The 57,671-nt window shown below is 68.5% G+C and carries 48 protein-coding genes (2 of these 48 running past the window's edge); 34 read left to right on the forward strand and 14 right to left on the reverse strand.

Features of this window, described 5'->3' with window-relative positions; all coding sequences use genetic code 11:
• Positions 1-29: the 3' end of a tetratricopeptide repeat protein gene (locus tag L2U69_RS10755; RefSeq protein WP_236106804.1), read on the forward strand. The gene continues 655 nt to the left of window position 1, outside the view; 29 of the gene's 684 nt are visible here — the last part of the coding sequence; its start codon lies beyond the left edge, outside the window; the stop codon is at positions 27-29.
• A complete protein-coding gene (locus L2U69_RS10760) occupies positions 26-397 on the forward strand; it encodes a hypothetical protein (RefSeq protein ID WP_236106805.1) in 372 nt (123 codons plus the stop codon). Before L2U69_RS10755 ends, L2U69_RS10760 begins: the two co-directional genes overlap by 4 nt.
• 36 nt (positions 398-433) lie before the next feature.
• On the opposite strand, the gene L2U69_RS10765 is transcribed toward L2U69_RS10760, so the two are convergent.
• Both L2U69_RS10765 and L2U69_RS10770 read right to left on the reverse strand, forming a co-directional pair.
• Positions 434-829, reverse strand: a complete 396-nt coding sequence (locus L2U69_RS10765) for a response regulator (RefSeq protein WP_236106806.1) — start codon at positions 827-829, stop codon at positions 434-436.
• Between the two features lie 2 nt (positions 830-831).
• Positions 832-2,508: a sensor histidine kinase gene (locus L2U69_RS10770; protein ID WP_236106807.1), complete on the reverse strand. Its 1,677-nt coding sequence runs from the start codon at positions 2,506-2,508 to the stop codon at positions 832-834.
• A 536-nt stretch (positions 2,509-3,044) separates the two neighbouring features.
• On the opposite strand from L2U69_RS10770, the gene L2U69_RS10775 reads away from it, so the two are divergent.
• On the forward strand, positions 3,045-4,079 hold the full coding sequence (locus L2U69_RS10775; protein ID WP_236106808.1) for a response regulator: 1,035 nt from the start codon (positions 3,045-3,047) through the stop codon (positions 4,077-4,079).
• 48 nt (positions 4,080-4,127) lie between these two features.
• Here the strand turns inward: L2U69_RS10775 and L2U69_RS10780 are convergent, their stop codons facing one another.
• Positions 4,128-5,525: an aminotransferase-like domain-containing protein gene (locus tag L2U69_RS10780; RefSeq protein WP_236106809.1), complete on the reverse strand. Its 1,398-nt coding sequence runs from the start codon at positions 5,523-5,525 to the stop codon at positions 4,128-4,130.
• 534 nt (positions 5,526-6,059) lie between these two features.
• On the opposite strand from L2U69_RS10780, the gene L2U69_RS10785 reads away from it, so the two are divergent.
• The 13 genes from L2U69_RS10785 to L2U69_RS10845 all read left to right on the forward strand — a co-directional run bounded on the left by L2U69_RS10785 (position 6,060) and on the right by L2U69_RS10845 (position 22,474).
• Positions 6,060-6,542, forward strand: a complete 483-nt coding sequence (locus tag L2U69_RS10785; RefSeq protein ID WP_236106810.1) for an MSMEG_0572/Sll0783 family nitrogen starvation response protein — start codon at positions 6,060-6,062, stop codon at positions 6,540-6,542.
• A 1-nt stretch (position 6,543) separates the two neighbouring features.
• On the forward strand, positions 6,544-7,596 hold the full coding sequence (locus L2U69_RS10790; protein ID WP_236106811.1) for a Nit6803 family nitrilase: 1,053 nt from the start codon (positions 6,544-6,546) through the stop codon (positions 7,594-7,596).
• The gene (locus L2U69_RS10795) at positions 7,532-8,647 is read left to right on the forward strand and encodes an MSMEG_0568 family radical SAM protein (protein ID WP_236106812.1); all 1,116 of its coding nucleotides are present in this window, start codon (positions 7,532-7,534) and stop codon (positions 8,645-8,647) included. Before L2U69_RS10790 ends, L2U69_RS10795 begins: the two co-directional genes overlap by 65 nt.
• Before the next feature lie 3 nt (positions 8,648-8,650).
• Complete coding sequence (locus L2U69_RS10800) at positions 8,651-9,193, forward strand: MSMEG_0567/Sll0786 family nitrogen starvation N-acetyltransferase (RefSeq protein WP_236106813.1); 543 nt, start codon at positions 8,651-8,653, stop codon at positions 9,191-9,193.
• A gap of 2 nt (positions 9,194-9,195) precedes the next feature.
• Positions 9,196-10,185: a sll0787 family AIR synthase-like protein gene (locus L2U69_RS10805; RefSeq protein WP_236106899.1), complete on the forward strand. Its 990-nt coding sequence runs from the start codon at positions 9,196-9,198 to the stop codon at positions 10,183-10,185.
• The gene (locus L2U69_RS10810) at positions 10,178-10,480 is read left to right on the forward strand and encodes an MSMEG_0570 family nitrogen starvation response protein (protein ID WP_236106814.1); all 303 of its coding nucleotides are present in this window, start codon (positions 10,178-10,180) and stop codon (positions 10,478-10,480) included. Before L2U69_RS10805 ends, L2U69_RS10810 begins: the two co-directional genes overlap by 8 nt.
• Positions 10,477-11,736 carry an MSMEG_0569 family flavin-dependent oxidoreductase gene (locus tag L2U69_RS10815; protein ID WP_236106815.1) on the forward strand — a complete coding sequence of 420 codons (1,260 nt, stop codon included), beginning with the start codon at positions 10,477-10,479 and terminating at the stop codon, positions 11,734-11,736. Before L2U69_RS10810 ends, L2U69_RS10815 begins: the two co-directional genes overlap by 4 nt.
• Before the next feature lie 170 nt (positions 11,737-11,906).
• Positions 11,907-12,341 carry a hypothetical protein gene (locus L2U69_RS10820; RefSeq protein ID WP_236106816.1) on the forward strand — a complete coding sequence of 145 codons (435 nt, stop codon included), beginning with the start codon at positions 11,907-11,909 and terminating at the stop codon, positions 12,339-12,341.
• Complete coding sequence (locus L2U69_RS10825; protein ID WP_236106817.1) at positions 12,341-13,159, forward strand: cellulose synthase operon protein YhjQ/BcsQ; 819 nt, start codon at positions 12,341-12,343, stop codon at positions 13,157-13,159. The genes L2U69_RS10820 and L2U69_RS10825 overlap by 1 nt, the downstream gene beginning before the upstream one ends.
• Positions 13,150-17,925, forward strand: a complete 4,776-nt coding sequence (bcsA, locus tag L2U69_RS10830) for a UDP-forming cellulose synthase catalytic subunit (protein ID WP_236106818.1) — start codon at positions 13,150-13,152, stop codon at positions 17,923-17,925. The genes L2U69_RS10825 and bcsA overlap by 10 nt, the downstream gene beginning before the upstream one ends.
• Positions 17,926-18,032: 107 nt before the next feature.
• Entirely contained in the window at positions 18,033-20,945 is a 2,913-nt protein-coding gene (locus L2U69_RS10835) for a cellulose synthase subunit BcsC-related outer membrane protein (RefSeq protein ID WP_236106819.1), read from the forward strand.
• On the forward strand, positions 20,942-21,436 hold the full coding sequence (bcsD, locus tag L2U69_RS10840; RefSeq protein WP_236106820.1) for a cellulose biosynthesis protein BcsD: 495 nt from the start codon (positions 20,942-20,944) through the stop codon (positions 21,434-21,436). Before L2U69_RS10835 ends, bcsD begins: the two co-directional genes overlap by 4 nt.
• Positions 21,437-21,439: 3 nt before the next feature.
• A complete protein-coding gene (locus L2U69_RS10845) occupies positions 21,440-22,474 on the forward strand; it encodes a glycosyl hydrolase family 8 (protein WP_236106821.1) in 1,035 nt (344 codons plus the stop codon).
• Here L2U69_RS10845 and L2U69_RS10850 read toward each other — a convergent pair whose 3' ends face one another.
• From L2U69_RS10850 to L2U69_RS10880, 7 genes are all read right to left on the reverse strand, one after another.
• Positions 22,475-23,677, reverse strand: a complete 1,203-nt coding sequence (locus tag L2U69_RS10850; protein WP_236106822.1) for an MFS transporter — start codon at positions 23,675-23,677, stop codon at positions 22,475-22,477.
• On the reverse strand, positions 23,674-26,769 hold the full coding sequence (locus L2U69_RS10855; protein WP_236106823.1) for an efflux RND transporter permease subunit: 3,096 nt from the start codon (positions 26,767-26,769) through the stop codon (positions 23,674-23,676). Before L2U69_RS10855 ends, L2U69_RS10850 begins: the two co-directional genes overlap by 4 nt.
• Positions 26,770-26,774: 5 nt before the next feature.
• Entirely contained in the window at positions 26,775-29,879 is a 3,105-nt protein-coding gene (locus L2U69_RS10860; protein WP_236106824.1) for a multidrug efflux RND transporter permease subunit, read from the reverse strand.
• A gap of 11 nt (positions 29,880-29,890) precedes the next feature.
• Positions 29,891-31,105, reverse strand: a complete 1,215-nt coding sequence (locus L2U69_RS10865; RefSeq protein WP_236106825.1) for an efflux RND transporter periplasmic adaptor subunit — start codon at positions 31,103-31,105, stop codon at positions 29,891-29,893.
• The gene (locus L2U69_RS10870; protein WP_236106826.1) at positions 31,095-32,411 is read right to left on the reverse strand and encodes a glycosyltransferase; all 1,317 of its coding nucleotides are present in this window, start codon (positions 32,409-32,411) and stop codon (positions 31,095-31,097) included. Before L2U69_RS10870 ends, L2U69_RS10865 begins: the two co-directional genes overlap by 11 nt.
• A 108-nt stretch (positions 32,412-32,519) precedes the next feature.
• The gene (locus tag L2U69_RS10875) at positions 32,520-33,149 is read right to left on the reverse strand and encodes a 4'-phosphopantetheinyl transferase family protein (RefSeq protein ID WP_236106827.1); all 630 of its coding nucleotides are present in this window, start codon (positions 33,147-33,149) and stop codon (positions 32,520-32,522) included.
• Positions 33,150-33,401: 252 nt separating this feature from the next.
• Complete coding sequence (locus L2U69_RS10880) at positions 33,402-34,307, reverse strand: LysR family transcriptional regulator (RefSeq protein ID WP_236106828.1); 906 nt, start codon at positions 34,305-34,307, stop codon at positions 33,402-33,404.
• Between the two features lie 160 nt (positions 34,308-34,467).
• Here L2U69_RS10880 and L2U69_RS10885 point away from each other — a divergent pair, with 160 nt between their 5' ends.
• Genes L2U69_RS10885 through L2U69_RS10900 form a run of 4 tightly spaced genes read left to right on the forward strand, consistent with a single transcriptional unit; the run spans position 34,468 to position 37,631 of the window.
• Positions 34,468-35,307, forward strand: coding sequence for an SDR family NAD(P)-dependent oxidoreductase (locus L2U69_RS10885; protein ID WP_236106829.1), 840 nt, complete (start codon positions 34,468-34,470; stop codon positions 35,305-35,307).
• 18 nt (positions 35,308-35,325) lie between these two features.
• Positions 35,326-36,531 (forward strand): acyl-CoA dehydrogenase family protein, encoded by a 1,206-nt coding sequence (locus L2U69_RS10890; protein WP_236106830.1) that lies wholly within the window; start codon positions 35,326-35,328, stop codon positions 36,529-36,531.
• Positions 36,532-36,545: 14 nt separating this feature from the next.
• Positions 36,546-37,331, forward strand: coding sequence for an SDR family oxidoreductase (locus L2U69_RS10895; protein ID WP_236106831.1), 786 nt, complete (start codon positions 36,546-36,548; stop codon positions 37,329-37,331).
• A 21-nt stretch (positions 37,332-37,352) separates the two neighbouring features.
• Positions 37,353-37,631 (forward strand): transposase, encoded by a 279-nt coding sequence (locus L2U69_RS10900; protein WP_236106832.1) that lies wholly within the window; start codon positions 37,353-37,355, stop codon positions 37,629-37,631.
• Between the two features lie 9 nt (positions 37,632-37,640).
• Here the strand turns inward: L2U69_RS10900 and L2U69_RS10905 are convergent, their stop codons facing one another.
• A complete protein-coding gene (locus L2U69_RS10905; protein ID WP_236106833.1) occupies positions 37,641-38,558 on the reverse strand; it encodes a LysR family transcriptional regulator in 918 nt (305 codons plus the stop codon).
• Between the two features lie 112 nt (positions 38,559-38,670).
• Here L2U69_RS10905 and wrbA point away from each other — a divergent pair, with 112 nt between their 5' ends.
• Complete coding sequence (wrbA, locus tag L2U69_RS10910; protein ID WP_236106834.1) at positions 38,671-39,273, forward strand: NAD(P)H:quinone oxidoreductase; 603 nt, start codon at positions 38,671-38,673, stop codon at positions 39,271-39,273.
• 125 nt (positions 39,274-39,398) lie between these two features.
• Entirely contained in the window at positions 39,399-39,737 is a 339-nt protein-coding gene (locus L2U69_RS10915; protein WP_236106835.1) for a DUF1491 family protein, read from the forward strand.
• Here the strand turns inward: L2U69_RS10915 and L2U69_RS10920 are convergent.
• Entirely contained in the window at positions 39,711-41,423 is a 1,713-nt protein-coding gene (locus L2U69_RS10920) for a glycoside hydrolase family 17 protein (protein WP_236106836.1), read from the reverse strand. The genes L2U69_RS10915 and L2U69_RS10920 overlap by 27 nt on opposite strands.
• Before the next feature lie 187 nt (positions 41,424-41,610).
• Between L2U69_RS10920 and L2U69_RS10925 the strand changes: the two genes are divergently transcribed.
• The 6 genes from L2U69_RS10925 to L2U69_RS10950 all read left to right on the forward strand — a co-directional run bounded on the left by L2U69_RS10925 (position 41,611) and on the right by L2U69_RS10950 (position 47,976).
• Positions 41,611-43,194: a fatty acid--CoA ligase gene (locus tag L2U69_RS10925; RefSeq protein WP_236106837.1), complete on the forward strand. Its 1,584-nt coding sequence runs from the start codon at positions 41,611-41,613 to the stop codon at positions 43,192-43,194.
• 262 nt (positions 43,195-43,456) lie between these two features.
• Positions 43,457-45,061, forward strand: a complete 1,605-nt coding sequence (locus tag L2U69_RS10930; RefSeq protein ID WP_236106838.1) for a fatty acid--CoA ligase — start codon at positions 43,457-43,459, stop codon at positions 45,059-45,061.
• Between the two features lie 55 nt (positions 45,062-45,116).
• Positions 45,117-45,737, forward strand: a complete 621-nt coding sequence (locus L2U69_RS10935) for a TetR/AcrR family transcriptional regulator (RefSeq protein ID WP_236106839.1) — start codon at positions 45,117-45,119, stop codon at positions 45,735-45,737.
• A 101-nt stretch (positions 45,738-45,838) separates the two neighbouring features.
• Positions 45,839-46,285 carry a DUF3592 domain-containing protein gene (locus L2U69_RS10940; protein WP_236106840.1) on the forward strand — a complete coding sequence of 149 codons (447 nt, stop codon included), beginning with the start codon at positions 45,839-45,841 and terminating at the stop codon, positions 46,283-46,285.
• A 7-nt stretch (positions 46,286-46,292) separates the two neighbouring features.
• Positions 46,293-46,946 (forward strand): DNA-3-methyladenine glycosylase family protein, encoded by a 654-nt coding sequence (locus L2U69_RS10945; RefSeq protein ID WP_236106841.1) that lies wholly within the window; start codon positions 46,293-46,295, stop codon positions 46,944-46,946.
• A 94-nt stretch (positions 46,947-47,040) separates the two neighbouring features.
• Complete coding sequence (locus tag L2U69_RS10950; RefSeq protein WP_236106842.1) at positions 47,041-47,976, forward strand: lipid A biosynthesis lauroyl acyltransferase; 936 nt, start codon at positions 47,041-47,043, stop codon at positions 47,974-47,976.
• A 3-nt stretch (positions 47,977-47,979) separates the two neighbouring features.
• Here the strand turns inward: L2U69_RS10950 and recQ are convergent, their stop codons facing one another.
• On the reverse strand, positions 47,980-49,794 hold the full coding sequence (gene recQ, locus L2U69_RS10955; RefSeq protein ID WP_236106843.1) for a DNA helicase RecQ: 1,815 nt from the start codon (positions 49,792-49,794) through the stop codon (positions 47,980-47,982).
• A 539-nt stretch (positions 49,795-50,333) separates the two neighbouring features.
• Here recQ and L2U69_RS10960 point away from each other — a divergent pair.
• The 3 genes from L2U69_RS10960 to L2U69_RS10970 all read left to right on the forward strand — a co-directional run bounded on the left by L2U69_RS10960 (position 50,334) and on the right by L2U69_RS10970 (position 53,181).
• Positions 50,334-51,206, forward strand: a complete 873-nt coding sequence (locus tag L2U69_RS10960) for an aldose 1-epimerase family protein (RefSeq protein WP_236106844.1) — start codon at positions 50,334-50,336, stop codon at positions 51,204-51,206.
• A gap of 112 nt (positions 51,207-51,318) precedes the next feature.
• Entirely contained in the window at positions 51,319-52,680 is a 1,362-nt protein-coding gene (rimO, locus tag L2U69_RS10965; RefSeq protein WP_236106845.1) for a 30S ribosomal protein S12 methylthiotransferase RimO, read from the forward strand.
• 240 nt (positions 52,681-52,920) lie between these two features.
• The gene (locus L2U69_RS10970) at positions 52,921-53,181 is read left to right on the forward strand and encodes a DUF2061 domain-containing protein (RefSeq protein WP_236106846.1); all 261 of its coding nucleotides are present in this window, start codon (positions 52,921-52,923) and stop codon (positions 53,179-53,181) included.
• Between the two features lie 4 nt (positions 53,182-53,185).
• On the opposite strand, the gene L2U69_RS10975 is transcribed toward L2U69_RS10970, so the two are convergent.
• Positions 53,186-54,001, reverse strand: a complete 816-nt coding sequence (locus L2U69_RS10975) for a hypothetical protein (RefSeq protein ID WP_236106847.1) — start codon at positions 53,999-54,001, stop codon at positions 53,186-53,188.
• Positions 54,002-54,206: 205 nt separating this feature from the next.
• Here L2U69_RS10975 and L2U69_RS10980 point away from each other — a divergent pair, with 205 nt between their 5' ends.
• The 3 genes in view from L2U69_RS10980 to glcF are tightly spaced (at most 13 nt apart) and all read left to right on the forward strand, a layout consistent with a single transcriptional unit that may run on beyond the window.
• Positions 54,207-55,697 (forward strand): FAD-linked oxidase C-terminal domain-containing protein, encoded by a 1,491-nt coding sequence (locus L2U69_RS10980; protein WP_236106900.1) that lies wholly within the window; start codon positions 54,207-54,209, stop codon positions 55,695-55,697.
• Between the two features lie 13 nt (positions 55,698-55,710).
• Positions 55,711-56,919, forward strand: coding sequence for an FAD-binding protein (locus tag L2U69_RS10985; RefSeq protein ID WP_236106848.1), 1,209 nt, complete (start codon positions 55,711-55,713; stop codon positions 56,917-56,919).
• On the forward strand, positions 56,916-57,671 hold the 5' portion of the coding sequence (glcF, locus tag L2U69_RS10990; RefSeq protein WP_236106849.1) for a glycolate oxidase subunit GlcF. Its footprint extends 528 nt past the window's final position; the window shows 756 of its 1,284 coding nt (coding positions 1-756); the start codon lies at positions 56,916-56,918; the stop codon falls past the right edge of the window. Before L2U69_RS10985 ends, glcF begins: the two co-directional genes overlap by 4 nt.

Here is a 57,671-nt window from a genome sequence, read left to right on the forward strand (position 1 = left end):
TTTCCTTCGTTCGGAGTTGGCAGCCATGACACGATACAATCAGTCGCGCGCCCGGGCCCGGGTTCAGGCCATTACCGTTTCGCCGGCGGCGATCGTCGCCGGTGTCCTGCTCGCTTCGGCCTTGGCCTTCGCCGCGGCCATGGTCGTCCCGGCGCCGGCGCGCGCCCAGTCCGGCCCGACCAGCCTCAGCACCGGCGGGACGGCGACGCCGGTGCTGCCGCCCTTCGCCCGTACGCGCTCGATCATCCAGGCCCAGAACGCCTCGCGCGGGGCGCGCGCCATCAGCGGCGGGCCGGAGCTCGACAAGATCTATCAGAACTATCTGGATTCGATCGGCAAGGGTGGGGCCGGCGGCGAGGGGGTTTCGTTGAGCGCCGGGCCGGGCAGCCCCGACTGAGGCTGCCGCCGGCATCCCGTCATGTCGGCGGCGCGGTCAGCCGCCGGCCTTCACCAGACTGTCGATCACGCGGCGGCAGATGTCGAAGCTGAGCGGCTTGTTGAGGACGATCGGCGCCAGTCCGCGGTGCGACGCGGCCTCGGCCACCATTTCCGGATTGCCGCTCATCAGCACCACCTGCTCGGTGTGGCGCAGCAGGGTCATGATCTCGGCGGCGCGCACGCCGCCCAGCTGCGGCATGCCGACATCCATCAGGACGACGTCGGGCCGCTGGTCACGGGCGATCTCCACCGCCTCGATCCCATTGGCGGCCTCGAGCACGCTGTAGCCGACGCGGCCGAACAGTTCCGCCAGTTCGGTGCGCAGATCGAAATCATCGTCCACCACCAGAATGGTCGGCTTCTTGTCCGTCTTGTTGCTCGCGACATTCATCGTCAGCTGGCCGCTTCCTCGACATAGGTCGGTATCTCCAGGCGGAAGACAGCGCCTCCCTCCCGGTTGAAGGCGGCGATGTTGCCGCCCATGTCGGTCATCAGCGTGCGGCAGATGGCGAGTCCCAGTCCGCTGCCGTGTCCCACCTCCTTCAAGGTGAAGAATGCGTCGAAAATACGGTTCATGACGTCGGCCGGGATGCCGCCGCCCGTATCCTGGACCTCGACCACCAGGCGGTCGGAGACACCGTCGTCATAGACGGCGACATGGATCACGCCCTTGGTCGGTTCGCCCCGGCGCTTGCAGTATTCCGTGATCGCGTCGCGCGCGTTCACCACCAGGTTCAGGAACACCTGCTGCAGCGACACCGGATTGGCCTTCAGCGCCCGGCAATAGGGTGGCGCCTCGCAGATCAGCTCGATGCCGCGGTTGCGCAGCGAACCCTCCGTCAGGTTGCGGATGTTGTCCATGATCTCGGTGACCGAGACGGGGCGCAGCCCCAGGGTGCGGCGGTCCGGATGGGCGAGGGTGCGGATCGCGCTGATGATCTCGCCGGCGCGCAGCGCCTGATCGTGGATGCGGTCCAGCTTGCTGTCGACGATGGCGCGTTCGGCGGCCATGCCGTGATTGCTCTCGCCGACCGCCTCGAGCGCCAGCTTGGCATTCTTCACGGCCATGGCGATGACCGACAGCGGCTGGCTGATCTCATGGGCGATAACGGTCATCAGCTCGCCGAGCGTGGCGAGCTTGGCCGTGTTGATCAGCACGTTCTTCTGCTCGTCGACCTCGAAGGCCTGGGTGGCGATCAGGCTGAGGCGCTGCATCAGGGCCAGTTGCGACGGTTCGAAGAAGCCGGGCCGCGCGTGCAGCGCGACCAGCATCGCCGCCTCGTTGCCGATGGTGATCGGCGCCACCAGGGCATTGCGGAAGCGTTCGCGCATGATGTCGGGGAAATCGTTCCATTCCCGCACGGTCGCCAGATCCTCGACCAGCAGCGCCTCGCCCATCAGGGCGGCGTTGATGACGTCGCCCGGCGGCCATTGCAGGCCGGTCAGGCGCGGATCGGTGGCGACCACCGCCAGCAGTTCGTCGCGGGTGCGCCGGCGCACCACCAGGGCTTCGTCGAAGCGCAGCAGGCGCGAGAACAGATTGAACAGATCGGCGCATTTGTCGGCCAGCGGGCTCGGCTGGATCAGGGCGCGCAACGAGGCGAGGAGGACGTCCGCCTCCTCGCGCAGGCGCATTTCGCGGTTCCGGTTGGCTTCGGCGCGTTCCAGCAGTTCGACCAATTCGCCCCGGTGCTGTTCGTCGAAGGGCCGGCCGCTCCAGACCTTGCCGACGCCGACATAGCCGCCGCCGTCCTGCGGCGTGCCGGTCAGGGTGAAATTGGCGACCGAACCGTCGCGCTGCACGAAGCTGAGGGCGACGTCGCGCATGGGCACCTGTCGGTGCAGGAGATCGCTGAACGCCTCGCCCTGGGCGGGGTAGAGGGTGCGCTGCGCGAGGCGGTCCAGCCTGGCGCCGCGCAGGAGTTGGATGACGGCGGGATCGCAGGCGACGTCGAGGGGCGATGCATCCTCGACCCTGAAGTCGGCGCCGGTGCGCCAGGTGAAATCGGCCGCGAGGCTGAGAAGGTCGGGCAGGGGGGCGCGGGCGCCGGCATCGGCGACGTCGACCATGGTCCTCAGCCTTTCAAGGTCGGGCGTTTCGCGCCCGATGCCTTCGGGACCGGGCGCTTCGCGCCCGACGGTGCCGCACGATAAGCCGGTACTGTTGCGCGCGCCTTAATCTTCACAACCGCTTCCCTCGCCCCTTGCCCACGAACTTCGAAACGAAGCTCGATCGGCCTTCTGCCAAAGCCCTGCGGGAATCAAATCCCCGGATTCGCCTCATGCGCGGACTTTTACCCTTATTCGTCCGTCCGGCCGGCGTATCCGACGCAGAGATTAACGCATGTTAAGGAAACTTCGTGAATACGGCGTAAATTTCTCCCGCTTTGGCGTCTGCCGAAATTACATTGTTCCGGGGGCGCGACTATCGCGAATCATTCGGTTTTGGATCAGTTTATGATTTGTTTATGATGTTTGGGTATAGTCCCAACCAGCATGAAGCCGGTTGAGCCGGCTCGGTCGGCGCGGATGGAATCACTTCCATTTCGTGTCTGAAAAGGCATAAAGGGTTCATGTCCGCCCAAATGGGGGAGGTGGAGTTTCAGATGACGTCTGGTCCCAATCGTTCGAACGCGATCTCGACACCTGTCTATGTGATCGACGACGATGCCTCGATCGTTGAGGAGGTGGGCGATTTCCTGAAGCTCAAGGGGTTCGTGGTCAAGGCCTTCTCCGTGCCGGCCGAGGCGCTGGAGCAGATGCTGGCCGAATCGGAGCCCTTCCTCCTCGTCACCGACATGCAGATGCCGGGCCTCAGCGGTCTCGACCTCGTGCGCGAGTTGCGCCATTTCGGCGGCAGCCCCCGGGTATTCGAAACCATCCTGTTTTCCGCCTTCGCCGATCTCGACCGGGCCATCAACGCCCTGAAGCTCGGTGTGCTCGACTTCCTGGTGAAGCCGGTCGATCTCGATCAACTCGTCGCCGCGATCCATCGCGCCGCCGAGGCGCTGGATCAGCGCCGGGACGCCAAGGGCAACGACCGCGACCTCTCGACCCAGCTCGCCGAGACCCTGGCCAAGGCGAAGGAACTGACCTCGACGATAGAGAATGCCGCCGTGCGGCTCTCGCGCGAATCGATCACGCCGGCGACGTCGCCGCTCGCCCGGCCCGCGGCCGCGCCGCCGCCCAGCGCCGGCCCGGCGCAGCCGGTCCACCGTCTGGTGGTCAATCCGCCCCGTACCCTGCCCGGCCAGGCCCCGGAAGAGGGGGAGATGCTTCACCGCATCAAGGCGTTGCAGGCCGCGCGTCGCTTCCGCGACAAGCTGCTGCCGTCCTGTGTCGACGGTGACGCCAATTGGGAAATCCTGCTCTATCTGATCGAGCAGTCGCTGCTGCATCGGGTGGTGTCCGTCACCAGCGCCTGTCACGCGACGACGCTGCCGTCGACCACCGCCATGCGCAAGATCGACGAACTGGTCTCGACCGGCTGGCTGCAGAAGCGTCCCGATCCCTCGGACCGCCGCCGCACCCTGATCGCGCCGACCGATCTGTGCCGCGAGCGCATGCGCAACTACCTGCTGGGCCTGCCGGTGAACATCGGCACCCCGGGCTTCGAATCCTCGGTTCCGGCCCTGGCCTGATCACGGGGCCGCCCCCCGCCTGGCGGCCCGCCCTTCACTTCCGAAAAATCAGATGACGCTGGCCGTCGCCGCCGGCGCCGGGTGATTCATGGCGTCCGCCACGAATTCCAGGGCCTGACGGGTCGCCTGGCGGTCCAGCACGCCGCCCAGGCAGACGCGCACCGCCTCCGGCGGCGTGCCGCCCACATTGAAGGCATCGCTGCCGACGACACCGATGCCGGAATGGCGCATGTGGGCGGCGAAGCCCGCCCGGGTCCAGGGCGGCGGCAGGTGGATCCAGACGTGGAACGCTTCGGGATCGGTGTCGTAGGTGCCGGCCGGCAGGATCTCGCGCACCAGGACCTGGCGCGCGCGCGATTCCTCGCGCACGGCGGTCAGCAATTGCTCGGCGACGCCGTCCTCGATCCACTGAGTGGCCAGCGCCACCGTCAGGGGCGAGGCCATCACCGTCGCGGCCCGGAGCGAGGCGGCGAGCGGCCAGACGCTGCGCACGTCGGGCGCCACCAGATAGGCGATGCGCAGGCCCGCGCCGAGGCTCTTGGCAAGGCCCGAGACGTAATAGGTGATTTCGGGCGCGAGCGTGGCGAAGGCCGGCGGCGGCGACACCGGGATGAAGCCATAGGCGTCGTCCTCGACGATCTTCACGCCGTGGCGCCGCGCCACCGCGATCAGGGCCTGACGCCGGCGCTGCGAGATCGTCGCCGTCGTCGGATTGAGCAGGGTCGGATTGCAGTAGAGCGCCTTGGGCGCATGCTCGCGGCAGACCGCCTCGAAGGCATCGGCGATCATGCCCTCGCCGTCGGTCGGCACGCCGATCAGGCGCAGGCCCAGTTGCGCCGTCAGCGCGCGGACCCCCGGATAGGTCAGGGCCTCGCAGGCGACGGCGTCGCCCGGGCGCGCCAGGGTGCCCAGAATGGCGAGAAGGGCGCTGTGGGCGCCGGGACAGATCAGCAGGCGGTCAGCGGTCGTGTCCAGGCGGTGGCGCGCCAGCCAGCGCACCGCCACTTCCTTGTCCGTGGGCGCGCCGCCGAAACCCTGATAGCGCAGCAGCACGTTGAGATCGGCGCCGATCTCGACCAGGCCCCGGCGCATCCGTTCCAGAAGCGCCGGATCGCGGGGCTCCGGCGGCAGGTTCATGGTCATGTCGGCGAGTTCGAGCGGCCGCGCCGGCCGAGCCCCCGACGCCGGCATGACGGTGCGCACGAAACTGCCCGCGCCGACCCGGGATTCGATCAGGCCGCGGCGCTGCGCCTCGACATAGGCGCGGGCGACGGTGGTGAAGTTCAGGCCGAGTTGTTCCGCCAGCCGGCGCTGGGGCGGCAGGCGATCGTTCGGGGCCAGACGCCCGGCGCGCATGTCGGTCTCGATGGCGTCGGCGATGGCGATGTAGTGGGGGCGGCTCGTCTTCCCGATGTGCGGGACCCATCCGACGATTTTGCGCGACATTCCACGACCTGCCCGAATTGACTGCATCAAATGGGCCAGATGCGCCCTGATTGACTGCATCGAAGTTGAGATGCAAAGACTGCATCCGGCCCTTGGGGGTCGGCGCGACCATCAATGCTGTCTTTCATTAAACGCCCCGATGATGCGGCACGCAAGCGGGCTTCGCTTGCACGCCGCCGTCGGCGGCGCCAGCCGCCTCCCGGCCCGGAATTCCGACAGCCGCAGGATCTCAGGGGTATCGGCAGGGATGGTCGCTTCGGGTATCGGGCCGAACGCGCGGGCCAAGGCCATTTCGGCGCACCGCGACGCGATCTGGATTGATTAAAAAAAGCGCACATGCGTGCCCGGATTCGCATCACAGCCCAATTTGCAGGCATCGGTGATTCTCCCGGCAGGGCCTAATTGAATGCATTTATTGATCGCATTGAAATGCTTCTGACTATTGATTGTGCAGATATTTGACTGGCACGGCGTTTGCAATCCGAGGCCTGTCCAGCGCGCGGATTTCGGCAACCACAGTTCGGAGAAAAGGCGATGCCCGCAGTTACCAAACCCGCCCACGAGAAGGGCGATTTCTTCGTCGACTACGAGGAAAAGGTATTCGAGGACGTGAAGGCCCAACCGGGTGAGAAGGCGCTGGTCACCTTCCACACGGTCGCCTTCGAAGGCTCCATCGGCCTCGTCAACCTGCTGCAGGCGACCCGCCTGCTGCGCAAGGGGTTCGAAACCTCGGTCCTGCTCTATGGTCCCGGTGTCACCCTCGGGGTTCAGCGGGGCTTTCCCACCCTGGGCGACGAGGCCTTCCCCGGCCATCTCGCCATGAACAACCAGATCGTCAAGTTCATGGGCGAGGGGGGCAAGGTCTATGCCTGCCGCTTCGCGCTCCAGGCCCTCTACGGCCATGGCGAGCCGTCGCTGATCAAGGGCATCACGCCGATCAACCCGCTGGACGTCATGGATCTGATCCTGCTCCACCGGCGCGACAACGCCTTCATCGTCAACACCTGGACGCTCTGACATGACGGCGGATGGACGTAGGATCCGGGCCGCGGCGGTCCAGATCGCGCCCGACATCGCGCGGCCCGACGGCACGCTCGAGCGGGTGTTGAACGCCACCGCCGAGGCGGCGGACAGGGGGGCGGGGCTGGTGGTCTTTCCCGAGACCTTCGTGCCCTACTATCCCTATTTCTCCTTCGTCCATCCGCCCGTCGCGACCGGTGCCGACCATCTCCGGCTCTACGACCATGCGGTCGCGGTGCCGGGGCCCGTGACAAGGGCGGTCTCGCGCATGGCGGCGGAGAAGGGCATCGTGGTCGTCCTCGGCGTCAACGAGCGCGACCACGGCACCCTCTACAATGCCCAGCTCGTCTTCGATGCCGACGGCAGCCTGGTGCTGCACCGGCGCAAGATCACGCCCACCTTTCACGAGCGCATGATCTGGGGCCAGGGCGACGGCGCGGGGCTTCGTGTCGTGCCGACCGCCGTGGGCCGCCTCGGCGCGCTCGCCTGCTGGGAACACTACAACCCCCTCGCGCGCTACAGCCTGATGGCCCAGCACGAGGAGATCCACGCCAGCCAGTTCCCGGGGTCCATGGTCGGGCCCGTGTTCGGCGACCAGATGGAAGTGACGATCCGCCACCACGCCCTCGAGTCCGGCTGTTTCGTGGTCAATGCCACGGGCTGGCTGACCGAGGATCAGATCGCGGCCATCACCCCCGATCCCGCCCTGCAGAAGGGGCTGCGCGGTGGCTGCTGCACGGCGATCGTCAGCCCCGAGGGCAAGCACCTGGCCCCGCCCCTGACGGAGGGGGAGGGCATGGTGATCGCCGATCTGGACATGAATCTGATCACCAAGCGAAAGCGCATGATGGATTCGGTCGGCCATTACGCCCGGCCTGAACTCCTCTCCCTTCACCTAGACGATCGCCCGGCCCGGGTCATGACGACCGCGACCGGCGCAACCGCCCCCGTTCCAAACGATCTGCCCGAGCCGAGGATGGACCGCGATGAAACCGACGACGCAGCAATCTCTGATCACCGAATTGCAGTCCTTCGGGGTCCGGCTGGCTGATCCAGGCGCGGGCGCGCCCAGCCGCCGTGGCGGCGCCGGCCCGTCGGACCACAAGGCGATGACCATCGAGGGCCGCACGGTGATGGTGCCGGTCCATACGGCGGGCGCCTTCGCCTCGCCCTACGTCGCCTCGGTGCCCGACGCCGCCGGCGTCTCCACCATCCGGCGCGACGGCACGGTGGTGGGCGAGGTCAGCTTCCCGCTGCAGCCGCGCTTCTATGCGATGCAGACCCTGGACGGCGTACCCTATTCCCAGATCGCCACGCTCCATGGAAGGGACGTGCTGGCGACCACCATCCTGCAAACCTGCATCCGCTATCAGAGCCGGACCAAGACCTGCCGCTTCTGCGCCATCGGCCAGTCGCTGGCGGCCGGGCGCACCATCGCCCACAAGACGCCGGAACAACTGGCGGAAGTGGCGCGCGCCGCCGTCCTTCTCGACGGCGTGAAGCACATGGTGATGACGACCGGCACGCCCAACGTCACCGACCGGGGCGCCGCCGTGCTGTGCGACAGTGCCTTCGCGGTCAAGGCGGCGGTCGACTTGCCGATTCAGGGCCAATGCGAACCACCGGACGACGATCAATGGTTCCACCGCATGAAGGCGGCGGGGATCGACGCTCTCGGCATGCATCTCGAAGTGGTCACGCCCGACCTGCGCCGGGCGATCATGCCGGGCAAGGCGTCCGTGCCCGTCTCACGCTATCTCGACGCTTTCTCGGCCGCCGTGCCCGTCTTCGGCCGGGGCCAGGTCTCGACCTATATTCTGGCCGGTCTCGGCGACACGAGAGAAGCGATCCTGTCGATCTGCGAGACCCTGATCGGCCTCGGCGTCTATCCCTTCGTGGTGCCCTTCGTGCCGATCAGCGGCACGCCCCTCGAGGATCATCCGACACCGTCGCCCGCCTTCATGCGCGAGCTGCTGGGCCCGCTCGGCGCCATGCTGAAGGCGGGGGGGCTGCGATCGGCCGACATCAAGGCGGGCTGCGGCAAATGCGGGGCGTGTTCCGCGCTCTCGGCCTTCGAGGCCCCCGCAGAGTCGGAGAATTGAACCATGCTGTTCGAGCCGATCCTGCCCTATGTCAGCGGCGAAGCGCGGGTGAAGCTGGTCACGGCATCGTGGGAGTTGGCGGACGCGCGTGATCTGCGCCGTCTCGTCTTCTGCCGCGAACAGCGGATCTTCACCGGCGACGACGGCGACGCGCGGGACGGCTCGGCCGTGCCCCTGGTCGCCCTGGCGCCGATCTTCGGCGTCGCCGATCAGGTGGTCGGCACCGTCCGCATCAACGAGGAGGCGCCGGGGCACTGGTCCGGCTCGCGTCTCGCCGTCGATCCCGCCTGGCGGCGTCTCGGCGCGCTGGGCGGGGCCTTGATCCAGCTTGCGGTCTCGACCGCGACGGCAAGGGGCGCGCGGCGTTTCACGGCCCATGTCCAGGCCGCCAACGCGCCCCTGTTCCACCGCCTGCATTGGCGCACGATCGAGGTCGTCGATTGCCACGGCAGGCCCCACCATTTCATGGAAGCGGATCTCGCGCATTATCCCCCCTTCGCCGACGGCGCGCGCGGCTTCCAGGTCCTGATCCGGAGAGAACGGTGAGCATGGCCGCCCTCGCCAGACGCCTCGCCGAGGCCCGGGGCCTCGGTCACAAGCGCGACATCGACGCCGTCATGGGCGCCCTCGGTCTCGGCGGCGCGCCCATCGCCGTGGGCGACGATTGCGCGGCGATCCCGGACGGCGACGGTTACCTGCTGTTCGCGATCGAAGGTTTTCTTGCCGATTTCGTCCAGGCGGAACCCTGGTTCGCCGGCTATTGCGGCGTGATGGTCAATGTCTCCGACATCGCCGCCATGGGCGGGCGCCCGGTCGCCGTGGTCGACGCGTTGTGGGCGCGCGACAGCGCCCATGCCGGCCCCATCCTGGGCGGGCTCGCCGCCGCCAGCGCCGCCTATGGCGTGCCCATCGTCGGCGGCCACAGCAACACCCGCAATCCCGGCGGCGAGCAATTGTCGGTCGCCATCATCGGCCGGGCGAAACGCCTGCTGACCAGTTTCGACGCGGCGCCGGGCGACCGCCTCCTGATGGCGATCGACCTGCGCGGGCGCTATCGCGATCCGCATCCCTATTGGGATTGCAGCAGCAACGGCAATCCGCCCCGGCTCCGCGCCGAGATCGAGATCCTGCCGGCGCTCGCCGAAGCCGGTCTCGCCAAGGCGGCCAAGGACATCAGCATGGCGGGCGCCGTCGGCACCGCGCTCATGCTGCTCGAATGTTCGGGGCTCGGCGCCATGATCGACGTCGGCTGCATTCCAAGACCGCCGGGCATCGATCTCGATCGCTGGCTGGTGTCGTTTCCGAGCTTCGGTTTCGTCCTCGCCGTGCCGCCGGGCAATGCGGAGACGGTGATCGCGCGTTTCGCCGCCGCCGGCATCGCCTGCGCCGATGTCGGTGCCTGCGACGGAAGCGGCCTGGTCACCATCACCGACGGCGCGGGCGACGTCGCGCCGGTCTGGGACTTCAACGAAAGCCCGCTCATCGGCTGCGCGCCGGGAACGGGAGCCGGGCCGGGGGGAGGGCGGCGCCATGCCTGAAGTCTGGTTCGACGTCCGCTGGCCCGACGGCACCGACGAGACCTGCTATTCGCCGTCGACCGCCATCACAGACCATCTGGCGCCCGGCGCCACATACGAAATCGCCGAATTCGTGGCGCGCAGCCGCGCCGGCCTCGGCGCCGCCAGCGACAGGGTGAAGGCCCGCTACGGCTATCCCTGCTCGCGGGCCATGGGGCAACTCGCCCGGATCGAACGGACGGCGGCCCGCCATGCCGGCAATCCCGGCGCCACCGTCACCATTTCCGCCATGTCGAAGTCGGGATCGAAGCCATGACTACGCCCAATACCCATTACCCGGTCATCGTCGTCGGTGGCGGCCAGGCCGGCCTGTCCATCAGCTATTTCCTGCAGGAGGCGGGGATCGAGCATCTCGTTCTCGAGAAGCACCGCCCGGGTCACGCCTGGCGCACGGAACGCTGGGACAATTTCTGCCTGGTGACGCCCAATTGGCAGTGCCAGCTGCCGGGCTTTCCCTATCCCGGGCAGGATCCCTTCGGCTTCATGAAGAAGGACGAGGTGCTCGATTATATCGACGCCTATGTCGAACGGACGCGGCCGCCCTTGCGCACCGGCGTCACCGTCGATGCCCTGCGCCGCCGCGACGGCGCCGGCTTCGAACTGGAGACCAGCGCCGGCACCTTCACCGCCGATCAGGTGGTGATCGCGGTCGGCGGCTATCACATCCCGTCGATCCCGCGGGTGGCGGAGCGCCTGCCGGCGTCCGTCGCGCAGATCCATTCGTCGCGCTATCGCAATGCCGCCGCCCTGCCGCCCGGCGCCGTCCTCGTGGTCGGGTCCGGCCAGTCGGGCTGCCAGATCGCCGAGGACCTGCACATCGAAGGGCGCAAGGTCCATCTCTGCGTCGGCAGCGCGCCGCGCGCGCCGCGCCGCTATCGCGGCCGCGATGCGGTCGAATGGCTGCACGACATGGGCCATTACGACATGCCGATCGAACGCCACCCCCTGAAGGAAAGGGTGCGCGGCAAGGCCAATCACTATCTGACGGGCCGCGACGGCGGGCGCGAGATCGACCTGCGCCGCTTCGCTCTCGAAGGCATGGAACTGCACGGCCGCCTGACGAACGTCGCCGGCGGCCGGCTCCATTTCGCCGACGATCTGGCCCGCAACCTCGATGCCGCCGACGAGACCTACAATCGCATCCGCGCGGGCATCGACGCCCATATCGCGGCCAAGGGGATCGAGGCGCCGGTGGATGCGCCCTATGTCGCGCCCTGGCGGCCGGGCGCGCTCGTGCCCGCGATCGACCTGGCCGAGGCCGGCATCGCCACCGTGATCTGGGCCACCGGCTTTCGCTCCAACTTCACCTGGGTCGAGGTGCCGGCCTTCGACGGCAAGGGCTATCCCACCCATCGGCGGGGCGTTTCGGCCGTGCCGGGGCTCTATTTCCTCGGCCTGCCGTGGCTTCATACCTGGGGTTCGGGCCGGTTCTCCGGCATCGCGCGGGATGCCGCCCATATCGCGGGCCAAATCGCGCGCCGTGACGCCGCGAGCGACCGGCGCACCGGTTAGTCGACGCGCGTTCCGGATTTCTGGGTTGTGGGAGACGAGATGAAAGTCTAGGGCGGCGCGGCCGTGGCAATGTTTGCGCTAGAGTCACTGATTCCGTTAATATGCCCCGAATCGGGTGGAAATCTTGGGGACATCCCACGCGACTTCAACGATTCGGCGCGGGTGGCGGAATGGCGAAATCTGACGACACCTCGAGGCTCTTCAGGGCGATGGGGCTCGAAGGCGAACAAGGCAAATACAAGGACATCGGGGCGCTCTCCAGGCGACGGAGCGATGGCGCTGAGGATTTGCCGCTGGTCGCCGCCGTCGACGATCTGCTGAAGGCCCCCGCGACGCCCCGGAAAGCCGGGACGCCCGAAAAATCCGTGGGGCCCGAGAATTCCGTGAGGCCGAGACATGTCCCGGCCAGGGCCGCGCCCGATACCCGGCATGTCCCGGGCGCCGCGCCGCGCCAGGAAAACCCCAGATCCGAGAGCCATGCACAGGCGCCGCCCGCATCCGGCACCGGCCTCGGCCGGATCTTCCAGCGGCAGACCGTGGCGTCCGCCGAGCGGCCGCCGCCCCGGGGCACACCGCTTCGAACCCTGTTCGACAGACTGCGCTGATGCCGGTCGTCGCCTTCTCCTCACCCAAGGGCGGTGTCGGCAAGACGACACTGGCGGCCAATGTGGCGATTGCTCTCCATGATCTCGGGTGGGGGGTCGTGGCGATGGACTTCGACGTCCAGAACAGCCTGCGGCTCCATTTCGGGATCGAGCTTGCCGACGGGCGCGGCTATGTCGCCGCCCATGACCAGCCGGAGGAATGGCCGAATCTCGCCCTGCCGACGGATTCGGGCGTCTTCGTCCTGCCCTATGGCCAGGTGACGGAACAGGAGCGCATTCTCTTCGAGCGCCACCTGATGGAGGAGCCGGACTATCTGCAGCGCGGCCTCGGCCCGATCCTGGAACGGCCGGACTGGGTCGTGCTGGCGGATCTGCCGCCGGGCCCGGCACCCGCGCTCCGCGCCCTCGACGGCGTGGGCGCGCTCCATATCTCGGTATTGCTGGCGGATGCCACATCGCTGTCCCTGTTGCCGCTCATCGAGCGCGGGCATTTCTACGGCGACAAGCGGCCCCTCGTGGTGGTCAACCAGGTCGACCCGCGCCGCCGTCTCAGCCGCATGGTCACCGACTTCATCTCGGGCCGCATTCCCGAAAGCCTGCTCGGCCAGGTCTATCGCGACGAAGGCGCCGCCGAGGCGATCGGCTGGCAGCGTTCGGTCTTCGAACAGGCGCCGAGCGGCGTCGCCGCGCGCGACATCCGCGCGGTCGCGGAACGCCTCTCGCTGCGCCTGAAGGGCGAGGCCGACGACACAGCCGAGACGGCCGAGGACGCGGCGCCCGAAGACGGCGAAGCCGGGGAGGCGCGCAAATGGCCGTAACCGGCGAGGCCCCCCCGCGCGAGCCCTGGTACCGGCGCATCCGCCCGGGTTCGGGCTGGTTCACCGAACAGCTCGTCCCGCTCGAGGCGCTGCCGCGCTGGGTGCTCTATCTGGTCATCGGCTTCGGCATGCTGCTGTCGGTGCCGGTGATCGTGGCGCCCCTCGATCTTCGCCAGCAACTGATCTTCGGCGCCCTGGTCTTCCTGATCGCGCTTCTGGTGAACCGGCTCCGCTCCCAGCCGATCACCATGGTGCTCAGCATGCTCTCGGTGCTGGTCTCCACGCGCTATCTCTACTGGCGCCTGACCGAGACCCTGGATTTCACCAATTGGTTCGGCGGCTTCCTGGGCGTCGGTCTGGTGATGGCCGAAATCTATGCCTGGCTGATCCTGATCCTCGGCTTCTTCCAGACCGCGGCCCCCCTCGACCGCCCGGCCGAGAAACTGCCGGACGATACCTCGCTCTGGCCGACGGTCGACGTCTACATCCCGACCTACAACGAGGAACTGGAAATCGTCGCCGATACGATCCTGGCGGCCCTCAACCTCGACTATCCGGAAGACAAGCTGCGGGTCTATGTGCTCGACGACGGCCGGCGCGAGCAGTTCCGCGAATTCGCCGAAAAGGCCGGCGCGGGCTACATCGTCCGGCCCGACAATGCCCATGCCAAGGCGGGCAACCTGAATCACGCCCTGAAGCTGACCGACGGCGACCTGATCGCCGTCTTCGATGCCGACCATGTGACCACGCGCGGCTTCCTGCAGATGACCGTCGGCGGCTTCCTGACCGATCCGGCTCTCGCCCTGGTGCAGACCCCGCACCATTTCTATTCGCCCGATCCCTTCGAGCGGAACATCCGGGGCGGCGCCTCGATCCCGAACGAGGGCGAGCTGTTCTACGGCCCGGTGCAGAAGGGCAACGACCTCTGGAATGCCGCCTTCTTCTGCGGCTCCTGCGCCGTCATCCGGCGCGCGGCCCTGGACGACGTCGGCGGCTTCGCGGTCGAGACCGTGACCGAGGACGCCCATACCGCGCTTCGCATGCAGAAGCGCGGCTGGAACACCGCCTATCTCGACGTCGCCCTCGCCGCCGGCCGGGCGACGGAGCGCCTGGTGCTGCACGTCGGCCAGCGCGTGCGCTGGGCGCGCGGCATGACCCAGATCCTGCGGCGCGAGAACCCGCTGTTCGGCGGCAAGCTGACCCTGGCGCAGCGCCTCTGCTACCTGAACGCCATGCTGCACTTCCAGTTCGCCCTGCCACGCATCGTGTTCCTGACCGCGCCCATCGCCTTCCTGCTCCTGAACGAGAACATCATCGCCTCGACGGCGCCCATGGTGCTCGCCTATGCGGGGCCGCACCTGCTGCACGCGGCCCTGACCAACACCCGGGTGCACGGTCCCTATCGCCTGACCTTCTGGGGCGAGCTCTACGAGACGTCGCTGTCGTTCCATCTGGTCTGGCCGGTGCTCGCCGCCATGATCAATCCGCGCCTCGGCAAGTTCAACGTGACCGAGAAGGGCGGCCTTCTCGAGCGGGAGTATTTCGATTTCCGCATCGCCCGCTTCCACATCTTCACCCTGGTCCTCGTCGTGCTCGGCCTCGGCATCGGCGTCTATCGTCTGATCTACGTCTGGGGCGACGAGACGATCCGCGACGTGCTCCTGATGAACGTGGCCTGGGCCTCGTTCAACGCAGTGATCCTGATGGGGGCGATGGCGGCGGCCTTCGAGACCAGGCAGATCCGCCGCACCATCCGCCTGCCCATCATCATGCCCGTCACCGTGTTCACGGCGACGGGCCATGCCGTCTGCGCGACGACCGTCAACATGTCCATGGGGGGGGCCATGCTCCGCATGCCCGAAGGCACCGTGATCGAGGCCGAGGACGTCGAGGCCGTCGAATTTCCGGTCGCCGACCGGACCGAAGTCTTCCCCGCGACCGGCGTCGCGATCAACGGCGACAGCCTGCGTATCAGTTTCGGTGAAATGCCCGTATCCCTCTATCGTCTTCTCGTCGGCGTCGTCTTCGGGCGCGCCGACGCCTGGGTGGAGCGCCGCACGCGCCCACTCGACAAGCCCTCCCGCGCCGTCTTCTCGATCCTGCGGGCGACCTTCGGCCTGTTCCTGCGCTGGCGTCCCAAGGCGGCGCCCGCCGCGCAGCCGAAACCGGCGGCCGAGATCGCGGCCGCGGTTCAGGACGTGCCCTCGCGCACGATGGTGCCCGGTGCCCGCGTACCCGGCGCCCGCGTGGCCGATGCGCGGGCACCCGCCGCCGGCGGCGTCCTGCGCGGCGCGCTTCCCTTCGCCCTGGCGGCGGCGCTGGCCCTCGGCTTCGGGGCCGCGCCCGATGCCAGGGCCCAGAATGCGCCGGTACAGCTCGTGCCCGGCACGGCGGCGCCGGACGCCGGCCCGACGACGGACGCCGGGGCCACCGGCGCAAGGATGCCGCAGCCGCCGGAAGGCCTGGACCCCGGCCCGGACTCGAGGCCCACCGTGGCGCCCGGATCGGCGTCTCCCGCCGCGTCGGCCCCGCCCGGCGTGCCGCCGCGTCCGACGGAAGGGCCTGCCGCGCCCGCGCCGGCGGCCATGGCACCCGCCACGTCCGCCCCCTATGTGCCGGCGGTCCCGGCCGCGCCGGCGGCCGGTTCGCGCAACGTCACCGTCAGCCTGCAGGATCTCGGCGCGCGCGAACCTCTCCGCCTGCTCGGCGTCGAATCCGAGATCGGCTTTCCCCTCGACATCCGTCAGGACGAAGTGGTGACGGCGGCCAAGATCACGGTCGAATTCGCCTATTCGCCGTCGCTGATACCGGACCTGTCCCATCTCTCGGCGCTGGTGAACGGCGTCGTCGTCGGCACCGTCGCCCTCCCGCGCGAGAATGCGGGCGGCATGAAGGTGGAGATTCCGGTCAACCCGGCGCTCTTCGTCCGCCGCAACCGTGTCGGCGTCCGTGTCATCGCCCATTACACGATGGAATGCGAGGACCCGGTCCACAGCAGCCTGTGGTCGATCATCGACAACGCGACGCGCCTCGATCTCACCCTGCAGTCGCTGCCGCCGGCGACGGACCTCGCGGCGCTGCCGGCGCCCTTCTTCGACGCGGCGGAGCGCAAGGCGCTGAAGCTGCCGATCGCGCTGCCGCCCAATCCCTCGCCCGAGCTTCTGAAGGCGGCGGCGGTCGTCGCGGGTTACTTCGCCGCCGAGGCGGGCGAACGCGGCGCCGACTTCCCGGTCACCCTCGGTTCCGTCGCGACCGGCGACCATGTCGTCGTGGCGACGCCGCAGAGCGCGCCGGCGGGTCTCGACCTGCCCGCCCTGACCGGCCCGACCATCGCCAATGTCGCCAACCGGGGCGGCGGCCGCATCCTGCTGATCGCCGGGCGGAACGACGCGGAACTGAACGCGGCGGCGGCGACCCTCGCGCTCGGCTCGGTCACGCTGACCGGCCCCAGCGCCACGGTCGGAACGCCCAAGGTGGCGCCGCGCGAGGCCTATGACGCGCCGCGCTGGGTGCCGGACGACCGTCCGGTGCGTTTCGGCGAGCTGGTGGAACCCGACACCTTGCAGGGCTACGGTCTGATTCCGGGGCCGCTCGGCGTACCCTTCCGCACCGCGCCCGATCTCTTCGTCTGGAGCGACCGGGGCCTGCCGATGGTGGTGCGCTACCGCTATCCGCGCGGCGAATGGATGGATCTGGAACGCTCGCGCCTCGACGTTTCGATCAACGGCCAATATCTGAAGTCCCTGCCGGCGACGGGGCCCAACCTGCTCGACGACGTGCGCGACATCGTGGGCGACGATTTCGTCCTGAACGAAGCCCGGGTGAAGGTGCCGCCGTTCCAGGTCTACGGCCGGAACCGGCTCGAATTCTTCTACGATCTCCGGCCGAGGAAGAAGGGCGAATGCGAAGGCGTGCTGCCGACCAACGTGGTTTCGGCGATCGACCCGGATTCGACCCTCGACATCTCGGGCGCGGAACGTTTCGCGGTGATGCCCAATCTGTCGTTCTTCGCCGGTGCCGGTTTCCCCTACACGAAATACGCCGACATGGGCGAGACCGCGGTGATCCTGCCCGAACGCCCGAAGGCGGACGAGATTCGCGCCTTCCTCGACCTCATGGGGCGCTTCACGGAATTCACCGGCTTTCCGCCGCTGCGCCTCACGCTGCTGTTCGGCACGGGCGATCTGGCGCCGGCGCGCGGCCGGGACGTGATCGTCGTCGGCACGCTGGGCGACCGCCTGAATCTCGAGCGGCTGGCGACGGACGGGCCGCTCCGGGTCGCGGACGGGCGCCTGGCGATCGCGACCGGCCGGCCGATCGACCGCGCCTACGCGCTCCTCGACGGCGACGACTGGGTCGAACAGCAGCGCGAGGCGGGCGAGCTTCTGATGACCAGCCCGGATTTCGCCGGGCTCGTCGGCGAACGGATCGGCGGGGCGGACGACCGCTCCCTCGTCATGGTGGTGGCGAGCAAGAGCGAACGGCTGCCGATCCTCGTCAGGTCCCTCAACGATCCCGACGTCAACGCGGCGGTGCAGGGCGATCTCGCGGTGCTGGACGGCAATGCCATGCGCAGCTTCCGCGTCGGCGACACCTATACGGTCGGCAGTCTCGGGTTCTATGGCGAACTGCGCTGGTATTTCCGCAACAGGCCCCTGGTGCTGATCGCGTTCGCGGTGGGCGCCATGGTCCTGATCGGCATCGTGGTCTACACTTTGCTGCGGCTGATCACCAAGGCGCGGCTTCGCCGAAAGGCGACGACATGACATCGGGGCATGACATGAAGCGCGGGCAATCGATCGGGGCGTCCGCACCGGCGGGCCGGCCCATGACGGACGGCATGTTCCGGAACGCGCGGCGGCGCAGGCCGGGAATGCGGCATTCGCCGGCACTGTTCGCGCTGGTGCTCGCCCTGTCGCCGCTGGCCGCCGCCGCGACTCCCGGTCCGGCGGATGCCGTGCCCGCGAAGGACGCGGTCGGCACGCTTCTGGAACAGGCGGCGTTCTGGCGCGCCCAGGGCCGGGCCGATCTGGCGGTCCAGGCCATGCAGCGCGTCTATGCCCTGGCGCCGCGCGATCCGGCCGTGATTCGGCACCTCGGCCTCTTTGCCGTCGAGGACGGCGATCTCGCCGCCGCCCGGGGCTGGCTCGGGTTGCTCCGCCGCGTGGCGCCCGACGACGACGGTGCCGTCGCAGGCCTCGAAGCCGCGCTGTCGCGCGCCACGCCCCGCACGGCGGATCCCGCCGCCGTGATGCCGCAGGCGGCTGCCGCCGCCACCACGCCGCAGGCGGCGGCCCTGGCGCACGTCCGTCAGGACGCGCAAGGACCGCTGCGGGGGCCGGCCGCGCGCTATGCCGGCCATGTGGCGCTGCTGGCCGGCGCTGGCCTCGACGCCGAGGCGCTGGCCCTGCTCAATCGGCTGGAACAGACGCCGGGCATGGATCGCGACGGGGTCGCGCGGCTGAACGCCGTGGTGGCGGCCGCGCGGGCCGACCGGCTGCGCGCCGCCGGGCAGCTTGCGGAAGCCTATGACGTCATCGCGATGGCCCTGGCCCTGACCGCCGACGATGCCGGCCTGCAGGCGGCGCTCGCGCGTCTCTACGATGCCGGCGGCCTGCACCGCGAGGCGCTCGCGGTCTATGGCCGCCTGCTGACCGTCGATCCCGATGACCCGATCCTGATCCGGGGCGCGGTCGACGCCGCGATCGGCGCGGGCGATCCGGCAACGGCCGGGCGCCTGCTGGCGACGGCGCTGGCGCGCCTGCCGGGCGATCCGGACCTTCGCGCCGCCGCGGATCGGCTGGCGGCGGGCCGTGGTACGCCGGCGGTCACGACGATCGCCATGGCCACCGGCAATCCGTTCCGCCGGGCGGAAGAAGGGCCCGCCGACGTATCGGCGCCGACGACCCTGACCCGGATCGAGGAACCGGCGGCGGCCCCGGCCCGGCCCCGAATCCTGCCCCGAATCCTGCCCGCGCGCCCAACCATCGTCGCCGCCCCCGCACCGCCCGCCGCGCCCGACCGCCCACGCCCGGTCGCGACCGAGGCGGCGCTGATGCCCCGGACCGCCGCTTCCGGCGCGACGTCCGGCGGGCTCTATCTGCCCGGATCGGAAATCCGCTCGGTCTATGTCCCGCCCGAGGGCCCGGCCGAAACAACGGCCCCCGCCGGCACGGTCGGCGCCTATGGCCAGCCGTTGACGCCGCCGCAGGTGACCTATCCGCCGCCGGGGGCGGCACCGGTCGCGGTCGAATATGCCGCCGCGCCGTCGCCCGCGCTCGCCAATGATCCGATGGCCCGGGACATCGACCGTCAGCTCGCCGAACTGCGGGAGCAGACGGTCGCCTTCGTGAGGGGCGACGTGCGGCTTCGTTCGCGCGACGGCGAATCCGGACTTTCGGAACTGACGGAACTGGGGGCCGATTTCTCGGCTTCGGTATCGCCCTTCGGCGATGGCCGTCTGACCCTGACCGCGACCCCCATCAGTCTCGATGCCGGCACCGCATCGGACATCGGCGCCCAGCGCTTCGCCCTCAATCCCCTGGTGCCGACCGAGGTCACCGAGACCAATCGCGACGAACTGGAGACGCTGGTCACCAGCAACCCCAACGTCTGGAACTATCTGACGACGGAACAGAAATCGATCCTGGGGGCGGCCATCACGGCGCCCACGGTGACGCCGCTGGCGGATTTCACCGCCGCCAATCCCGACATCGTCGCTGCCCTTTCGAGCGATCTGCAGACGGCGATCACCGACGCCCTGGCGGCCAATGCCGATGCCGCGCTCAGCACTTTCGTCACCCTCAACCCGACGATCCGGACCTTCCTGACCACGGCCCAGGAAGCGACCCTGGACGCCGCCATCGCGACCGAGATCTATGCCTTCGATTCGGCGCGCCTCGCCGCGCTCCGGCGCGCGCCGTCGCAGAAGACGACCGGCCTCGGGCTCAATCTCGCCTATGCCAACGGGCCGCTGACGGTCGATGTCGGTACTTCGCCGCTCGGCTTCGCGGTCGAGAACGTGGTCGGCGGCGTCAATTGGACGCCGCGCCTGTCCGATACCGCGCAGGTCTCGATCACGGCGGAGCGGCGCGCCGTGACCGACAGCATGCTGGCCTTCGCCGGGACCGAGGATCCCTTCACCGGCGAGACCTGGGGCGGCGTCACGCGGACCGGCGGTCGCGTCATGTTCGCCTCGGACGACGGCAATGTCGGCCTCTATGCCGGCGGCGGCTATTACGAGCTGGAGGGCGAGAATGTCGCCGACAACAGCCAGGTCGAGGCGACGGTCGGCGCCTATTTCCGCCCCTATCGCACCGAGCGCAGCGAGCTGAAGGTCGGCCTCAACCTGAGCTATACCGACTACGACCGCAATCTCGGCGAATTCACCTTCGGCCACGGCGGCTATTTCAGCCCGCAGAACCTGATTTCCCTGGCGATCCCGGTCGACTACGAGGGCAAGAGCCGCGACGGCAAATGGCAATATGGTCTCGGCGGCGCCATCGGCTACCAGTCCTACGACAAGGAAGCCTCGCCCTATTTCCCGACCAATGCCGCCTATCAGAGCATCCTCGATCAGGAGGCCGACGCCGGCCTGATCTCCTCGTCCTATTATCCGGCCGTCAGCGAGAGCGGCGTCGGCGGCAATATCCACGGCAGTTTCGACTATGAGATCGACGACCGCACCACGGTCGGCGGCGCCGCGTCCTACGACAGTTTCGGCGAGTTTTCGGAGAGTTCGGTCATGTTCTACGTGAAGCATTTGGTCGACGAGGTGCTGCCATGAGCATGTTCGCCCGTCCCGCCGCACCCGCGACCGCCACCTCCGACGTCACCGATCCGGAAAGCCTCTATGCCCTCGCGCTGCGTACCGAAGGGCCGCTGCCGCTGTTCCTCGACGCCGTGGTCGAGGAATTGTTCGCCATGGCCAGCGGCGACGACGCGGCCGCCTTTCTGCGTCTCGTCGGCGGCCATATGGCACGCGGCATGAGCCTCGAGGCGGTGGAGACCCTGGAAGCCCTGGAAGGCCTGATGAACGCGGCCCTGACCGCCAGGCGCTGGGGCTGGGTGCGCCTGTCGGAGGTCGAGGCGGGCATCCGCATCCGCCACGGCGGCCTGCCGGTCCGCCCGTCGTCCACCACCGGCCAGGCCATGGCGGCGCTGCTCGAAGGGCTCTACGGCCATTGGCTGGAGCATGCCGGCGGCAGCGCCGATCTGAAGGCCCGCCATACCGGCACTCTTGGGGGCGAGACGGTCGAACTGGTCTACGGCCGGTAAGGCATGCGGGCTCTCGCGCGCCTCGTCCTCCTTGCGGCGATCGTGTTCGGCGCGCTGGGCGGCGTGGCGACCGCCCAGGCGCCAGTGCCCTGGACCGATTTCAAGGGCCGTTTCCTGAAGCCGGACGGCCGCATCGCCGACAACGGCAACGACGGCGTCAGCCACAGCGAGGGCCAGGGCTTCGCCATGCTGCTGGCCGTGATCGCGAACGACCGGCCGGCCTTCGACCTGATCTGGGGCTGGACGCGGGATCACCTGCGGCGCGAACAGGATGCGCTGTTCGCCTGGCGCTGGGTGCCCGGCGCCGGTGATCCGGTGCCCGACCGCAACGATGCGGCGGACGGCGACATCTTCATCGCCTGGGCCCTGATGCGTGCCGGCAGCCGCTGGGAAGATCCCGGACTGACCGAAGCCGGCGCCGAGATCCGCCGGGCGATCCGCGAGAAGCTGGTGATCGAGCACGTCGGGCGTCACCTGCTGCTGCCGGGCGTCGAGGGGTTCCGCACCGAGGGCGAGGCGGGCAAGCCCGGCGACGTCATCGTCAATCCGTCCTACCTCGTGTTTCCGGCTTTCCTGGCCTTTCACGCGGCAGCGCCGGAGGAGGGCTGGGACCGGGTGATCGCCGATGGCTTCACCCTTTTGCTGGATGCCCGTTTCGGGCGCTATGGCCTGCCGCCGGACTGGCTGGTGGTGACCGGGGACGGGCGTCTGGCGCCGGCGCCGGGCTGGCCGCCGCGTTTCGGCTTCGATGCCTTCCGGGTAGCACTCTATCTCGCCTGGGGGCGGGCACCGGCGGAGCAGTTCGGGCCCCTGCGCGGCTATTTCACCGGTTACGCCGGGCGGCTGCCGGCCTGGGCCGATCTCGCCACCGGCGCCATCGCCGACTATCAGGGCTCGCGCGGGATGCGGGCGGTCGCCGGTCTGGTCCTCGGCGTCCGCGACGTCGCGGCCGAGGTCACGCAGCCGGACGACGAATATTATGCCGCCGTCATCGCCCTGCTGACCGCCGCCGCCTGGCACGACCGCGCCCATCCCTGATCAGCGTCGCAGGGCCCGTGTCGCGATGGCGACGGCGGCGAGGCCGAGCACGGCCGCCAGCAGGAAGGCGGCGCCGGGGAAGTGGACGGGCGTCGACGGACCGATGAAATGGCGGAAGACGAAGGCGCCGGTCAGGGGGCCGGCGACGGCGGCAAGGCCGGTGACGCCGCTGATCGTGCCCTGGAGAAGCCCCTGTTCGTCGTCGCCGACGGACGTCGAGGTCAGCGCCTGCACGGCCGGCGCCGCCGCCATGGCGAAGGGCATGAAGACGAGGGCGGCATAGAGTTGCCAGCCCGCCGTCACGAAGGCGAGGGCGGTGCAGAACAGGGTCATGGCGACAAGCCCGATCAGCAGGGTGCGCCCGGGGCCGAGGCGCCGGATCATCTGTGGTGCGAAACCGGCCTGGGCGAGGATGGCGGTGATGCCCAGCACGCCGAGCGAAATCCCGACCTCGCGCGGGCCCCAGCCCAATTGGACGCCGGTGAACAGGACCCAGGTCGCCTGCACCCCGGAATGGGCCAGCATGAACAGGAAGACCACGGCCATCAGCCCCGCGACGACGCGGTTGCGGCGCCAGGCCATCAGGCCCGACAGCGGATTGATGGCGGCGAGATCCAGCGCCTTTCGCTTTTCGGGCGCCAGACTCTCGGGCAGGACGAAGAAACCGTAGAGCACGTTGATGCCGGTCAGGATCGCGGCCGCGACAAAGGGCACGCGCGGCCCGAATTCGCCGAGCAATCCGCCGATCGCGGGGCCGGAGACGAAGCCGATGGCGAAGGTGGCGCCCGCGATGGCGAAGGCGCGGCCGCGATCGTCGGGCCGCGAGACGTCCGCGACATAGGCGGTGGCGGCGGCGGTGCTGGCGCCGCAGATGCCGGCGACGAAACGCGCGCCGAACAGCAGCCAGACCGATCCCGCCAGGGCCGCGACGATGTGATCGAGGGTGGCGCCGGCCATGGCGATCAGCAGCACGGGCCGGCGCCCGTAACGGTCCGACAGGCGGCCCAGAAGGGGGGCGCAGACGAAGGTGGCGGCGGCATAGGCGGCCTGCATGGCGCCGAAGGCGGTGCTGGCTTCCGCCGGGCCGCCGCTCACCAGGCTTTCCACCAGATGGGGCACGACCGGCGCCACCAGGCCGTAACCCATGGCATCCAGCAGAATGGTGAAGAGGATGAAACGTCCGGCGGCGGAAGAATGGGTCATTCGGCGGGCAGGTCCGAGGGCAGCCAGCGCGAGCGGTGCCGGCCGCGCAGCCGGTCGATCGCGACATAGACCACGGGGGTCGTATAGATCGTCACCATCTGGGCCGCCAGCAGGCCGCCGACGATGGCGATGCCCAGCGGCTGGCGCATTTCGGAGCCGATGCCGATGCCGATCGCCAGCGGCACGGCGCCGAAGACGGCGGCCATTGTGGTCATGGTGATGGGGCGGAAGCGCAGTTTGGCCGCGCGCACGATGGCGTCGCGCGGTGAAAGTCCCAGCTCGCGTTCCGCGACCAGGGCGAAATCGACCATCATGATCGCATTCTTCATGACGATGCCGATCAGCAGGATCAGGGCGATCGCGGCGATGAAGGAGAATTCGGTGCCCGTGATCAAAAGCGCGATCAAGGCGCCGACGCCGGACGACGGCAGGGTCGAGAGGATGGTCAGGGGATGGGCATAGCTCTCATAGAGCATGCCGAGCACGAGATAGATGGCGACGATGGCACCCAGCAGCATCCAGCCCTGGGCCTGATCGGCGTCCGATGCCGCCTTGGCGTCGCCGGCGAAGAGGCCCTGGATGTCGGGCGGCAGGTTGATCGCTACGGCCTTTTCCCGGATCCGGTCCATGGCATCGCCCAGCGCCACGCCCGGCGCCAGATTGAAGCCCACGGTGATGGCCGGCACCTGGCCCATGTGGTTGATCTGCACGGGCGAAAGGCCGATTTCCGTCCGGGTCACGCTGGACAGCGGCACCTGCTGGCCCTCGCCCCCGGTGACATGCAGCCGGTCCAGGGCGGCGAGATCCATGCGGTTCTCGGCCGTCACCTCCATCACCACCTTGGACTGGTCGAATTCCTTGTAGATGGTGGCGATCTGGCGCTGGCCGAAGGCATTGTAGAGCGCGAGATCGATGGCGGCGACGGAAACGCCGAAGCGCGCCGCATTCTCGCGGTCGATCACCAGATGGGCGGAGAGACCGTTCGCGTTCTGGTCGGTCGAGACGTCGGCCAGTTCCGGCATGCCGCGCATGGCATCGCGCATGCGCGCGACCCAGGTTTCCAGCTTCGGCAGATCGGCGCCGGTCAGCGTGTATTGATAGGCGGCGCGCCCGGCCCTGCCGCCGACACCGAAATCGTCGACCGGCGAGAGATAGGTGTCGATACCGTAGAGCGCGGCGAGCTTGGGGCGCAGGCGATCGACGACCTCCTGCGCGCTGACGTCGCGTTCGTCGAAACCCTTCAGGTTCACGGTCAGATTGCCGTTGTTGATCGAATTGAACAGGCCGACGCCGACGAAGGAGGAGACGCTGTCGACCGCCGGATCGGCCAGGATCACGCGCGTCGCCTCGGCCTGACGCTCGCGCATGGCCTCGAAGGAAATGTCGGGCGGGGCATCGGTCACGCCCTTGATCACGCCCGTGTCCTGCTTGGGCAGAAAGCCCTTGGGCACGGCGCCGAACAGGGACAGCCCCAGGATCATGGCGCCGAAGACGACACCCAGCATGGTCCAGGGCCGGCCCAGCGCGGCGTCGAGGCCCCGGCCATAGGCATCGGTCACGCGCTGGAGGAACGTCTCGACGGCGGTCGAAAATCGCCCGGGCGCCTTCTCCTGGTCCGGCGTCGGCAGCAGATGGCCGCACATCATGGGCGTGACGGTCAGCGAGATGAAGGCGGAGAGCACGATCGCGACCGCCAGGGTCACGCCGAATTCCTGGAAGAAACGGCCCAGAATGCCGGGCATGAACAGGATCGGGATCAGCGCCGCCAGCAGGGACGCGGTCAGGGAGACGACGGTGAAGGCGATCTGACGCGCGCCCTTGGCCGCCGCCGCCATCGGCGTCTCGCCCTGTTCGATCAGGCGAAAGACGTTTTCGATCATCACGACCGTATCGTCGACGATGAAGCCGATGGCCAGGATCAGGGCCATGATCGACAGATTGTCGAGACTGTAGCCCAGCAGATACATGACCGCGAAGGTGCCGCAGATGGCGACGGGAATGGTCACGCTGGGGATGAAGGTCGCCCAGAAACGGCGGAGAAACAGGGCGATCACCAGCACCACCAACGCCGTCGACAGCAGCAGGGTGAGTTGCAGGTCCATGATGCCGGCGCGCAGGATCCGGGTCCGGTCCGCCACCACCTGAACCTCGATCGCCGGCGGCAATACGGGGCGAAGCGACTGCAGTTCGGCGCGGACGGCATCGACGACATCGATCGTATTGGCGCCCGGGCGCTTACGCACCTCGACCAGCACGGCGCGCTTGCCGTTCAGCCAGGATCCGACCTTCAGATTGGAGACGTCGTCGGTAACGAGGGCGATATCGCCGAGGCGGATGGGGGCACCGGCGCGCCAGGCGACGATCTGGCCGCGCCAGGCTTCCGCATCGGCCAATTGATCGTCGGCGCCGATGGTCAGCACCCGCTCCGGCCCATCCAGCGCGCCCTTCGGCCCGAGGTTGGAAACGGCGCCCATGGCGGCGCGCAGGTCCTCCATCGAAAGACCGAGGGCGGAGAGGCGCAAGGGATCGACCGCGACCCGGACGGCCGCCTTGTCCGCGCCCGAGATCGAGACCTGGGAGACGCCCGGCAGGCGCGAGAGTTTCTGGGACAGGATCTGATCGGCGAAACCATAGACTTCCGCCGCCGGCAGGATGTCGCTGGCCAGCGCCATGGTGATCACGGGGAAGATGTTGGGATTGGCCTTGATGTAGAAGGGCGGCGCCGGCATGTCGGCGGGCAGGAAGGCGGCGGCGGCATTGATCGCGGCCTGGACGTCGCGCGCCACCGCGTCGACGTCGCGGCCGATGTCGAATTGGGCGACGATGGTGGTGCCGCCGACGGCATTGATCGCGGTCAGTTCCGTCAGGCCGCCGATCACGCCCATCTGGCGTTCCAGGGGGGTGGCGACGGCGGCGGCCATAGTCTCCGGGCTGGCGCCGGGCAGGCTGGCGCGCACCACCACCGTCGGCAGGTCGACGATGGGCATGGAAGAGACCGGCAGGCTGAAATAGGCGACGATGCCGAGCAGCAGCGTGCCCAGCATGACCAATGTGGTCGCCACCGGCCGGCGGATGAAGGGATCGGCGATCATGGGCGCTATTCGGCCGCTGCCGGCCGACGCCCGCCGAGGGCCTTCAGGCGCCGTTGCAGGCGATCGAAGGCGAGATAGATCACCGGTGTCGTATAGAGGCTGATCACCTGGGACAGGATCAGCCCGCCGACGATGGCGATGCCCAGCGGCTGGCGGATCTCCGCCCCCGTGCCGCCCGCGACGGCCAGCGGCACGGCGCCCAGCAGGGCGGCCATGGTGGTCATCATGATCGGGCGAAAGCGCAGCAGGCAGGCCCTGAAAATGGCTTCCTCCGGCGGCTTGCCGTGGCTGCGTTCCTCCTCCAGCGCGAAGTCGATCATCATGATCGCATTCTTCTTCACGATGCCGATCAAGAGGATGATCCCGATCAGCGAGATCACGTCCAACTGCTTGCCGAACAGCATCAGGCCGAGAAGGGCGCCGATGCCGGCGGACGGCAGGGTGGAGAGAATGGTGATCGGGTGGATGTAACTCTCGTAGAGGATGCCGAGGACGATATAGACCGTGACCAGGGCGGCCAGGATCAGCAGGGCTTCCGTCTCGCGCGAGCGGCCGAATTCGGCGGCGCTGCCGACGAAGCTGCGCCCGATCGAATCCGGCATGGCGATCGCCGCCTCCGCCTCGTGGATCGCCTCGGTCGCGTCGCCCAGGGAATAGCCGGGGGCCAGATTGAACGACAGGGTGACCGCCGGGAACAGGCCCTGGTGCATCAGCGCGAGCGGCGTCGCCTTCTGTTCGAGGCGGGTGAAGGCGGACAGCGGCACCATCTCCCCGCCGGCCGATTTCACATAGGTGAAGCGGAATGCCTCCGCATCCTCGCGGAATTCCGGCGCCACCTCCAGGATCAAGCGGTATTGGTTGGTCTGGGTATAGATGGTGGCGATCTGGCGCTGGCCGAAGGCGTTGTAGAGGGCGTCGTTGATGTCGCCGATGGAAAGCCCCAGGCGGGCGGCGGCATCGCGGTCGATGGTCAGCGCCGCCTCGAGGCCGCCGGCCTGGGCGTCGGAGGCGACGTCGGCCAGCGCCGGATAATTCCGCAATTCCGCCATCAGTCGCCCGGACCAGAGGTTCAGATCCGCCGCCGCCGTGCCCTGCAACAGATATTGGAACTGGGTCCGGGCGTTATTGGTGCCGACGGTCAATTCCTGGGCCGATTGCAGATAGAGGCTGACACCCTGCACGTCGCCGACCGCGGCCTTCAGGCGGCGCATGACCGTGTCGGCGCTATCGCCGCGCTCGCCGTGGGGTTTGAGCGCGATGAACAGGCGCCCGGCATTGCCGGTCGTGTTGATCGTGCCCGTGCCGACGAAGGCGCTGACGCCGGCGACCGCCTCGTCCTTGCGGACGGTGTCGGCGATCCGCTGCTGGCGCGCCGCCATGGCGGCGAAGGAAATATCCGGGGCGGCGTCGGTCACGCCGATGATCAGGCCGGTGTCCTGCTGCGGCAGGAAGCCCTTGGGCACCACGACATAGAGAAAGAGCGTGCCGGCGATGGTGGCGATCGCAACCATCAGGGTCTCGCGCTGATGGCGCAGCACGGTGCGGAGCGTGCGCTCGTAGAAAGCCAGCGCGTCGTCCAACACCGTCTCGCTCCAGGCGATGATCCGGCCCGGCGGCTTGTCCGTCCGGTCGCGCTGCAGGAGATGGGCGCACATCATCGGCGTCAGGGTCAGGGAGACGACGGCGGAAATGGCGACGGCGGCGGAGAGCGTGATGGCGAATTCATGGAACAGCCGCCCGATCACCCCATCCATCAGCAGCAGGGGGATGAACACCGCGATCAGGGAGACGGTGAGGGAGACGATGGTGAAGCCGATCTGGCGTGCGCCGTCGATGGCGGCGGCGAGCGGCTTCTTGCCCTCCTCCATATGGCGGACGATGTTCTCGATCATGACGATGGCATCGTCGACGACGAAGCCGGTCGCCACCGTCAGCGCCATCAGGGAAAGATTGTCCAGGCTGAAGCCGGCCAGCGCCATCACCCCGAAGGTCGCGATCAGCGAGACCGGCAGGGTGACGCTGGGGATCACCGTCGCCCAGAGCTTGCGCAGGAAGAGGAAGATCACCATGACGACGAGGGCGATCGAGAGCAGCAGGGTGAACTGCACCTCGTGGATCGCGGCGCGGATCATGTCCGTCCGGTCGGTCAGGACTTCCAGCTTCACGGTCGGCGGCAGGGCGGCGCGCAGGCCCGGCAACAGGGCGTGGATGGCGTCGACCACTTCGATGATATTGGCGCCGGGCTGGCGCTGGATGTTCAGAAGCACGGCGGGGCGACCGTCGTACCAGCCGGCCATGCGGTCGTTCTCGACACTGTCGGTGACCTTGGCGACATCGCCCAGGCGCACCGGGGCGCCGTCCTTCTGGGCGACGATCTGGTCGCGATAGGCGTCGGCGTCCAGCAATTGGTCGTCGGCACTGATCTGGAACGATTGGCGCGGGCCGTCGATGCCGCCCTTGGGGCTGTCCACCGTCGAGGTCCGGACGGCGAGGCGCACGTCCTCCAGCGACAGGCCGAGGCCGGCGAGGGCGACCGGATTGACCTGAATGCGCACCGCCGCCTTCTGTCCGCCTTCGATGGTGACGAGGCCGACACCCGGCACCTGGGACAGTTTCTGGGCGACCAGCGTATCGGCATAATCATTGACGGCGCGCAGCGGCAGTTCGCCCGACGTCATGGCCAGGATCAGCACCGGCGTATCGGCCGGATTGACCTTGGAATAGGTCGGGCGGCTGGGCATCAGGTCGAGGGGCAGCAGGCCGGCGGCACCGTTGATCTGGGCCTGAACGTCCTGGGCCGCGGCGTCGATATCGCGCGAGAGGTCGAATTGCAGGGTGATCTGGCTGGTTCCGAAGGACGAGACGGAACGCATGGTGGACAGACCCGAGATCTGACCCAGGCTGTGTTCCAGCGGTGTCGTCACCAGGGAGGCCATGACGTCGGGGGCGGCGCCGGGCAGGCGGGCGGTCACCTGGATCGTCGGGAAATCCACGGTCGGCAGGGCGGTGACCGGCAGCAGGCGATAGCCGAGAAAGCCGAGCAGGATGATGCCGATGGTCAGCAGCGTGGTGGCCACCGGCCGAAGGATGAAGGGCCGTGCGATGTTCATGGCCCGGACCCTCAGGCGTCGGGGCGGCTGGAGCCGGCGATGGGCGCTTCCGGCTGGGCCGGCGCGGGCACGGTGGCCACGCCGGGCTGGAGCTTGTATTGCCCGTCGATCACCACCTTCTGGCCGGGCGGCAGGCTCGACGTGATCAGGGCGGTGCCGTCCTGGAGCCGGGTGACGACGACGCTGCGCATGCCGGCCTTGCCGTCGCCGTCGATGGTCCAGAGATAGGCGCCGTTCGGACCCTGCTGGATCGCCGTCGCGGCGACGCTGAGGCCCTGATAGATCGCGACGCGGAGCCGGGCGTTGACGAATTGCCCGGGCCACAGGCGGTGGTCGGGGTTGGGGAAACTGGCCTTCAGCTTCACCGTGCCGGTCGCCTGGTCGATCTGATTGTCGACGAGGTCGAGGCTGCCGGTAGCGAGAAGACTGCGGTTGTCCTTGCCATAGGCTTCGACCGGCAGGGGGCCCGCCGCCATGCCGTCGACGATCAGCGGCAGATTGTCGGCGTTCAGGGTGAACAGGACCGACACGGGATCGAGCTGGGTCACCGTGACCAGCGGCGTCGGATCGCCGGCCCGGACCAGATTGCCGACGTCCATCTGGCGCAGCCCGGTGCGCCCGGCGATGGGCGAGCGCACGGTGGCGTCGTCCAGCTGTGCCTTGGCATGGGCGACCTGTGCGGTGCTGGCGGCGACCAGGGCCTCGAATTGCGCGACCTGGGCGCGTTGATTGTCCACCGCCTTGCGGCTGGCGAATTCGCCGATGGATTCGAGACGGCGCAGGTTCGACCGCGCATCCTTCAACTGCGCCTGATCGCGCAGCAGATTGGCTTCCGCCTGATGGAAGTTCGCTTCATAGGTGCGCGGGTCGATCACGGCGAGAATGTCGCCGGCGGCGACGTCCTGGCCTTCCTCGAAGCGGATTTCCAGGATCTCGCCGTCGACCCGGGGGCGGATCTGCACCGTCTTCGAGGCCTGGACCGTGCCGATCCCGTCGAGGAAGACGGGAATGGGCCGCTTGTCGATGGTGCCGGTGACGACCGGCACCTCGGCCGTGGCGAAATCCGGCATGGCCCCCTTGCCGCCGGCGGCATAGGCGAGAAGTCCGATCAGCAGGCCGCCGGCGATGCCGCCCAGGATCAGGCGCGCGCGCAGGTCCAGCCCGGTCCAGCGCCGGCGAAGGCGCCGCGAGGTTTCGGCGGCGGCGGCTTGATAATCAGACAGCATTTGCCCTTGTCGCGGATTCGGTCGGCTGGGGCTCACCCTGGGTCAGCAGGCCCCATTCGGTCAACTGGTCGATGGCGCGGCCGATGCCGTCCTCCGCCCGGATCTTCGCGCCGACGGCTTCGGCGCGTGTCTTCATGGCGGGGTCCAGCAGGCGGGTGATGCCGCGCTTGAAGGCGCCCTGGGTCACGGTCTTGCGGTTGAGGCGCGGCGGCGCGATGCCCTTCTCCTCCAGCCGGCCCGACCAGAAGGCCTGTTCGGTGATGAAGGGCATGATCAGGGAGGGGATGCCGGCACGGCAGGCGGCGGCGGTGGTGCCGGCGCCGCCATGATGGACGGCGCCCGCCATGCGCGGAAACAGCCAGTCGTGCGGCGCCTGCTTCAGGACGAAGACATTGGCATCGGCCAGGCTCGGATCGGCGGAAAGGCCACCCCAGCCGGTCGCCAGCACGGCGCGGCAGCCGATCTCCTTCACGGCGCCCAGCACCATGCGGGTCACGGCCTCGGCCTTCTGGGTCAGCATGGAGCCGAAGCCGATGTAGACAGGCTTTTCCCCGGCCTCCAGGAAACGGGCCAGATCGTCGGGCGGCGTCCAGTCGGCGCCTTCGTCGAGGAACCAGTAGCCTGTCACCTGCGCCAACTCGGTCCAGTCGCGGGAGCGGGGCAGGACGGCTTCCGAATAGGCATAGAGCACGCGGCGGCGTTCCGGCGACAGGTTGCGATAGACGTCCGAATAGGTCACCGGCGGCAGGCCCAGGTCCTTGCGCACCACGTCGTTGATCGCTTCCTTGAACAATTGCCAGATGGTGATGCGCAGCCCGTGATAGAGGCCGCGGTTGATGAAGCCGGGCAGGCGGAACGGGCTTTGCGGCAGCATGACCGGCGGAATGTCGCTGCACGGCGTGACCGGCTGGAACTGCACCTGGACCGAGGGCACGCCGAAGGCTTCGGCCAGCGACATGGCAAGCACGGTGCCCGACCCCTGGCCGACGATCAGCTCGGCGCCTTCGCAGGCCGCGCGCCCTTCCTCGGCCCAGTGCTGGGCCATGTCGTGCAGCAGGCCGCGCATGATGCGCGTGCCCTGGACCAGGTTCATGCCGCGCTCGACCAGTTCGGGCGAGTTGCGCATGAGTTTCTCGTAGTCCGCCGTCATGGGCGAGAAACCGATGCCGTGTCCGCGGATCAGGTCCTCGAAATTGCGCCCGGTGGTGATGGTGATCTCGTGCCCCCGGGCCTGGAGTTCCCGCGACAGGGCGATGAAGGGCCGCACGTCACCCTGGGTGCCGACGGCGAGAATGGTGATGCGCATCAGGGCCGCCCCCGAACTGTGAAGACCGCGCGCATGGTAGGAACAGCGCGGGCGGCCTGACAGGGGCATTGATCCCGATGGGGCGGCATTCCGAACCTCTTCGCGCCTTCAGTGCCCGCCGGCGGGACCGCAGAGATCGGCCAATGTCACGGGTCTGACGTCGATCCGGCCGAGCGGCCGGTCGGAGGCGAGGGCGACGGCATGGCCCGCCGGTCCCTCGATCTCGTGGAGCCAGAGGGGGGCGGTGGCGCCGCGCCGCGCCAGCAGGGCCGGCGCCCGGCGCGGGTCCGCCTCCACGTCGAAACTGTCGAGAGGCAGGGAAAGCCCCATGCCCCAGGCTTTCACGCAGGCCTCCTTGGACACCCAGGCCTGGAAGAAGCCCGCCGTGTGGCGTTCCGCCGGCAGACGCTCCAGGGCCCGGTTCTCCGCCGGCGAGAAGAAACTGCGCGCCAATTGCGTGCAGGGGAAATCGTCGCGGCGGCGTTCGATGTCGACGCCGAGGCGGCAGCGGCGTGACAGGGCGACCACGGTAAAATTGCCGGTCCGGGAACAATTGAAATCGAATTGGTTGTTACCGGCAAGGCGCGGGCGGCCCGCCTCGTCCGGCACGATATCCAGATGCTGCGGCGCAATATCGGTCTGGCGCGACAGGATCCGGCGCAGCGCGGCCCGGCCACGGGTGAAGCGAAGGCGGTCCGCCGGGCGAATCAGGCGCGCGGCTCGGGCTTTTTCTGACACTGATGTAAAAGAATCAATGTCTTGAACAAGATTGTCGGCAAGCTGCAGATCGACGATCCAGGCCGTCGCCTCGAACGTCGTCGTCCGGGCCGGCTCCTGTCCGCGATCGGGCATCGGCGTCGCGAGCCGAGTTTTTGCGCGCTGCGTCATACCCGAGGTTAGAGTCGGTCATCTACTTAATTGGAGCCAAACCGCCTTCGGAATGGATGCGTTGGCCGAAGTTTGAACCGATATGGGCGCAACATGGGGTGGCTAGAGGTCTCGCGTGGGCAGAGATGCCATTGTCTCGGCGATCACGCGGCGCAACCAAAGGTTGGCGGGATCCGTCTCGACATTGGCATGCCAATAGAGATAGGCGTCGAGGCCCGGCCCCTCCACGGGGAAGGGCAGGATCTGATTGGCGAAGGGGCGGTTGGTGATGCGGGCGTAATGTTCCGTCATGGTCAGGATCAGGTCGGTCTGGCTGACCACCCGGCAGCCCGCGAAGTAATGCTGGCAGCGCAGGCGCACGTGGCGGCTGTGGCCGAGGCGCGTCAATTCCAGGTCCTCCAGCCCGGGGCCGGAGGTGCGGGCGGAGACCAGCACATGCTGTTCCGCCAGATAGCCGTCGAGATCGATCCGGCCCCGCACCCTGGGATGGCCGTTGCGGACGACGACGATGAAGCGGTCCTCCATCATCAGGCGGCGGTGGATGCGTTCCGGCAGGCCCAGCCAGATGTCGAGGGCGGCATCGACCCGGCCGGCCGCCAACTCGCCTTCCAATTCGCGCCGGTCGATATGGATCGCCGACAGGTCGACGCCCGGCGCCTCTTCCGTGATGCGGTGGAGAAGGGCGGGCAGGATGCGTGCCTCGAGCACGTCGCGAATGCCGAGGACGAAGCGCCGCCGGCTGTTGGCGGGATCGAAATGCGCCGCTTCGGAAAGCGCGATCTCCAGCCCGCGCAGGGATTCGCGCACGGGATGAATCAGGTTGCGGGCAAAGGGTGTCGGCGTCAGGCCGCGCCCGGCGCGCACGAACAGGGGATCGCCGAGCAGGTCGCGCAGCCGGGCGAGGGCGTGGCTGACCGCCGGCTGGGTCAGATTCAGCTTCGCCGCCGCCTGGGTGATGCCGCCCTCGGTGAAGATCGCGTCCAGCACCACGAGGAGGTTAAGGTCCATCCGCCCGACATGCATGGAATTTATGTGTCCTGCTCAAAAACATTCATTAGACGCAGGGTATTCCCGGGCTACCCTCTGCGCAACCCGCCGCCACGAACAGGCGGGGCAGACAAGAACGACCGCAATCACAACAAACAAAGAGCAAGCGGGGGAGAACGGGGTGCAGGACCTGAACGGCAAGATCGCGGTGATCACCGGGGCGGCCAGCGGTTTCGGCCGCGAACTGGCGATCCAATGCGCGGCGGCGGGCATGAAGCTCGCCCTCGCCGACAGGGACGAGGCGGGCATCGGGGCGACCGTCGCCCTGCTGCCCGCCGGCACCGAAACCATGGAGCGGCGCTGCGACGTCTCGAAGCCCGACGACGTCGAAGCCCTGGCGGAAGCGACCTACGGCCGCTTCGGTGCCGCCCATCTTCTTTTCAACAATGCGGGCGTGGCGGTTTCCGGCCCGACCTGGACCACCACCCTCGACGAATGGAAATGGGTGCTGGACGTCAACCTGATGGGCGTCGTTCACGGCATCCGCAGCTTCGTGCCGCGCATGCTGGCCCAGGGCCAGCCCGCCCATGTGGTGAATACGGCATCCGCCGCCGGCCTCGTCTCGCCGCCGGGGTCGAGCGTCTATTGCGTCTCGAAGCACGGCGTCGTCACGCTCTCCGAGTGCCTGCACCATGAATTGCGCATCGCCGGCCATCCGATCGACGTCTCGGTGCTGTGCCCGGCCTTCGTGCCGACCGGGATCGGCGAGTCGGAGCGCAACCGACCGGCGGAACTGGCCGATTCCAACCCGGACTCGGCCTTCTATACCGAGGTCCTGAAGAAGGCGATCGCGTCGGGCAAGCTGACCGCCGCCGATATCGCGCGCATCACCCTCGATGCCGTGCGCGACAATCACTTCTACATCATCACCCATCCGACGATCAAAAAGGCGATCGAGGTCCGCATGCAGGACATTCTCGAGGAACGCCAGCCCACCAACACGCTGCGCCTGCCGCGCTGAGACCGGAAAGGTTTCGTCATGGATTTCGAATATTCCGACAAGGTGAAGGGCCTGATGGAGCGGGTCTCCGCCTTCATGGACGAGCATATCTTCCCGAACGAAGCCCGTTTCGAGGAGGAGGTCGCGGAAGGCGACCGCTGGCAGCCGACCAAGGTGGTCGAGGAATTGAAGCGGAAGGCCAAGGCGGCCGGCCTCTGGAACCTGTTCCTGCCGGAATCGGAACGCGGCGCCGGTCTCACCAACCTCGAATATGCGCCGCTCTGCGAATTGATGGGCCGGGTCGCCTGGGCGCCGGAAGTCTTCAACTGCTCCGCCCCCGACACCGGCAACATGGAAGTGCTGGAACGCTACGGCAGCGAGGAGATGAAGAAGCAATGGCTGGAGCCCTTGCTGAACGGCGAGATCCGTTCGTGCTTCGCCATGACCGAGCCCGAGGTCGCGTCGTCGGACGCCACCAACATCCAGAGCTCGATCATGCGCGAGGGCGACAACTACGTGATCAACGGCCGCAAGTGGTGGTCGTCGGGCGCGAATGATCCGCGCTGCAAGGTCTTCATCTTCATGGGCAAGACCGATCCGGCGAACCCGAACCGGCACCTGCAGCAGTCCATGATCGTGGTGCCGCGCGACACGCCCGGCATTACGGTGCTTCGTGCGCTGCCCGTCTTCGGCTATGACGACGCGCCCCATGGCCACGGCGAGGTTCTGTTCGAGAATGTGCGCGTGCCCGCCGGCAACATCCTCCTCGGCGAGGGGCGGGGCTTCGAGATCGCCCAGGGCCGCCTGGGCCCGGGCCGCATCCATCATTGCATGCGCCTGATCGGCCTCGCCGAACGCGCGCTGGAGAAGATGTGCAAGCGGGTGAAGAGCCGGGTCGCCTTCGGCAAGACCGTGGCGGAACAGACCGTGACGCTGGAGCGCATCGCCGAGGCACGCATCATGATCGACCAGTGCCGTTTCCTCACCCTCAATGCGGCCGACAAGATGGATCGCTACGGCAACAAGGTCGCGGCCAAGGAAATCGCCATGATCAAGGTGGCGGCGCCCAACATGGCCTGCAAGGTGATCGACTGGGCGATCCAGGCCCATGGCGGCGGCGGCGTCTCCAACGACTTCGGCCTCGCCTATGCCTATGCCGGCGCCCGCACGCTTCGCCTCGCCGACGGCCCGGACGAGGTTCACCGCAACCAGATCGGCAAGCTCGAACTGCGCCGCGTCCAGTAATCGAGAGCGTAGCCATGAGCGTGAAATCCCTGTTCGACCTCTCCGGCAAGGTCGCCCTCGTCACCGGCGGCTCGCGCGGCCTCGGCCTGCAGATGGCCGAGGCGCTGGGCGAATTGGGCGCCAAGGTCGCGATCGCGGCCCGGAAGCCCGCCGAACTCGAAGCCGCCGAGGCGAAGCTGACGGCGATGGGTGTCGAGACCCTGTCGGTCCCCGTCGATCTCGGCGATCTCTCGGGCGGCGCGGTGCAACGTCTGGTCGAGGCCGTGATGGCGCGCTTCGGGCGGATCGACATCCTGGTCAACAATGCCGGCGCCACCTGGGGCGCGACCGCCGAGGATTACCCCGAGGCGGCGTGGCGCAAGGTCATGACCCTGAACATCGACGCGGTCTTCGCGCTTTCGCAGGCGGTGGGCAAGCGCGCCTTCATTCCCCAGGGCGGCGGCAAGGTCATCAACATCGCCTCCATCGCCGGGCTCGGCGGCAATCCGCCCAATCTCTCGATGTTCACCATCGCCTACAACACCTCGAAGGGCGCGGTGGTGAACTTCACGCGGGCGCTGGCGGCGGAATGGGGGCGTTACAACATCAACGTCAACGCCATCTGCCCCGGCTTCTTCCCCTCGAAGATGTCCCAGGGTCTGCTCGACCGTTTCGAGCAACAGGTCGTGGAGGCGACGCCGCTCGGCCGTCTCGGCGGCGACGAGGACATGATGGGCGCCGTGGCCTTCCTGGCCTCGGATGCGTCACGCCACGTCACGGGCCAGATGCTGGCGGTCGACGGCGGCGTCTCGGCCACCTGATCGGTCAAGGGAGCGTAAGGCATGAAGCAATACTTCTGGCTGAACGACGAAGCCTGGGAGAAGGTCGAACCCCTGTTGCCGAATCCCGGCCGGGGCGCGCCGCGCGCCGACGACCGGCGTATCATTTCCGGCATTCTGCACATGCTGCACGCGGGCGGGCGCTGGCGCGACTGGCCGGCCTCCTATTACGGGCCCTATGCCACGGTCTGCAACCGCTACACCCGCTGGCGCAAGCAGGGCGTCTGGCCCGCGATCCACGAAGTGGTGACGCCCCTGGTCGAGGAAGCGCGCAGCCACTGACGGCGATGCTCAAGGTGCGCCGCGCCCGTTGCAGCGAACGCCCACCACATTGACCATGAAGTCGACGAAGGCGCGCACCTTCGGGCTCAGGTGACGGGCCGGCGGATAGATCACGAAGATCGAATGGTCCGAAAGCCGGTAACCGCCGAGATCGATGGGCACCAGGCGGCCGGCCGCCACCTCGCCTTCCGCCAGGAAATCCGGCGTGCGCCAGATTCCGAGCCCGGCGACGGCGGCGTTGCGCAACACGTCGCCATTGTTGGCCGACAGCCGACCCGAAACCCGGATCCGCTTCTCGTTGCCCGAAGCATCGAAGAAATGCCATTCGTCGCCCGTGGCGCTGAGCGTGTAGTGCAGGCATTCGTGATCCATCAGATCCTCGGGCACGCGGGGCGTGCCGTGCCGGGCCAGGTAATCGGGCGAGGCGCAGACGACGGGCTTCACGCCGCCGATGCGCCGGCCGATCATGCTGGTGTCGCCGAGATCGGTACGGATGCGGATGCCGACGTCGAAACCTTCCTCCACCAGGTCGACCAGACGGTCGCTCATCACCAGGTCGACCGTGATGTCGGGGTAGCTGTCCATGAAGTGGGGCAGCATGGGCCCGAGGGCCGCGAGGCCGAAGGACAGCGGGGCATTGACGCGGAGCGTGCCGCGCGGCTTCGCCTCCATGGTGCCGACCGCCTGTTCGAGATCGGCCAGATCGTCCAGCAGGCGCACGCCGCGCTCATAGACGGCGCGCCCCGTCTCGGTCAGGGACAGGCGCCGCGTGGTGCGGTGAAGGAGCTGGGCGCCCAGATGGGCCTCCAGCGCCGCGATCTGCTTGCTGGTCGCGGCATTGGACATGTTGAGGTCCCGTGCCGCCCCGGCGAAGGAGCCCAGTTCCACCACCCGGCGGAATACCGCCATGGCTGCCAGCCGATCCATCACCGCCTCACTGTTTCCGTTTCCGAAACGATTATGTTCCAAGGGGCCGGATTATCAAGAGATCGGCGAGACACTAGCTTTGCGTCACGGATCGAACCAAAGGACCACGATCATGACCAAAGTGCTCGTTCTCTATCACTCCAGCTATGGCCACATCGAGACCATGGCCAAGGCCGTCGCCGAGGGCGCGGCTTCGGTCGAGGGGGTCGAGGTCACGGTGAAGCGCGTGCCCGAGCTGATGGATGCCGAGACCATGAAGCAGTTCGGCATGAAGCCGGATCAGGCTGCGCCCGTCGCCGCGCCCGGCGAACTGGCGGATTACGACGCCGTGATCTTCGGCACGCCGACCCGCTTCGGCATGATGACCGGCCAGATGCGCAATTTTCTCGACCAGACCGGCGGTCTCTGGGCCAAGGGCGCGCTGATCGGCAAGGTCGGCAGCGTCTTCACCTCTTCCGCCACCCAGCACGCGGGCCAGGAATCGACCATCCTGTCGTTCCATACCACCCTGCTGCACCATGGTTTCGTGGTCGTCGGCGTGCCCTTCTCGGAGCCCGGCCTGTCGCGCATGGACGAAATCACCGGCGGCTCCCCCTATGGTGCCTCGACCATCGCCGGCGGCGACGGCAGCCGCCAGCCCTCCGAGAACGAACTGACCATCGCCCGCTTCCAGGGCAGGCATGTGGCCACCGTCGCCGCCAAGCTGGCGGCCTGACGCCCATAGGATCGCGTCGTCCCGGCGAAGGCCGGGACCTCGTGACGAGGTGTTCCGGGGCGGCGCGGGTTTTCACCCGGCGCCGCCTTCGCTATGTCTGGGGCGTCCTCGAACCCGGAACGGCCATGACCCCCGAACCCCGCCTGAAGACCCGCCTTGCCGTGCAGGCCCTGATCCGCGCCCTGGAGGTGCGGGGCCTCGTCGCCGTCGTACAGCGGAAGGGCGATGAGGACGCCGGCGGTCTCATGCTCCTGGTCGATCGTTTCGCCGCCGGAACAAGGCTCTATGACCGGGTGCGCGACGGCGCGGGGACGCTTGTCTGGGCCCCGGCCGATGGCGGCGCGGCGCTCGATCCGATGGCGCTGTCCGAACGCCTCGAGCGGGCCGTCCGGCGCGACCCCGATCTGTGGCTGGTGGCGGTGGAGGATCCGCGCGGCCTATTCGACCCAATGCAAGCGGACTGAGGCGGCGAAGGGCAGCGCCAGCAGGACGAGGCAGGCGGCCCAGACCCAGGCTTCGACATTCGCCGTGCCCTCGACCGTGATCAACCCGCCGGCCATGGCGAGAAAGCCGAGGCCGGTGGCGGCCGCGAACCAGGCCCGGCCCCGGGGCGGTGCCCGATCGACCGTGCCGAAGATCCGCCCGAAGGCGAGACGGTCCAGGAAGCGGTCGCGTCCGGTCGCGGCGGCGAGGCCGGCGACGATGGGCGGGGCCAGGGCGGCGATCGCCAGATAGGCGGTCGGGAAGTCGCGATAGCGCCCGTCGACCGGCAGCAGCGGCCACAGAAGATCGATGGTCGACCGTGGCAGCAAGGGCATCAGGATGTCGTCGGTGACGCCGACCACCATCAGGAACGACAGGACGAAGGCGAGCCCGGTCGCCAGCACCAGCATCAGGTCACCCGCCGCCACCACCCAGCCGCCGGCCCGCGCGCGCCGGTCGTCGTCCAGGATGCGGCAGGCGGTGACGAACAGGGTCACGGCGACGCCATTGGCGATCACGGCCTTGAACAGGGCCCAGGCCTCCGGCCCCGGCATATAGGAATAGATCACGGCCTCGAGGGCGGCGCGGCTGCCGGCATAGGTCGCGACCGCAAGCACGAGGCCGGCGGCCGCCACGCGCGGCCAACTCATCTCCACCGCCCGGCGGCGCTGGTGAACGGCGAGTCCGATCGCCACCAGCGCGGCGAAGGCGGCCCCCAGCGGCCAATAGGGCTGTTCGACGACGGGGCCTGACAGGTCGTATTTTGGCTGCCAGCTTTCGTCGAACAGGCCCCAATTGGCGCCGACCGTGCCTTCCATGGCGCTTTTCCATGGCTGGTCGAAGGCTTCGATGACGTTGTAGCGAATGCCTTCCGCCCGCGCCTTGGTCATGAAGGCGGTCAGGAAACGGGCCTGTTCCAAGCGCCCGGCGACGGCGGCCTCGCGGTCGCGGCCGTGGGTCGGCCAGCCGATCTCGCCGATCACCACGGGCTTGCCTGGAAAGGCCGCCTTCACCTCGGCCAGGATGTGGTCGACATGGGCGTTGCCGGCTTCGACGGGCAGGGGCTGGTCTTCCCAATAGGGCAGGATGTGGATGGTGATGAAATCCACCTCCGCCGCCAGTTGCGGGTTCCTCAGCCAGAATTCCCAGACGTCGGCATAGGTGACGGGCTGCTTCACCGCCGCCTTCACCCGCCGGATATCGCCGATCAGGGCATCGACGGGCAGGTCCCGGCGCAACAGTACCTCGTTGCCGACGATCACCCGGTCGATCGTGTCGGGATAGGTATTTGCGAGTTCGATCAGGCTCGCCACCTCGTCCTGATTGACATGGGCGATGGTGCCGAGCCAGGCCCCGGCGAAGACCTTGAGCCCGCGCGCGCGGGCCAGTTCGGGCACGATCTGCATGCCCTCGCGCGACGTGTAGAGCCGGATGCCCCGCACCTTGCCGACCAGGGCGTCCAGTGCCTCGGCGATCTCGGTGTCGCTCGGGAAATTGCCGGTCAGCGGGCTCTGGCTGCCGCGGAACGGCGCGAAGGAGACGCTCTCGACCAGCCCCGCGTAGGGCGTCGGCAGGGGCATGGGCCGGTTCGGCCAGGACCAGCCGAAAAATGTGAGCACGAGGGCCACGGCCAGCAGAACGAAAGGCTTCGCGATTGATAAGGACATGACATTCTCGCGCCCGGGAATGCGCCATGCTTACACGAAGCGGCGTTCCGGTGGAACGGCCCGCCGTGCCGCGATTTTCGCGACTTGAGGCGGCGCCACGGCGCCCCTAAACTCGGCCGCAAGAAAAGAAGAACGGACGCGGCCCTGCCGAGCCCAAGGGGACGGCCCGCGCCACGGGGAGAACGGAATGGCCTATTATCCTGAAATCAGGACGTTCGCGGACGTGCCGCGTTTCCATGCGCGCGAGCGGGGCGATGCCGTCGCCCTGATCGAGGGCGATCGCCGGATCACCTATGGCGAATTGGACCGCGCCTCGACCGCCTGCGCCGCCGCCCTGATGGCGGAAGGGGTGAAGACGGGCGGTCGCGTCGGCGTTCTCGACAAGAACGCGGCGGATTACTTCGTGCTGCTGTTCGGCGCCGCCAAGGCGGGCGCCGTGCTGGTGCCCGTCAACTGGCGCCTGGCAGCACCCGAGATCACCTTCATCCTCGACGACGCCGAGGCCGAGGTGTTGTTCGTCGGCCCCGATTTCGTCGATGCGCTCGGCTATTTCGGCAAGGATCTGAAGACGGTGCGCAAGATCGTCGTGATGGGCGAGGGGGCGGGCGGCTGGCCCGGCTTCCGCGACTGGCTGGCCCCCTTCGACAATGCCGAGGACCCGAAGGCCGAGACCGATGCGGGCGACACGGTCCTGCAGATGTATACGTCGGGCACCACGGGCCATCCCAAGGGCGTGATGCTGACCCACCACAATTTCCTCGGCAATGTCCCGCTGCGCGAGGCGGAAGCCCAGGACTGGGCCACCTGGTCGCCGGACGACGTGGGCCAGGTGGCCATGCCGCTGTTCCACATCGGCGGCACCGGTTCCGCCTTCCTCGGCATCTATGCCGGCTCGAAGCTGGTGATCACTCGCGACTTCGATCCGGGCCTCGTTCTTGCGCAGATCGAGGAACACAGGATCGCCAAGGTGTTCTACGTGCCGGCCGTGCTTCTGTTCCTGCTGCAGCATCCGGCCTCGGCGACGACCGATTTCTCGTCGCTGAAATACATCCTCTACGGCGCCTCGCCCATCCCGCTCGACCTGCTGCGGAAGTCGATGGACGTCTTCAAATGCGGATTCGTCCAGCTTTACGGCATGACCGAGAACTGCGGGCTGTGCACCTATCTCCCGGCCGAGGATCACGACCCCGCCGGCAACGAGCGCATGCGCGGCGCCGGACGGCCCCAGGTCGGGGTCGAGATCAAGGTGGTCGACGGTGAAGGCAATACCGCGGCACCGCGCCAGGTGGGCGAGATCTGCGCCCGCTCGCTCTCGGTCATGGCCGGCTATTGGAAGCGCGAGGACGCCACCGCCAAGGCCATCGACGGCGACGGCTGGCTCCATACCGGCGATGCCGGCTATATGGACGAGGATGGTTACCTCTACATCTACGACCGCGTGAAGGACATGATCGTCTCGGGCGGCGAGAACATCTATCCGGCGGAGATCGAAAGCGCCCTCTTCGGCCATCCCGACATCGCCGACGTCGCCGTCATCGGCGTGCCCGACGACAAATGGGGCGAGGCGGTGAAGGCGGTCGTGGTGGCGAAGCCCGACGCCCGCGCCACGGCGGAGGACATCATCGCCTTCGCCCGGACGCGGATCGCCGGCTACAAGGTGCCGCGCTCGGTCGATTTCGTCGACTATCTGCCGCGCAACGCCTCCGGCAAGCTGCTGAAGCGCGAATTGCGCGAGCCCTATTGGGAAGGCCGCGAGCGTCGGGTGAACTGAACGTTTTTTTCAGCGGCGTCCCGGCGAAGGCCGGGACCTTCATCCGGAAGGGCGCCTTCTCGTCGAAAGATCCCGGCCTTCGCCGGGATGACGCATTGGGGATGACCCAATGGCCTCCCCCCGGAAACACTCTGTTGACGGACGCCGTGGCGGCCCGTCCGTGCTTGTCGTCATCCCGTTCCCCTCTCATATAGATCCGGGACACCGCGATACCGGGGCATAACCGGAGCGGTGCGAGGGGAAACGAGAACGGGGAATCGCCATGGATGGGGGAAGGCTTTCGGGGTCGACGGCCGTTTCGGACGGCGTCATCCGTACGGTGGGGGACATTCCCCGCCATCACGCGGCGCTTCGGCCCGACGTGCCGGCCCTGGTGTTCGGCGATCGCGTCTCCACCTATGCCCGCTGGAACGAACGCTGTTCGCGGGTCGCCAACGCGCTGATGCGCGACGGTGCCGGGCCGGGCGCCCGCATCGTCTTCCTGGCCAAGAATTCAGACAATTATTACGAAGCCTATGTCGGCGCGACCAAGGCGAATGCGGTGCTGGTCGCCATAAACTGGCGCCTCGCGCCGCCGGAAGTGGTCTATATCGTCAATGATTCCGAGGCCGAGATCCTGATGGTCGGGCCCGAATTCGCGCCGGTGATCGAACAGGTGCTGGCCGAGATGCCGCGCGTGCGCAAGATCGTCATGATGGGCGAGGCGCGGGGCGACTGGCCGGGTTTCGAGGACTGGCTGGGCGATGCGCCGGGTACCGATCCCCTGCTGCCGACGACGCCGGACGACGTCGCGATCCAGCTCTATACCTCCGGCACCACGGGCCATCCCAAGGGCGTGATGCTGACCAACGCCAATGTCCTCGAAGCCATGAAGGCGGCGGAATGGGGCACCTATGGCGCCTGGATGCCGGGCGTCGACCGGCTGGTCATGTGCATGCCGAACTTCCATGTCGCCGGTTCCAACTGGGGCCTGTTCGGGCTCTCGGTCGGGGTCACCGTGCACGTGCTGCCGGAGGTCGATCCGGCCCGCATCCTGGCGACCATCGAGAAGGAGAAGATCACCCGCGCGCTCTTCGTCCCGGCGGTCGTCCTCCTCCTCGTGCAGCACCCCTCGGCGCAGACCACCGACCTTTCCAGCCTGAAGACCATTCTCTACGGCGCCTCGCCCATTCCGCTCGACCTGCTGCGCACGGCGATGCAGGTGTTCGGGGCGGAATTCGTCCAGGGCTACGGCCTGACCGAGACCTGCGGCGCCGCCATCTGCCTGTCGCCGGACGATCACGACCCGGCGGGCAGCCCGCGCATGCGCAGTTGCGGCAAGCCCCTGCCGGGGGTCGAGGTGCGAATCGTCGATCCCCTCGGCAAGGATCTGCCTGCGGGCGAGGTGGGCGAACTGGTCATCCGCTCCGGCCTCAACATGTGCGGCTATTGGCGGCGCGACGCCGATACCGCGAAGGCCGTGGTCGATGGCTGGCTCCACACCGGCGACGCCGGCTACAAGGATGCCGATGGTTACGTCTACATCCACGACCGGGTGAAGGACATGATCGTCTCCGGCGCCGAGAACATCTATCCGGCCGAGGTCGAAAGCGCCCTCTTCGGCCATCCCGCCATCGCCGACGTCGCCGTGATCGGCGTGCCCGACGAGAAATGGGGCGAGGCGGTGAAGGCCGTCGTCGTCCTGAAGGAAGGGATGGAGGCGGATGCCGCCGAGATCATCGCCTTCGCCAAAAGCCGCATCGCGGGTTACAAGGCGCCGAAGTCGGTCGACTTCGCCGAGAGCCTGCCGCGCAACCCCTCGGGCAAGCTCCTGAAGCGGGAATTGCGCAGACCCTATTGGGAAGGCCGCGATCGCCAGGTGAATTGAGCCGGAGCCGAGGGGTCGGATTGACATATTGTCAACGCTGGCCCCAAATGCCGCCATGGTAGATGTCGCAGACGATCAGGCTTCCGGCGCGCGTGGCGGGCGCCGCCGCAGTGAGAGCCGCCGCCGCCTTCTGGCCGCCGCCCGGCGCCTGTTCGTGGAGCGCGGCTATCACGCAACCCGCCCGCAGGACATCGCCCGCGAGGCGGAGGTCGGCAACGGCACCTTCTATCTTCATTTCGCCGACAAGCGGGACATCTTCCTCGCCTTCGCCGAGGAAGCCTGCGCCGAGATCGAAGCCGCGATCATCGGCCCGCTGACCGGGCCCGAACCCTGGGACCAGCGCATCCTGAACACCATCAAGGCGGCGCTGGCCTTCGAGGCGAACGAGCGCAAGGTGATCGCCGCCGCCCTGATGGACATCTCCATCATCGATCCCGGCGACGAGGAGCCGACGGTGCGCCCGCGCGACCGGCTGGCCAAACTGACCGCCGCCTCGCTCCAGGAAGGCATCGACAAGGGCGAGATCCGCGCCGACCTGAACACGGAGTTGATCGCCCATTCCCTGCTCGGCATGGTCGAACAGGCGGCCTATCACGCCGAACGCAGCAATCTTTCGCCGGAAGAGGTGCTGGCCACCCTGGTCGGCTTCGTCACCGCCGGCCTCGCCCGGCGCTGAGGCGCGATCGTCTCGAGGCCGCTTGAAGGCCGTGACGGCGCGAGCGACCATGACCTGACGGTTACGAATCGGCCCGATGGTCATGATTAGGGGAGGACGGGATGGCAGGCTGGATCGGCGCGGCGGTTCTGGTGCTGGTGGCGCTGGCGCTGTTCGGCTGGGCACTCTCCGCCTGGCTCGCCTTCCGTGCCATGCGCCGCTGGCCGGTGGTCCAAGGCAAGGTGGCGATCACCGGCCTCGATTCCGAACGGCGCCTGCATCGCCATGCCGCCCGTCTCGTCCATCTGCCGACCGTCGCCTATCGCTACGAGGCCGGCGGCGAGAAGCATATCGGCAGCCGCCTCGCCAATCGGACCGTACTCTTCGAACGGGAGGAAGAGGCGCGCCGATTCCTCGACGCCCTGCCGACGGGGGCCCCCGTCGACGTCCGCTACAATCCCGCCAATGCCAACGAGGCGGTGCTGGAGGTGCGGGCGCCCGCGCTCGCGTCCCGCATCGCGGGCGGCGTGCTCTGCCTCGGCGGGGCCGCGGCCCTGCTCTTCGCCTGAGGCGGCGATGGCACGCCCGCCCGTCGACCACGACACCGCGCTGGACCGGCTGCGGCGCAAGTGCCGCTACATGCGCCGCGCCATCGACGAGGCGGGCGCGCCGCCGCCCCGGGTGCGCGACCCGGGCTTTGCCGCGCTCGCCCGCATCATCGTCGAACAGCAGGTTTCGGTCGCGGCCGGGGCGGCGATCTGGGGCCGCTTCGAGACCGGCATGGGCGGCGTCGCGACGCCCGACGCGGTGCGCGGCTTCGACGAGGAGGGCTTGCGCCAGTTCGGCCTGTCGCGGCCGAAGGCGCGCTATATCCATGCCCTGGCCGGGGCGGTGGCGGACGGCACCCTCGATCTCGACGCGGTCGACGCCATGGCCGACGCCGAGGCGATCGCGGCCCTGACCACGGTCAAGGGCATCGGCCGCTGGACGGCGGAGATCTATCTGATGTTCGCCCTCGGCCGGATGGATCTCTGGCCGGCCCTGGACCTCGCGCTGGCCGAAGGGGCGTTTCGCCTGATGGGGCTCGAGGCCAGGCCCGACGCCAAGGCGCTGGACGAGATCGGCCGGCGCTGGGCGCCCCACCGCTCGACCGCGGCGCTCGTGATCTGGCGCTATTACGGCCACAGCCGCAAATCCAGCGCGCAGCCCATGGGCGCGGAGAGGGCATAGCAGGGCCCGGCTTCGTCGTCTTGACCTCGCGGTCAGTATCTTTAAGGTCCGCCAGCCCGAAACAAAGGGAACGGCACGGATGCGCCTCTGGTGGATGAAGACGAAATTGCGGCTCTATCGCGGCCTGCTGCGCGTGCAGTGGCTGCTGGAGGCGGTCGCGATCTATCTGGTGCTCGCCTTGTGCAAGGCGCTGGGGCCCGACCGCGCCTCCGCGCTCGGGGCCTTCGTCGCGACCAGGCTGGGCCCGCGGATCGCCGTCTCGCGCATCGCCCGGCGCCAGATCGACATCGTCTACCCAGGCATCTCGGGCGAGGAGCGGGAGCGGATCCTGCGCGGCGTCTGGGACAATTTCGGGCGCTATTTCACCGAATACGCCCATCTCCGGACCCTGTGGCCCAAGGATTTCGATCCCGAGTCCCTCGGCGCCGGCTCGCGGGTGGAGGTCGATCCCGGGGTTGCCGAACGCTTCCTGCGCATCCGCGACGACGGCAAGCCGGCGATCATCTTCACCGGCCATATCGGCAATTGGGAAGTGCTCGGGGCCGGAGCCGCCCATTTCGAACTGCCGATGGCGGCCATGTTCCGCGCGCCGAACAATCCGATCGCGGAAAAGGTCCTGCTCGGCATCAGGGGGGCGGCCATGGGCCGGCTCATCCCCGCCGGCTTCCAGGCCGCCCTGCTCGCCGCCCGCGAACTGGAATCGGGCGGCCATCTCGGCATGCTGGTCGATCAGCATTTCAGCCGGGGCATCGCCGTTCCGTTCATGGGCCGCGAGGCGATGACGGCGACGACCCTTGCCAAGCTGGCGCGGCGCTTCAAATGCCCGGTTCACGGCGCCTGGGCCGAGCGGCTGGACGGCTGCCGCTTCCGCATCCATATGACCGAGGAACTCGATTTCTCGGCGGAATACGAGATGGCGGATGCGCGGGCCGCCGAACGCGCCATCACCGAGAAAGTGACGGCGGTGATCGAGGGCTGGGTGCGCGCCCGCCCCGACCAGTGGAACTGGCTGCACCGGCGCTGGCGCTGAGGCTCAGTCGTCGAAAGCGGCGATCGCCTCGATGAAACGGTCGGCGTAACGCTCCAGCTTCGCCTCGCCGACACCGGGGATCTGGGAGAAGCCGAAACGGTCCGTGGGCCGCCGGCGCGCCAGCTCCTGCAGCGTCGTATCGTGGAAGATGACATAGGGCGGCACGCCCTGGTCCCGCGCCAGCTCCAGCCGGAGGGCGCGCAGCGCCGCGAACAGCCCGCCGTCCGCCTCGGAGACCGCGACCGGCTCGCCGGTCCGGCGGCCGCGGCGCGTGGCGGGGCGGCGCGGCGGATCGACGCGCAGTTCGACCGTCTGCTCGCCGCGCAGCACCGGGCGGCAGCTCTCGTTGAGGACCAGGGCGCCGTGACGATCGAGATCGACGGCGATGAAGCCGAGCGCCGCCAGCTGGCGCAAAACGCCGCGCCAATGGTCCGCCGTCTGGTCCTGGCCGACGCCGAAGGTCTTCAGGGTGTGATGGCCGAAGTTCCGGACCTTCTCCGTCTCCTTGCCGGTCAGCACGTCGATGACGTGGACCGCCCCGAACCGCTCCCCCGTGCGGTAGATCGCCGACAGGGCCTTCTGGGCATCGATCGTGCCGTCGCGGGTCTCGACCGGATTGAGACAGGTGTCGCAATTGCCGCAGGGCTTGGTGTCGGTCTCGCCGAAATAGGCGAGCAGGACCTGGCGCCGGCAGCGCGCCGTCTCGCAGAAGCCCAGCAGGGCGTCGAGCTTGCTGCGCTCGGCGCGCTTGTGGGTGTCCGCCGCTTCCGACGCGGACATCAGCTGGCGCAGGCGCGCGACATCCTCGATGCCGTAGAACAGCAGGGCTTCGGAGGGCAGGCCGTCGCGCCCGGCGCGCCCGGTCTCCTGGTAATAGGCCTCGATCGTCTTCGGCAGGTCCAGGTGGACGACGAAACGCACGTCCGGCTTGTCGATGCCCATGCCGAAAGCCACGGTCGCGACCATGATCACGCCGTCCTCCTTCAGGAAGCGGTCGTGATTGCGCGCGCGCACCTCCTTTTCGAGGCCGGCGTGATAGGGTAGCGCATTGTAACCCTGTGCGATGCACCACTCCGCCATGGTCTCGACCTTGGCGCGGCTCATGCAGTAGATGATGCCGGCCTGGCCGGGGCGCTCCTCCAGGAACCGTTTCAGGCCGGCGCGCGGCTCGATCTTGGGGACGACCGTATAGCGGATGTTGGGCCGATCGAAGCCGGACAGGAACAGGGGCGCGTCGCCGAGGCCGAGCCGGACGGCGATGTCGCGCCTTGTCGGGCCGTCGGCGGTCGCGGTCAGGCCGATTCGCGGCACGCTCGGATAGCGCCGGTGCAACACTTCGAGCTGCAGATATTCGGGCCGGAAATCGTGACCCCATTGCGAGACGCAATGGGCCTCGTCGATGGCGAAGAGGGCGAGGGGGGCCTGATCGAGAAGGTCGAGGAAACGGTCGGTCAGCAGGCGCTCGGGCGCCACATAGAGAAGGTCGAGCTCGCCCGCCAGCAAGGCCCGCTCGACCGCCCGCGCCTCCGCCCCGTCCAGGGCGGAATTCAGCGCCGCCGCGCGCACGCCCAACTGGCGCAGCGCCTCCACCTGGTCCTGCATCAGCGCGATCAGGGGCGATACCACGATGCCGACGCCCGGACGGCACAGCGCGGGCACCTGATAGCACAGCGATTTGCCACCGCCGGTGGGCATGACGACCAGGCAGTCGCCGCCACCGACCACGTGATCGACGATCGCCGCCTGGGGACCGCGAAAACTGTCGAATCCGAAGACGGAATGCAGGATGTCGGGAGGGGTGGGACGCTCGCCTTTCATGGCACGCTTATAGGCGCGCGGCGCATCATTCGCCAGTAGGGAGACCGATTCCGCTATCGCTCGGCGAAAAATTTTCGCGACAGTCAAACCGAGAAAAATCGCCGCGGTTAAGCAATGCGCAACATCTAGGGAGCAATGTGTAATTGTCGTTTGTCACAAGCCTGTAAATGAAGTTTACAGGAGGTCGTCAACCAATCCCCCGGTCGGCCCGTCGGCCCCGGGGAGGTACTGCGGAGGGGTCTGTGGTGCGCGGAATTTCGACTGTCGGGAAAAAGTTCGGTAGCGGTTCCATCGAATCGGGCTGGTTCCACGTATGCCCCATGAGCGGGCCGACCACCACGGCTCTTGGTGAAGAGTGCTGCGATTGCGGTGCCGTCGAGCGCCGCGACCGCCGGCGCCTGCGTGCCGCCCTTCGTTGCATCGAAGGGGGCCGCAAGGACTGAGCGGCATCCGGGCGCCGAGTGGCGCCCAGGGGCGGCATCGGGGCGCCGGGCGGCGCTCGAGGACCGATGCCGGCGGCGAATGCCAGCGGGGGATGAATGATCCGGATCGCATATGGCGACTGGCGCGCCGCGGTAAAGCCCTTCGGGGCAGAGTTGTCCGAACTGGGCCATGAGGCCGCCGGCGATCTTCTCTGGCCCGCCATCGATCCCTGGCCACGGCACGCCCCCAATCTCTTTCCCATCGTCGGCCGTCTGGCCGGCGACCGCCTCGTCCATCGGGGCCGTTCCTATCCCATGCGCCAGCACGGCTTTGCCCGGGACCGCGAATTCGCGGTCGTGGCGCAGGGCGAATCGGAGTGCCGACTTCGCCTCGAGGACGACGCGGAGACAAGGGCCCGCTATCCCTTCGCCTTTCGGCTCGACATCGTCCACCGGCTGGACGCGGCGGGCCTGCATGTTACCTATGAAGTCACCAATCCGGGCGACGAGGTGCTGCCCGCCAGCGTGGGCGCCCATCCGGCCTTTCGTTGGCCGCTCGACCCCGCCGCGGCGAAGACCGGGTATTGGCTGACCTTCGATCAGGAGGAGACGGCGCCGGTGCGCCGGCTCGACGGCGGTCTCGTCATGCCGGACCTCTTCGAGACCCCGATCCGCGGCCGCCGCCTCGATCTCGACGACGCCCTGTTCGAGGCTGATGCCCTGATCCTCGACGCGCCCGTCAGCAAGGGACTCGTCTTCGCCGGGCCCGGCCGCGCGATCCGCGTCGCCTGGGGCGGCTTTCGCCAGTTGGGGCTCTGGATGAAGCCCGGCGCCGGCTACCTCTGCATCGAGCCCTGGGCGGGCTTCGCCAGCCCGATCGGTTTCGACGGCGAATTCACCGACAAGCCGGGTCTCCTCCACCTGGCGCCGGGCGAGACGCGGGCCTTTTCCTATGCGGTAGATCTGGCCGTGCCGGAAGCCGCCGGCTGACGCCGGCTTCAGGAAATGGCCGCCGGCTGACGCCGTCCTTGCGGAAGTGATCGCGCCGGCCGATAAAGGCGCGGATATCCGATCCGAGACGTCATTCCCAAGAAGTCACCCCATGTCGAACATCGCCGAATTCGCCAAGCAAAAGCCGGGGGCCGGTCCCAAGGTCGGCCTCGTCTCCCTCGGCTGCCCGAAGGCGCTGGTGGATTCCGAGCGCATCATCACCCAGCTCAAGGCCGAGGGCTATGAGATCAGCCCCGATTACGACGGCGCGGACGTGGTGGTGGTCAACACCTGCGGCTTCCTGGATTCGGCCCGCGCCGAATCGCTGGAAGCGATCGGCGAGGCGCTCAGCGAGAACGGCAAGGTCATCGTCACCGGCTGTCTGGGAGCGACGCCCGACCTGATCCTGGACCAATATCCGAGCGTGCTGGCGGTGACCGGGCCGCATCGCTACGAACAGGTGATGAAGGCGGTGCACGACGTGGTGCCGCCGCGTCACGATCCCTTCGTCGATCTGGTGCCGGCGGCGGGCGTGAAGCTGACGCCGCGCCATTATGCCTATCTGAAGATTTCGGAAGGCTGCAATCACCGCTGTTCCTTCTGCATCATTCCCCATCTGCGCGGCGATCTCGTCTCGCGCCCGGTGGACGAGGTGCTGCGCGAGGCGGAGAACCTGGTGAACGGCGGCGTGCGCGAACTCCTCGTCATCAGCCAGGACACCTCGGCCTATGGCGTCGACCTGCGCCACAGGGGCGCCGAATGGCGCGGGCGGGAACGCCGGGCCCATATGACCGATCTGGCGGCGGCGCTCGGCGAATTGGGGGCCTGGGTGCGGCTCCACTACGTCTATCCCTATCCCCATGTCGACGACGTCATCCCGCTGATGGCCGAGGGCAAGGTGCTGCCCTATCTCGACATCCCGTTCCAGCACGCCTCGCCCAGGGTGCTGAAGGCCATGCGCCGGCCCGGCAATCAGGAGAAGGTGCTGAACCGCCTCGCCGCCTGGCGCCGCGACGTGCCCGATATCGCCATCCGCTCCACCTTCATCGTCGGCTTTCCCGGCGAGACGGAGGAGGATTTCGAGGAACTCCTCGGCTTCCTGCGCGAGGCCCGGCTCGATCGGGTCGGCTGCTTCCGCTACGAACCGGTCGACGGCGCGCCCGCCAACGACCTTCCCGACGCGGTGCCGGAACCGGTGAAGGAAGAGCGCTGGAACCGCTTCATGGCGCTGCAGCAGCAGATTTCCATGGAAAAGCTGGACGAGAAGATCGGCCGCCGGATGACGGTGATCGTCGACGAGATCGACAATGAGGACGGCGTCATCTGCCGCTCCCATGCCGATGCCCCGGAGATCGACGGCAACGTCATCATTGAGGAGCCGCTCCGCCGTCTCCGCCCCGGCGAGATGGTCGATGTGATCATCGAGGAAGCGGGCGAATACGACCTCTGGGCCCGTATGCCCGACGAGGCCTGACAGGCGTCTCCTCGCCGCCCCACCGATTTCCCGTCACCCCGACCCTCTCCCCGCAAGCGGGGCGAGGGCGTTCATCACGCGCGCCATAACGCTCTCGTCCCTTTGGAGAGAGGGGCGGGTGAGGGGTGGAACACCGCCCGCCGATTTTTGCCGATGACGCCTTGAAAGCCGCTTGCACGCGCCTATTTAAATTGATAATAATTCTCAATATCGACTGATTGGACGATGCGGAGCACGACCATGGCAAAGGATCTGGCGAAGACGGCGACTTTCGCGATGCTGCATTTCAGTGTCGGGTTCGCGGTGACCTACGCCTTCACCGGCTCGGTGCAGATCGCCACCGGGGTCGCGCTGGTCGAACCGGCGGTGAACACGGTGGTGTTCTTCTTTCACGAGCGGGTGTGGCAGAAGCTGGGCGCCCGCCGGGGCGCCTTCGAGGGGGGTGTCGGCCGCCAGGAGACGGCGGAACGCGCGATGCTGGGCTGCGGCCACGCGATCTGACGGATCACCCGGCGTCGATCTGGCGCCGGGGCGCGCGCAGCAGGAGCCAGAGCGAGCGGATGGCGAGCAGGCCGAACAGGCCGAAGCCGCCGGCCACCATGGTCAGCAGATTGAGCACGGCCGTCTGACTGCCGGCCGGCGTCGCCTCCACATCCGCGAAAATGTCGTTCACCACCTGAATCTCGCCGACGCTGGCGGCCACCATGCCGCCCGCCTCGGCCAGGCGCTGGCCGTCGGTCTCGACATGGCCCGTGGCCGGCAGGAAGACGCTGACCTCGAGCGGTACCCCCCCGATCACCGACAGGCCGGCGAGGTGGAGGAGGGGAGCACCGCTCCTGCCGCTGTCGACACGGGCATGGACCAGATAGCCGGGTCCTTCCAGCAGGAGCGCGTCCTGGGGCAGGCGGGCCGCGATCTCCGCCGCCGCATGGGCGGGATAGAGTGGCCGCAGATCCTCGATGAAGCGCCCCGGGGCCGAGATCACCAGGGGCTCGCCATCGGCGCCGAGCAGGGCGCCGATCTGGCCCAGGCGGGAAATATCGTGGCGCAGGCCGCGGCGCCATTCGTCCAGCTCCTGGCAATCGGCGAAGCTGAGGGCGGGGCGCAGGCGGTCTTCCTCGACCTTGGCCAGGGCGTCGATCAGCGCCTCTTCCGCCGCGATCTCGGGCGACAGGCGGCAGAAGCCGAAGGGCGGCGCCAGTTCCAGCGGCCGGCCGGCCACGACCAGGGTCTCCGCCCGCGTGCCGGCCGCCGGCAGCACGCCCGCCAGTGCCGCGCAGACGACGAGTGCGGCAGCACCTTTCCCGCGGAAAGGCTGCAAGAGACGCCGGATACGGGAAGGCGAGGCGGTTTCGGATTTCATGACGGCATATAGCTGCATAATCCACACTCTACCGCCGCCTGCATTGTCACCGGATTGAATGTATCCCAAGCATCCCAGCCTTGCCGTCGCAGGCTTGCAACAGCGGGACGAAATGCCATCCTAGACCCGGGGAGCCGGAACCGGGAGGGAAGCGCGCATGAGTCTGACGATGCCGGTTCCGGACGGCGCGGTGATCGAGGGCAGGGCCGACCTTCTCGCCCATCTCGCCCGGCTGTTGCCGGCGGATGCCGTGATCGGGGCCGATTCGGCGCTCGCCGCCTATGAATGCGACGCCCTGACCGCCTATGTCCAGCGCCCGCTGGCCGTCGTCCTGCCCCGCACCACCGAGGAGGTCGCGCGCGTGCTCCGCGCCTGTCTCGAACGGGGCGTCAGGGTGGTGCCGCGCGGCGCCGGCACCTCGCTCTCGGGCGGCGCCCTGCCGCTGGCGGACGGTATCGTGCTGTCGCTGGCACGCTTCAACCGCATCCTCGACATCGATCTCGACAACCGCTGCATCACCGCCCAGCCCGGCGTCACCAATCTGGCCCTGACCAAGGCGGTGGAGGCGGACGGCTTCTTCTATGCCCCGGATCCCTCCAGCCAGATCGCCTGCACCATCGGCGGCAATGTGGCGGAGAATTCAGGCGGCGTGCATTGCCTGAAATACGGCCTGACCACCCACAATCTGCTCGGTCTCGAAATCGTCCTGATGGACGGCACGGTGGCGCGCATCGGCGGCGGCAAGACCCTGGATGCGCCGGGTTACGACCTTCTCGGCGTCGTCACCGGCTCCGAAGGGCTGCTTGGCGTCGTGACCGAGGTCACGGTGCGCCTGACCCCGGCGCCCCAGGGGATCGGCGCCCTGCTGGCCGGCTTCGCCACGGTCGAGGCGGCGGGGGAGGCGGTCGCCGCCATCGTCGGCGCCGGTATCGTGCCCGCCGGGATCGAGATGATGGACAATCTGGCGATCAACGCGGCGGAGGATTTCTGCGCCCCCGGCTATCCGCGCGATGCCGCCGCCCTGCTGATCGTCGAGTTGGACGGCCCGGCCGGCGAGGTCGAGGCGCAGATGGACCGCGTCTCCGCCATCCTCGCCGATCACGGCGCGACCAGCCAGAAGCGCACCCGCGACGCGGCGGAACGCCTTGGCTTCTGGGCCGGGCGCAAGGCCGCCTTCCCGGCGGTGGGGCGCATCTCGCCCGACTATCTGTGCATGGACGGCACCATCCCGCGCGCCCGCCTGCCGGAGGTTCTGGGCCGCATCGCCTCCCTCTCCGCCGACTACGGGCTTCGCTGCGCCAATGTCTTTCATGCCGGCGACGGCAATCTGCATCCCCTGATCCTCTATGACGCGAATGTCGACGACGAACTGGCCCGCGCCGAAGCCTTCGGCGCCGACATCCTGCGCACCTGCGTCGCCGTCGGCGGCGTGCTGACGGGCGAACACGGGGTCGGCATCGAGAAACGCGACCTGATGGGCGAAATGTTCGACGACACCGACCTCGCGGTTCAGCAACGCCTGAAATGCGCCTTCGATCCGAAGGGCCTGCTCAATCCCGGCAAGGTCTTCCCCGTGCTTCACGCCTGTGTCGAACTGGGCCGGCTCAAGGTCTCGGGCGGCAAGCTCCGCTTCGCGGATCTGCCCCGGTTCTGAGGGGAGGAGAGACATGGAACGCCTCGCGCCGCGCAGTACCGCCGATGTCGCGGCCATCGTCGCCGACTGTACCGCGCGCGGCCACCGTCTCAACGTGATCGGGGCGGGCACGCGCGCCGGCCTCGGCCATCCGGTGACGGCGGATGCCGTCCTCGATCTCGGCGCCTTCGCCGGCATCGAGAGTTACGAACCGGGGGAACAGATCATCACCCTCGGCCCCGCCACCCCACTCGCGGAACTCGACGCGGTGCTGACGGATTCAGGCCAGCGCCTCGCCTTCGATCCGCCCGACACCGGGCCCCTGTTCGGCGAGGCGCCGGGCCTCGGCACCATCGGCGGCGCCGTCGCCGCCAATCTGGCCGGCCCCGCCCGTCCCCGCGCCGGCGCGGCGCGCGACCACCTCCTCGGCATCGAGGCCGTGAGCGGAAGGGGCGAGGTGTTCAAGGCCGGCGGCCGGGTCGTCAAGAATGTGACCGGCTACGATCTGCCCAAGCTGCTGGCCGGCTCCTTCGGCACGCTCGCCGTGATGACCCGCCTCACGCTCCGCCTCGGCGGGCGGCCGCCGGGCACGGTGACGGCGGCCCTTCTCGACATCGCGCCAGCGGAAGCGGGACACCTGATGCAGCGGATCGCGGGCAGCGGGCTGGAACCCGTCGCGATCGCCTATCTGCCGGCCGAGGTCGCGGTGCGCGAGCGCCATCCCCTGGCGGCGGCGGCCCTGCTCGTCCGCTTCGAGGGGCCGGCGTCGGCCCTGCCCGAACGCCTGGCGGATCTCCAGCGCCTGGTCGGCACGGCGGCCCCGGTCGAGGCGATCGAAGGCCCGGATTCCGACGACACCTGGGCGGCGGTGCGCGACGTCGCCGGCCTGCTGCCCGATGGCGAACGGGCGCTGTGGCGCCTGTCATTGCCGCCGGCGGCGGGCTGCGGCGTCGCGATGGACCTGACGGCGGCGCTGCCCGGGCTTCGCTGGTTCGCCGATTGGGCCGGGGCGCGGCTGTGGCTGGCGGTGCCCGCCGGCGCCGACGCGGCGGCGGAGACGGTGCGGGCGGCGGCACGCGCGGCGGGCGGCCATGCGCTGCTGTTTCGCGCGCCCCTGACGGTCAAGGCGCGCGTGCCGGTGTTCGAGCCGCCGGCCGCCGGCGTCGGCGCCATCGAGCGCAGCCTTCGCGCCGCCTTCGACCCCGCCGGCATCCTCAATCCCGGCAAGATGGGCCCGGCATGAGAACCAGTTTCACGCTTCAGCAACTGGCCGATCCGGCGATCGCGGAAATCGACTCGATCCTGCGGAAATGCGTCCACTGCGGTTTCTGCACCGCCACCTGTCCCACCTATCGCGAGACCGGGGACGAGTTGGACGGGCCGCGCGGGCGGATCTATCTGATGAAGGAAATGTTCGAGGCCGACCTGCCGGCGGACGACGTCGCGCGCGACCATCTGGATCGCTGCCTCGGCTGCCTCAACTGCATGACCACCTGCCCCTCGGGCGTCGACTACGGCCGGCTGGTGGAACACGGCAAGGCCCATGTCGAAAGGACCGCGCCACGCGCCGTCGTGGACCGTATCCTGCGCAGCCTGATCGCGTTGGCGCTGCCCGGGCGGCGGCGCTTTCGCCTCGCCATGGCGCTGGGCCGGCTGGCGGCACCGGTCGTCCGCCGCCTGCCCGGGCGCCTCGGCGCCATGGGCCGGCTGGTGCCGGCGCGGGCGCCCGGGCCGACGGCGGTCGCGCCCGGTCAGGTTCACCCGGCGCTCGGTCCGCGCAAGGGCCGCGTCGCCCTGGTGATCGGCTGCATCCAGCCGGTGCTCCGCCCGAGTGTCGATGCGGCGGCTGTCCGTCTCCTCACCCGGCACGGGATCGAGGTTCTGGTGCCGCCCGATGCCGGCTGCTGCGGCGCGCTGCCGCTTCACATGGGCAAGGTCGACACGGCGCGGGCGACGGCGGCCCGTCTCGTCGATGCGCTGGCCCCCCGGCTCGGC

This window comes from Zavarzinia marina (assembly GCF_021568905.1).
Taxonomy (GTDB): Bacteria; Pseudomonadota; Alphaproteobacteria; order Zavarziniales; family Zavarziniaceae; genus Zavarzinia; species Zavarzinia marina.

Bases quoted from the DNA above. Each gene is read 5' to 3' on its own strand.
- L2U69_RS10760 (WP_236106805.1), top strand. From the start codon at position 26: ATGACACGATACAATCAGTCGCGCGCCCGGGCCCGGGTTCAGGCCATT.
- L2U69_RS10765 (WP_236106806.1), bottom strand. From the start codon at position 829: ATGAATGTCGCGAGCAACAAGACGGACAAGAAGCCGACCATTCTGGTG.
- L2U69_RS10770 (WP_236106807.1), bottom strand. From the start codon at position 2,508: ATGGTCGACGTCGCCGATGCCGGCGCCCGCGCCCCCCTGCCCGACCTT.
- L2U69_RS10775 (WP_236106808.1), top strand. From the start codon at position 3,045: ATGACGTCTGGTCCCAATCGTTCGAACGCGATCTCGACACCTGTCTAT.
- L2U69_RS10780 (WP_236106809.1), bottom strand. From the start codon at position 5,525: ATGTCGCGCAAAATCGTCGGATGGGTCCCGCACATCGGGAAGACGAGC.
- L2U69_RS10785 (WP_236106810.1), top strand. From the start codon at position 6,060: ATGCCCGCAGTTACCAAACCCGCCCACGAGAAGGGCGATTTCTTCGTC.
- L2U69_RS10790 (WP_236106811.1), top strand. From the start codon at position 6,544: ATGACGGCGGATGGACGTAGGATCCGGGCCGCGGCGGTCCAGATCGCG.
- L2U69_RS10795 (WP_236106812.1), top strand. From the start codon at position 7,532: ATGAAACCGACGACGCAGCAATCTCTGATCACCGAATTGCAGTCCTTC.
- L2U69_RS10800 (WP_236106813.1), top strand. From the start codon at position 8,651: ATGCTGTTCGAGCCGATCCTGCCCTATGTCAGCGGCGAAGCGCGGGTG.
- L2U69_RS10805 (WP_236106899.1), top strand. From the start codon at position 9,196: ATGGCCGCCCTCGCCAGACGCCTCGCCGAGGCCCGGGGCCTCGGTCAC.
- L2U69_RS10810 (WP_236106814.1), top strand. From the start codon at position 10,178: ATGCCTGAAGTCTGGTTCGACGTCCGCTGGCCCGACGGCACCGACGAG.
- L2U69_RS10815 (WP_236106815.1), top strand. From the start codon at position 10,477: ATGACTACGCCCAATACCCATTACCCGGTCATCGTCGTCGGTGGCGGC.
- L2U69_RS10820 (WP_236106816.1), top strand. From the start codon at position 11,907: ATGGCGAAATCTGACGACACCTCGAGGCTCTTCAGGGCGATGGGGCTC.
- L2U69_RS10825 (WP_236106817.1), top strand. From the start codon at position 12,341: ATGCCGGTCGTCGCCTTCTCCTCACCCAAGGGCGGTGTCGGCAAGACG.
- bcsA (WP_236106818.1), top strand. From the start codon at position 13,150: ATGGCCGTAACCGGCGAGGCCCCCCCGCGCGAGCCCTGGTACCGGCGC.
- L2U69_RS10835 (WP_236106819.1), top strand. From the start codon at position 18,033: ATGCGGCATTCGCCGGCACTGTTCGCGCTGGTGCTCGCCCTGTCGCCG.
- bcsD (WP_236106820.1), top strand. From the start codon at position 20,942: ATGAGCATGTTCGCCCGTCCCGCCGCACCCGCGACCGCCACCTCCGAC.
- L2U69_RS10845 (WP_236106821.1), top strand. From the start codon at position 21,440: ATGCGGGCTCTCGCGCGCCTCGTCCTCCTTGCGGCGATCGTGTTCGGC.
- L2U69_RS10850 (WP_236106822.1), bottom strand. From the start codon at position 23,677: ATGACCCATTCTTCCGCCGCCGGACGTTTCATCCTCTTCACCATTCTG.
- L2U69_RS10855 (WP_236106823.1), bottom strand. From the start codon at position 26,769: ATGATCGCCGATCCCTTCATCCGCCGGCCGGTGGCGACCACATTGGTC.
- L2U69_RS10860 (WP_236106824.1), bottom strand. From the start codon at position 29,879: ATGAACATCGCACGGCCCTTCATCCTTCGGCCGGTGGCCACCACGCTG.
- L2U69_RS10865 (WP_236106825.1), bottom strand. From the start codon at position 31,105: ATGCTGTCTGATTATCAAGCCGCCGCCGCCGAAACCTCGCGGCGCCTT.
- L2U69_RS10870 (WP_236106826.1), bottom strand. From the start codon at position 32,411: ATGCGCATCACCATTCTCGCCGTCGGCACCCAGGGTGACGTGCGGCCC.
- L2U69_RS10880 (WP_236106828.1), bottom strand. From the start codon at position 34,307: ATGGACCTTAACCTCCTCGTGGTGCTGGACGCGATCTTCACCGAGGGC.
- L2U69_RS10890 (WP_236106830.1), top strand. From the start codon at position 35,326: ATGGATTTCGAATATTCCGACAAGGTGAAGGGCCTGATGGAGCGGGTC.
- L2U69_RS10895 (WP_236106831.1), top strand. From the start codon at position 36,546: ATGAGCGTGAAATCCCTGTTCGACCTCTCCGGCAAGGTCGCCCTCGTC.
- L2U69_RS10900 (WP_236106832.1), top strand. From the start codon at position 37,353: ATGAAGCAATACTTCTGGCTGAACGACGAAGCCTGGGAGAAGGTCGAA.
- L2U69_RS10905 (WP_236106833.1), bottom strand. From the start codon at position 38,558: ATGGATCGGCTGGCAGCCATGGCGGTATTCCGCCGGGTGGTGGAACTG.
- wrbA (WP_236106834.1), top strand. From the start codon at position 38,671: ATGACCAAAGTGCTCGTTCTCTATCACTCCAGCTATGGCCACATCGAG.
- L2U69_RS10915 (WP_236106835.1), top strand. From the start codon at position 39,399: ATGACCCCCGAACCCCGCCTGAAGACCCGCCTTGCCGTGCAGGCCCTG.
- L2U69_RS10920 (WP_236106836.1), bottom strand. From the start codon at position 41,423: ATGTCCTTATCAATCGCGAAGCCTTTCGTTCTGCTGGCCGTGGCCCTC.
- L2U69_RS10925 (WP_236106837.1), top strand. From the start codon at position 41,611: ATGGCCTATTATCCTGAAATCAGGACGTTCGCGGACGTGCCGCGTTTC.
- L2U69_RS10930 (WP_236106838.1), top strand. From the start codon at position 43,457: ATGGATGGGGGAAGGCTTTCGGGGTCGACGGCCGTTTCGGACGGCGTC.
- L2U69_RS10935 (WP_236106839.1), top strand. From the start codon at position 45,117: ATGGTAGATGTCGCAGACGATCAGGCTTCCGGCGCGCGTGGCGGGCGC.
- L2U69_RS10940 (WP_236106840.1), top strand. From the start codon at position 45,839: ATGGCAGGCTGGATCGGCGCGGCGGTTCTGGTGCTGGTGGCGCTGGCG.
- L2U69_RS10945 (WP_236106841.1), top strand. From the start codon at position 46,293: ATGGCACGCCCGCCCGTCGACCACGACACCGCGCTGGACCGGCTGCGG.
- L2U69_RS10950 (WP_236106842.1), top strand. From the start codon at position 47,041: ATGAAGACGAAATTGCGGCTCTATCGCGGCCTGCTGCGCGTGCAGTGG.
- recQ (WP_236106843.1), bottom strand. From the start codon at position 49,794: ATGAAAGGCGAGCGTCCCACCCCTCCCGACATCCTGCATTCCGTCTTC.
- L2U69_RS10960 (WP_236106844.1), top strand. From the start codon at position 50,334: ATGATCCGGATCGCATATGGCGACTGGCGCGCCGCGGTAAAGCCCTTC.
- rimO (WP_236106845.1), top strand. From the start codon at position 51,319: ATGTCGAACATCGCCGAATTCGCCAAGCAAAAGCCGGGGGCCGGTCCC.
- L2U69_RS10970 (WP_236106846.1), top strand. From the start codon at position 52,921: ATGGCAAAGGATCTGGCGAAGACGGCGACTTTCGCGATGCTGCATTTC.
- L2U69_RS10985 (WP_236106848.1), top strand. From the start codon at position 55,711: ATGGAACGCCTCGCGCCGCGCAGTACCGCCGATGTCGCGGCCATCGTC.